Below are 56,741 nucleotides of genomic sequence, written 5' to 3' on the forward strand. Positions count from 1 at the left end.
AAGGTTATTTTCCTTTGCTTGGTGAAGCCATCATTTCACCCCCAACAAACCCACGCCTTTAACTAATAACTTAAACAAATGTGCTATAGCTAGGTTCTTTTGATATAGCATCTTATGTTCTATATAATGGAGATAGAGCTAGTATTCGGAGGGAGGATGTATATGAATATTCAACTGGCCACATCTAATGATCTAGAATGGATTAATAATCAATATGACTCAATAGGATTTGTACGAAGTGATTTAAATCGAGATATGGTGGCAATCATTACATACGACAATGTGTATGCAGGTGTTGGTCGATTAGTCCAAATAGATAAAGATACGATAGAAATGGGTGGAATTTTTATTCTTCCTCAATTTAGAGGGTTACAATTAGCTGGGGAACTTGTATCATTTTTAGTAGTAACTGCGCAAAAATTACAAGTAAAAAATGTATATTGTCTTCCTTTTGAAGAATTAGAAAACTTTTATAAGAAATACGGCTTTACTGAAGTTGATGCTACAAAAGAGGTTATCCATCCAATTATTCTAAAAAAATATAACTGGTGTTTGGATACTTATGATAAACATGTTTTACTATTCAAGTTGTGAGTTTCTAAATTAGGATTTAACACCTTGTATTTCCCCACATGTAAAAAAGATTTATCACGTTTCACCTAGTTAATTAACGTATTGTTAATTACTACATTGGCAGTCTTTCACTTCCAATACATGTTAGCTAGCTTGTTTGCAGACTTGCTAGCACTTTTTGTGTTTCTTTATTACAAACTCCTAAAAAAATTCAACTGATTGATAGCGATATAATCATTTATGTAATTCGCACACGAACTTCCTGTTCTTGTAATAATTGGACGTTTAGTTCCAATATAATATTTTGCATTAACTGGTAGATCTTATCATGATTTTCACTTTGTTCTGATGTAAATTCAATACACTGAAATATATAGCCTTCTACACGTAAGCTTCCTTTTTCAATTATAGATGGATTTTTTCCTTTCTTTATTATTTTTGGCAATAAGAATTCTTTGTTTGTTACAATAATTTCCTGTGATACTTCTTTTATTTCTATAACTGTTTCTTTAAAAACAATCTTTTCTATTAAACTAATTTCACCTTTATACCTCCCTATTTCAATTGGTAATTTCGCAGTTATATAATTATTTACATCTGCTTCAACTTCCTTCTCTAATATTATACCGTGGATAGGAATCCATGAAGATGAGCCTACCCAACTCTCTTCAATATTCCCTTTTTCTTTTTGATTAGAAAGTTCTAAAAGTACCCTCTTTTCATGAAGGTTTGAAGAAACTAAATTACAATCAATTTCTCCATGATAATATTCCATTGTAGTTAGTAACGTAGAATCCAGCTCACGTCCTCTTGCATCTTCTTCATTACGAAATACATATACTTCTTGATTTTTCACATTCATATTAGGGGATTTTTTAAAACTAGTAACATCTGAAATAATAGAAAATGGGGTTTTCACTTCTATTGAACGTTCTGAATTCGCTATTTTTGATTCAGAATCTATACTTTTGCCCTCTAATCCACTCGTTTTATGTTCTTTTCCTAGGACAATTTTTTCATTTTTTTTCTCAGAATCATTTGCTTTTTCTTCCTTTTGGGACTCTGGTTCTTTATTTTCTTTCTCTGCTTGTATTGCTTTTTCTTCTTTTTTTGACTTTGGCTCTTTACTTTCTTTCTCTGCTTGTATTGCTTTTTCTTCTTTTTTTGACTTTGGTTCTTTACTTTCTTTCTCTGCTTGTATTGCTTTTTCTTCTTTTTTTGACTTTGGTTCTTTATTTTCCTTTTCTGCTTGTATTGCCTTCACCGTACGTTCTGGTCCTTTACCTTCTTTCTCTACTTGTATTGTTTTCTCTTTTTTCTCTGACTCTGTTTGTTTACTTTTCTTATTTTCTCTTATTTCATGAGATTTCTCTAGAGCAATCAGTATTTCCCCTTTGTAAACTTTGTTCCATATTTTCTTACCAACCCATGGATTTTTCATCACCATCCCCCCACTAATGAAACTAATAAAAATATATTTTTGTACACGACCATTTCATTATTATATGTTTTATAAAACTAAAAAAAACATTGTCTTTTTATCAAAGACAATGCTTTTTTAGTTTTACACTTGTACTTGTTGCACTTGTAAAACTTTCACAGTAAGATCCAGTACAATTTTCTCACGAAGAGTCTCAAATGATTCGTTTAATTCAGTTGGACAAGGAGAAAAGTCTAATTCAAAAAATTGAGCGCTAACTAATTCGCAATATGGTTGTTCGTTATAAAAAACAGTATTTTCAAAGAAGTATTTGTCTAAACGTGGTAAGTCACCGTTATTAGGATTAATAAAGTGAGATGTAGTATCTGAGGAAGAAGCTACTATTGCTAGTGATAGAAAATCTGTTTCTGTTAAATCTGCAAAACCAGAAAATGGAACATTTGCGATACGATCAAATAGTACTGAATTACATCCACTACCTGCATATTCAATGTTTTTACGAATATATCCTTGTACAAATAACTTTGCTCTTGTAACTCGGCGGTAATTTGTACCTGGTACTGGAGTGAATGCTACTGGAACTAACTTACACTGTGTTAAAAATACGTTTTTTAACACACGTTTAATTTCGGATGCTGCAGGTGCTAATGGAACATCTGATTCTACAACAATTTGAATTGTTCTTTCGGCTAATACCACTGGAATTTTTACAATCGGTGCTCCTGGTGTAAGAATTGGTGCTGCTGCCTCATCACTTAATGGTGTTTGGGTTTGTCCTACTACCTGACATGGTACATTAATTGGACATTGTTCACTCATAATATATAATCTCCTTTATAAAAAAAATTAGAGTTTTTCAACTCTCTATACTGTATATGTACTTTTTCTATTAATGCGTGGGTTTGTATCATAGTCACTTTTATCATTTGCAAAATAAGAGATTCATTTCCCCTTGATAGTTAAAAACACATATATTAATAAAAGGAGCCTATACTGATATCTACCTATATAAAATAGAATTTCTCGATTTTTTTCTGTTAGAGCTAATAGGTGTTCCAAAATTAATTTTTCAAGAGTCTTTTATTCGATCTAACAAAGGATAATATTTAATAAGAACCATTTACCGACTTTTTAATATCCACAAAATAGAAGATCACGACTAATTTATCTTTTTATAAAAAATAAAAACGGACTAAAAAAGCCAGTTTTTGCACTCAATATATTATAAAATATTCTTATTATTGAACTAATTATTTTATTTTTTAATGTTTTGATAGAGTTTTTAAAAATTCTATCAAAACATTCTAGTCATCTGTCTTTCCCTTTAAACTCTTTACTTTGTACACATCTTACACTCACTGTCCATTCATCTATTATCCACAAAATACGTATCATATGCCTTATCAAAAACATATCCTAGTTTTTCAGCTAGTTTTGCAGATGTAGTATTCGCTGCATCCCAGTTTGGGTATATCTCTTTTTCTAAACAGTCCAAGATTAGTGCTGCACTAACTACAGTTGCCAAACCTTTTCTTCTATGATTGTAATCAGTCGCAACTTCAATTTCAATTCCATCATTATAAATACTATACGAGGATGCACCGCATACAACTTCTCCATTATATAAAATGCTATAACCTATACCACGGTTTATATAATCTTCTACCGAATGAAATTGACTTGTAAAATCTTCAGATATCTTATGTAATGTAGGGCTATTTGCGATATGCTCATCTATTCTTCTTAACTCATATTCTTTTGGAAGTGTTGATATAAAAGATTGTAATTTTGAACGATTAAAAACTTCTGGATTTCGTTTGAATTTATAACGTAAAAACTTATCTATTTTTCTTTCATGGAATGTTTCTAAGCGTTGTTTCCACTCTTCACTATTTACGATAACTAAAATTCTTTCTGGAATATTACGTAATAACTCTTCTGTTTCTTTCGTATTTGGGTCTCCAGCGTAAAATGTAAAAATCCCTACCGTAACTTGTGCTACTGTTGGGTTTTCAAGATCATTTACCCAAGCAGTACCCATATGCCCTTGTAAATAAGAAAGTAAAACAACGTTATTGAAATCCTCAAACATAGAAACTAGTTTTTTTCTTGTATGTATATTCGCTTCATATATCATTTACATTCCCACCTTTTTTAGAATCAACTACTCTTAACATTTTCATGAGCGTTCCATAATTCGTATTCATATACACACCCATCTGTACATCATAAAAAGCCATTGACTATTAAATTAAAACTTCGAATATTTATAAAATATCAGTAAACATAAAATGATTATAACATCTACTAACTATGAAATGATCAACCTAAAAAATAAGTCAACAATAAATATATTTCTTACTCATTCACAAGCGTTTTGAAGAATCAATATAATTAATTATGTAATAACCCCCAACAATAGTTTGAGGGTTCATTTAAATACACATATTATAATTCAGTCTTATAAATAAAAGATTCCGACTCACCGTTTTTATATACTTTAGTCAATTTAACAACTGATTTGTACGTATTATCGTCATCCATTATCATTTTTTTCATCTCTTCTATTTCGGCATTACCAGTTCCACCCTCTATTTTTAAGCAGTTCGAAATGGAGAGAAATCCGCTTGATGCCAATATAAAAATAAAAATTGTATCAGGGAAATTAATAAATAATAATCCGTAGTTTAATGGATCTTCCGCTGGATGCGACAAAAGCAGTCGAAAACCTACTAGTTCAGGCACTTGAACAAAATCCCTAGAAACAATCGCCTCACCTACTATAGTAATTTGCTTTACTACATTCCCAAGTTCATCTGTAAATTCAGTACATCTAGGTGGATTAATTGTTGTTGCTTGTAAAGATACATTTACTTCAGAATTATTAAAATCAAAAAAGATTGTACTACCCTCCGTTAAACATTGCGGGCAAACATTTCCTAGCAAGCTAAAGTCCTCTTCAATATATTTAACTTTCGTTTTACAACTACAAACTTTTCCTATTCGAATTGCATCAATCTTTGAACAATCTACAAAAATAACCTCATCGTCCTCTTGTACGAAGGATACGATACCATTCCTCTTATTAAATGAAAGAAAATAAGATACAACAATTTCGTTTCCGGCAATTACAATACTCTCAACTTTTGTAAAAGGCTCTAGACTTCGCAAAAATTCACAAATATTATTTTGGCAGCATCTATCATTTCGCTTCGGCTCACAACCCACTTACACTCCATCCCTTCCCTATATGTTTTATCTCATACACATAATATGAGCGGGATATGAGAAAAGCTTGGACAATATAACTTTAACGTAGGAATATATTTACCTACTTATCGCATTAAAAATGAGTACTAACACATGAATTTCCCTATAAATACATATAACAATTTTATCTTTCATAAAAAAAACGTTATAATGAAGTGTAGCCTCTACGATTACGTTATAAAGGAGATTAAAACAATGGCTAAAATTAAAGTATACCAAGCAAAAGAAGAAAATATGGAAGCAGTAAAAAACATCATTGATGTTGAAGAACAAAATCCAACTGCTGAAAACTTACAAAATCTATACGCATGTGTATTAGATACTGAAGATATGGCATTGCCTGAATCATACATTGAAGAAGATATCTTAATTGATTCTATTGAAGTTATGGTAAACGCATCTCAAAGCAAAGAAAGAGACCTAGGTGCTTACGATGTAATCGAAGTTCAAAACAAAGGTAAGAAAACACAAATTTTATTATTAGCAGACGAAGAATACGAAATTATCGAAGGCTAATCTACATCCGTACATACGAAAAAGCTCCTTTCCAATTAGAAAGGAGCTTTTTCATTACGCTTTTGATGTTTCGCTCTTTTTATTCGTTTGTTGTTTCTTAATTACCATGCGCTCATTTCCCATAAAGAAAATAAATATGAATGCTAAACCAGCTGGTACCAATGCCCACATAAATGTTTGGACAATTGAGCTAGAAAGAGCGTCAATAATTTTATCTAATATTTGTGGTGGAATTTGAGATCTTGCCGATTCTGATAGAATAGCTCTTGAATCTCCTAAAGCGTTTGTATTCATTCCCCCGCTCATCCCTTTAAATGCTTCTTCTAATTGATCTTGGAAACCTGTTCTTTGGATCATTCCGAAGATTGTAATACCTAGTGTCATTCCTAATGAACGAATGAAGTTACTCGTTGAAGTTGCAGATCCACGCTGTTCCATACCGAAGTTATGAATTGAAGCCATACTTAGTACAGAGAATGAGAAACCTACTCCAAATCCGATAATAATCATATAAACCGTTAATAATGCACGACTTGTTTCTGGCGTTAATGTACTTAATAAGAATAATCCGATTAACATAATAACAGCAGAAATAATCATAATGTTTCGGTAGCTCAGCTTAGTCGTTAAAAATCCGCCTAACTGCGCTGTTACGACTGAACCTAGCATCATAGGTAAAAGTAATAATCCTGAGTTTGTTGCAGTCCCGCCGTATACACCTTGAATGAATAACGGAATATACACAGTTGCTGACATAAATGCAGCACCGTAACATAATGCAATAATGGTACTCATTCCGAATAAGCGTTGCTTAAACATCTCAAATGATATGATTGGCTCTTCTACTTTTCGTTCAATAAAAATAAATGCAATAATTAAAATAGCGAATCCACCAAATAAACTTAAAATAAAGCTAGAATCCCAATCATACTTTTGTCCGCCAAGTTCTAATGCAAACATTAAAGAAACTACTGCACCAACTAAAGTAATTGCGCCAAACCAATCAATTTTTTGCTTTCTATGAACTCGTGATTCTTTATAAAAGAATGTAATAAAAATAAGTGCTAAAACGCCAAGCGGTAGGTTAATATAAAATACCCAATGCCAGCTAATATAATCTGTAATATATGCGCCAAGTAACGGCCCGAAAATACTTGATAAACCAAATACCGCTCCGAATAAACCACCCATTTTCCCGCGCTTTTCAGGAGGGAAAATATCAAAAACGATAGTAAACGCGATCGGCACTAATGCCCCGCCGCCAATACCTTGAATGGCACGATAAATACCTAACTGTGTAATATTTTCAGCAGTACCACAAAGTGCCGAACCAATCATAAAAACGATTAAACCAAAAATAAAGAATCTCTTTCTACCATACATATCTGATAGTTTACCGAATATCGGCATGCCTGCCATTTCTGCGACCATATAGGCAGAAACGACCCATACAAAGTTTTCAAGACCTCCTAAGTCACCAACAATTGTTCCCATCGCTGTTACGACAATGGTATTATCCATTGATGCCATTAAAATACCTAGCAATAAGCCCGCCACAACAAAGCCGAGCTTATTATTCTTCTCAACCATAACCTTGCTCTCCCTCATACTACTTATATTTGTTTATGTTCTTTTACGACTGTATTACCCTTTTGATTAAAACTAGTATGATATTCTACAACACTAATTTCACAGCCAGGGCCAATTGTGACGTTGTTTCCTCTCACTACGTCAGCAATCGTATGTTCTAAATAAATATCATCTCCTTCCACAATTGAAGTTTGGAGGTTTCCAACATGACTAATAAAAGGAAGAAATCTCGCTTTTTTACGAATCGTAATGTTTTTACCACCAATTTCTCTTACCTTACTTCCTTCATAACGAAGTGAGATTTGAATATTTTCAGCATTAAGTAATCCATCACTTTCAAGACCACCAGTTAATGATAAATCTTCTACTTCAATATTTCCCCTAACATTTAAACCACCTTTTACATCGACAAAATCACCTGAAAACTTCCCAGCAATATCTATCATACCTCTAACTTTTGTTTTTTCAATATGTGCATCACCATGAATTTGTGTATTACCGTATACTTTTACATATTCTGCATCTACATTTCCTTGTACCTCACTATCTCCATACACAACATAATTTTTCACTTTCATATTACCCCGTACATCACTCGTGCCGTACGTTTTAAATTCATTACAGCTCATATCATTAGAAATCGTTCCTTCACCGCGAATCTTCACTTTATTATAATCTCCGCCTGCTGAATTGCCAGAACCATTTACTGTGAGACTATGTGGATGTTCCATATTGCTTTCTCCCTCCCATTAAACCTGCTTAATTTCTTTTACATTTGCGCTTTTATCAACAGTAAGAACACCCGTATATTCAATGAGTTCAATCTCACAGTTCGGCCCTACTGTAATATTGTTTCCTCTTACCGTTCTTATGTGAGCATAATCAATATCAATATTGTCACCTTCTAATAGTTCAGCTTCTAACTGCAAGCCAAATACTGTTTTAAATAGCCTACTTAATGTACCTGATCTATGTCTTACTTTAATCGTTTGACCACCAATTTCTTTCGCGCGACATGTACCGTGAATATTAATATTTATTTCATCAGCGCTTAATAATCCGCCAATTGTAAATTGTCCTTCTGAAGAAAAAGTATCTACTTCACAATTACCGTCAATTGTTGCTTGACCATTGACTTTAAATTCTTCACCTGTGACATTTCCACCTATCGTACCTTTTCCTGCAATTTTCAAACTATTTGCCTTTACATTTTGCGTAATTGTAGCTTTTCCATCAATTCGCATCGTTTCAGCATGAACTGTGCCATCGACTTTACCAGATCCGCTAATTCGTGCATTATTACTTTTCAAATCGCCAGTAACTGCTCCGTAACCGTTACATTCAAATTGCTCACATTCAACATTTCCATTCACAGTTCCTTTTCCGTTTAATTGCACTTTATGAAATTCGCCGCCATTCGATGAACCGTAACCATTTATAATCAAATTATCTGTACGCATACTTTCTCCTCCACTACAACAATTTAGTTTTTAATGCTTCGGTATATTTCATAATCGCTTCGCGTAAAACGATTTTGGTGCCTTTTTCAAAAATTAAGTCGTCCACGTTTGAAACTAATAAACATGTAGAAATCCCTAACTTTCGGATAATGATTAAGTCACACGTTTTATGTTTAATTGCTTCATAATTTTCACGTAAAACTTGCAAGACCATTTTTCCTTCTTCTAAACTAATCTCTCCCGATTGTAGCAATTCTTCTAACATGTACACATAAAGAATATCTACAAATTGAAACTCCGCTGTTTTATTCGTTTGTTCTATGAAAAATTGTAAAACTGGTTCTGATGCAATCCCCTTACGTAAAATGTCTTCCTTCGTTAAAAGAATTTCCCTCACACTCGGCGAAAACATATTTGCTAGTTCATCAAGTGATAGATCCTCTTTCATCGTTTGAATTTTATCAATACGCTCTAATATCTTTTCTTTCGGAAAAAATGTTTCCTGACCCGTGAATGTAGACTTTCGTACAAACCAATCTTCCGGTATTAAATTTTTTCTTTTCCACCTATATAATTGTCCATATGAAATACCAGTAAGTTCTAATAAATCTTTTTTTGAAATTAAATCTGTACTCAACTGTATAACACTCCTTCCTGATAACAATGTAACATAACACTGTTACGCTGTAAATAGACTTTTATCACAGGTAGCGTAACAATGTGTAAAACAACCCTGTTTCAAAAAAAAACAGGGTTCTCACGCATCTTATAAAATGCGTAAAAACCCTTATATATCAACATGTAAACCATATTTCATAAAAATCAATCCACCCTTGTGAATTAATCATTATATTTTGTACTTTTTCATGAGAAGTTACTTGTTGTTTGTTACGGTATAAAGGAATTATATGAATGTGACGTAACAAAGTGTCTTCAATATCGCGTAACAATGTAACTCTTTTCTCTACTTGTTCTTGTTTAAAATAAGAGGACAATGATTCATGAAAGTCCATGCTGCTTTGCCCATGAATAAAGCTGTTTTTTGTAAGAAACATATATAGTAAACTATCTTTTATTCGTTCGCTAATTGTCGCGCTATCATGCATCATATCCGCCTTTTGTATCGTACTTATTTCTAGCAGCTCTTCTATTTTAAGAAAATTATTTTCTACACGAATCCCGTACTTCTCACACTCTTTTTGTATCCATTGTGCATCTTCAACGTGATCTCGTCCTATAAATGTATAAAGTTGTAGCACTTCATTATGATACGTACTTTTCTTAATTAAACTTTCGATATCTTCCTCAATTTCTACTATGCTTTCATTTGCTAATATTAGTTTCTTTGCCACTTCTCCACGTTCTCCGCCGAGTTCTTGAATGATTTTATCGCCATGAATAATTTTATATAGCGCTTTTCGAAACAGTTCATCTTGCATTGGCCCTTCTTTTACAAGATTACACGTTACATATGTCACGTTCGATTCAAGCCGTGAAAGTTCTTTATTAAGATTTTCTTTATCTTTATACTGCGCCTTTACTAATACGTCATATGCATTTATATTTTGCTCCACATTCAATAGTTCAATTCGGTCAAGAAAAGGCCTTTCACGATAATATAAATCATGTACTTCTAATGCAAATAAATGTGTATTCTTCTCTCGTAATATAAAAGGCCCTGTACCTATGAAGTTTCCTGCTTCATCTTCAATTACGATAGAACACTGTTCTGCGCTTAGCATATGTAAAAACACCCTATTTACCGTATGTAATTGAATTTCAACAACAAATTCATCCACTGCACGGAAACTTTCAACATGTTGTAACATCCATGCGTGTGGATTGTTTTCAGCTTTCATAAATCGATTCAATGAATGTATAACATGATGTGCAGTAAGTCGTTTTCCATTATGAAGACGAACACCTTTTCGCAAATGAAAAGTCCATACCTTTTCAGCATCATTATATTCCCAGTGAAAAGCAAGCCTTGGTTCTATAGAGTTTGTTTCCTCATTTACATATACGAGTGTATCAAAAATATGTTTAACCATATGACATTCTGAGCGCATCGTAGCGTAAACCGGATCTAAAGCGATGTCCAGGTTCATTTGTACTTGCAAACGAAGTACGTCTTTTCTTCCTTCAGATGTCCGTTCTATTTGATGACCAAATATGGAATCTACCCAAGCTTCATACTCTTTCTTTACTACAGGAAATTGTGAGCTGTAGCGTTCTACAAATGAGATTCCACTTTTCACATCTCCTTTTTTCGTTAATTCTTTTCCTCTTTCTAAAATTAGTGGAACTGGTTGCTTTTGAAATATTAATTTAGAACGATTCCCTCTCCCGCGACCTGGAAACCAAGTGATCCAATGTAACTCTTCTAATTTTTTTATAATTAATTTACTATTACGCTCTGTACAAAATAATGTTTCTGCTATCATTTGTACGGTTACTTCTAATCGTTCTCCTTCTCGTCTCCCTTTACCGTAGACACACCATAGTTCAATATATTGATCTAAAATAAACATCATACTCCCCCTAAAAGGTGAAAAATACCCCCTTTTATTTCTACCCTTTTTCTCTTTCTCCTTTCATCTTATCATTTCAATATAGAAAGGAGGAATTAATATTGACCAATCTCTTACTACGTTATAACAAACCAATTATTATAAGAATGTGCGGCGAATTATTAACCCGAACAACAGAATCCATGTTAGCCATCATTATGATTATTTACGTTAATAAAATGTTAAACGGTAATATAATAATAACTATGCTAATTTTCGGATTACAACCACTTTCAGACATTGTATTTACACTTATTGCTGGAGGAGTGACTGATAAGTATGGGCGAAAGAAAATTATGTTACTAGGATTGTTACTACAGGGCGTTGCAATCGGTAGTTTCATTTTCGCTCAATCCGTTTTTATCTTTGCATTATTATACGTTATAAATGGTATTGGCCGTTCCTTATATATTCCTGCTCAACGTGCACAAATTGCTGATTTAACAAAACATGGGCAGCAAGCAGAAATTTTCTCTCTTCTGCAAACGATGGGAGCAATAGGTACTCTAATCGGTCCTTTAATTGGTACTATTTTTTATAAGACTCACCCTGAATATGTATTTATAGTGCAAAGCATTGCACTTATAGCATATGCAGTCGTTGTTTGGACGCAGCTTCCAGAAACTGCTCCGGCAATGACAACACCAACGCAAAAGCTTGAAGTATCATCTCCAAAGCAATTTGTACACAAACATTACGCCGTATTTGGACTAATGATTACTACACTTCCTATTAGCTTTTTTTATGCACAAACTGAAACAAATTATCTTATTTTCGTGAAACATACACTTCCGGATTTCGATCGCATACTCGTTTTTATTACAACATGCAAAGCTCTTATGGAAATCACTCTACAAGTTTTCCTTGTGAAAAGGTCTGAACAATTTTCTATGGCGAAAATCATACTTATTGCTTACACCTGCTTTACGATAGCTGCAATTGGCTATGGATTTTCAGCAACAATCTTGTCACTATTTTTCACATTACTCTTTTTAGTCATTGGAGAAAGTGTTGCTTTCAACCATTTACTTCGATTCGTTTCAGAAATCGCTCCTACAGATAAACGTGGATTGTATTTTTCAATTTACGGGTTACATTGGGATATATCTCGAACGTGTGGTCCTGTACTTGGTGCGGTTTTATTAAGTCAACTAAACGGTAGCATGCTATTTTATATTTGCGCTTGTTTCTTAATAGCTGGAGGCATTATTCAAGCACTGTTTATTCAAAATATCGAACGTAACAAAATGAAAAAAGACATTTCAGAGCATACTCCCCATGTTTTATAAGCTGCATTCCTCACCCTTTTAACAGTAAAAAGAAGGATGTGACAAAAGTCTCGATGACCTTTGTGACATCCTTCTTTATTACCCTGCCATTTTATTAATACTATCCTCAGGCGAAAATACCGAAATATGATTTACTTTACCAGTCGATTTTGGAATAATGAATTTTAACTCAAACTGATTGTTTACTTTATATACATATATTTTATCTTCACCATTTCCTTTAACTGAAGTTGGTTTTCCTAATGCTTTTTCTATTTCTTGTAATGTAATTGATTTTAGTTCTGCATGATAGGAGCGTACATCAAAAACTTGTGATCCTTTATTAAAACCGAAGGAAACATTTTTATTTGTAAAGGTAGCGTACATTCCATTTCCTGCTTGTTCCATTTTATCTGCTTTCCCCCACGCTTTTTCTATTTCTTCAATATCTCCTGTATGCGCTGCAAACGGAATGTTAGGTACTTTTCCTTCTTTCGATAGTTCAAACAATTCTTTAACGTGGTTAATTGATTTTTGATTGATTACTGTATCTTTCGTGCTTGGATCTGGCTTTGGGTTTGTTGATCCTTCATTATTTGATTTTTCATCAGGTTCTTTCTTTTCTTCAGAAGTATTATTCTGTTCATTTTTACTATTTTCTGTTGTTGGATCTGTTTCCTTTTTTTCGTCCGTTCCTTTACATGCTACTAATGCAAAAATGCATGTAAAAGCGAGAAATAACATACCTATCTTTACATACACTCTCATACATTTCAGCCCCCTATCATAATCTGATTCATGTCGATAACCAATCCATTACATCTCTTTTCAAATTGTGTTTGTTCCAAAAAGTAAATACTTCACTCTCGCCCAATGCTTGTGCAACATATTCTACAAAAGCTGTTCCTAAAAAATAACCGAGTCGGTTGTACCCAAAATATTGTCCACCAGATAACCGAAACCACTCTTTCTCTTTTTCAAACGTCCACCCTTCTATATAATCTTCCAAAAAACGTTTCTTTATTTGTTCTTCATTTTCTATAGAATATTGTAACCAACGTTCACCATCATCGTCATATGAGTAATACACTGATTCATTTAAACCTTTCACAATTTGCTTTGATACATATGTTGCAACACCTTCACGATACAAATTAACTGCCGCATCGGTCCACTCAGCTTTCTCCCAATCCATTCCATTATTTTGTAACATAACATTATGATATATATGCCCTATTTCGTGAGCAACAATAACACGAAGATGATTCAAATCTGGAGATAATTTTTCTACCGCAAAAAATATATCTCCAATGATCTCCCTCTCTACGAATGCATTAGATCCAAAAGCTCCAACAAATATGTGGAATTTCATATTTACATCAAAGCTATATTTATTACGATATTCATTCGTTATCTCTTGAATAATAGTCGGTAATGATTCTGCAATGATACGTATATCTTCTATTTTTGCGGGATATAGGTTAATGGCATTAGAAAGACGTTCTTTCGTTTTAGGACAATGATACTTAAAGTATTCTTCAAATATCTCTGGATGCGAAGTGCAGTATTGATTGAGGACTGCTAATTCTACGTCGGTGCTTTCCCATAAGTTTAAAAAACTTGGAATTGTATTGTTTATCATTTTTCCATCTCCTTATATATCCCTTCTCTCCATTTACGCTGCACTCCTTCCTTAAATAGAAAAAAGCTGCCCAAAAAGGACAGCTTTACATATGTATTTTTACACTTCGATTGACTTACCATCTTCAACAATATGATAAAGTAAGTGAGCTAAATGATGAATTGGACCGTACTCTTCCTCTTCTTCATCTGTTTCACCTTGGAACTCAAGATCGTTTAAGTATAGTGCTAAAAATTGATAGTAAAGTTTTAAATCAAATCCGTAGCACGCAGTTGGTTCTTCATGATCTCCTTCATATTGTAGCATTAAGTATTGATCATTTCCTTCTGCATCTTCTGCGTCAAAGAATACGAAGAATCCAACGTTTGTATCTAAATCAAATAGATGACGAGTACCCTTTTCTGTTGCTTTGTTGAAGTCCTCTTCACTTAATTTATGTACTGTTGTCGCTTTTGCATTATCTTCTTGATGAAAATTTACTGTAAATGTTTTCAATGCTGACACCTCCTGATTGTATAATACTAGCATAACATATAAAAAGGACTGCTTACAAATGTAAACAGTCCTTACATTCATTTTCGCATTGCTCGCAATAAGAAACTTACGATGAAGATTAAAATAATCGCACCAATTAAAGCTGGAATAATTGCATATCCACCGATTACTGGGCCGAAACTACCAAGTAATTTCCCACCAATCCAAGAACCAATAATACCAGCAATAATATTACCAATTACACCGCCTGGTACATCCCTACCAGTAATTAAGCTAGCAAGCCACCCTAATATACCACCAACGATTAAAGACCAAATCATATGATAACCTCCTTTATAGTTTACCAATCAAAATATAATTAGAAACAATTGCTTACCATTAGTTATGCTACATTTTTCATAAGTTATTCATACGGCTTCAACTATTAGATTATTTCAAAATAATGACCAACTAGTTTTTGGATTAGTAGTGGAAACCCTTCATATTTCTCCTATTATGGGCAATCAGGCTTCAATATTGTACGCATAAACTCTTCCTTAAATGCAGGATAGTTAAAACCAACCGCAATTCTTTGTATTGGCCGATCATCAAACCTTGTTGGCTCAGCTATTTTTCTAAAGTCAGCCACACTTTGCCCTCTTGTTACATCATTTGTCGTACTAATCCAAACTGCAGATTTTTTATATTCAAAAATATCATCATTTATAAATGAAATGAACGGAAGTAAATCGTGAATCGGGCTTCCAGCAATACCAGGGTATTCTTTTTTATAAAAATTCTCATAATAAAAATCAATCATTGGTTTAATAAGCTTTGCCTGCCCTGTTCCTTCTTTATTAATAACATCCACCATTTCAGGCGTAATTAGGGCCTGTTGCGTTACATTTAATGGATAAATAGTTGCATTCTTTGCGTACTTCATTACAATATTTGCAGCAATTGGATCTCCATAAAAATTTGCTTCTGATACAGGAGTAACGTTACCGGGAAATAAAAACGCACCGCCCATAATATAATACGAATATACTTTATCCATGACATTTGGATATATTAAAAATAATGTTGCCAATGTTGTTAATCGTCCTGTCGCTACGATAATAATATCTTCTGGACAAGGCTCAATTAATTTAATTAATTCACAAAAATTTTCCCGTTTACAAATCCTCATTTCAGGTGGAATAATTGGCCCTAAACCGTGATCCCCATGAATTTCAGGAAAGAACAAAGGTTCTTCAGCTGTCATCGGTCTTGCTGCACCCTCAATGATCTTTACTTCTGTAGCATAGTATCTTTCTAAAAAGTACACATTTTCCGTTACAATTTTTCGCGATACATTTCCATATTCAGCAACAATACCTATAATATCTAATTTACATGTTTTATTTGCATAAATTAACGCCACAGCATCATCAATACCAAAGTCTCCAAAAAAGATGATTTTCTTATTAACTATCCTCACCCCTCTTCAGCATAATCTACTATTATTATTATGTAAAAAAGACAAGGCTGTGAAACAGTGCAAACTAAAAAAGCCGCCTATTTATTGGCGACTTCAATCTTTTTATAAGATAAATATGCTAGTACATTCTTACTCGAATCATATTTTGGATTATTTCCTTTTCTCGGTTCTCTCATATGTGTTTTTTCAAATCCAGGAATATCTGGCATTTTCTCCATAAATTCAAGCATTTCTTCTTCAGTTCCTTCAATACGTACGCGAATCATTATTACTTTTCCTCTATTCTCATTTTCTCAGTACTAAGTATATCGTACTTTGAAAAGACTTCAAGAAATTTATCTTTTTAATGTCGCACTTTTTTTACATATAAACAATGCCATTTCAGTATAAAACGATATAATTTTATTATTTTCATATTGAATGTTAAAGAATTCTTGCATTTCAAGTGATGTTTTCATCATACATTCTGTTAACTTCTCTCGTTTTTGCAAAGGGACATTCATCATATCGCACCACCAGTCAAATTCAAATTTCTTGTCAAAGGTAAGACATGACTGCATTTGCAAACTATTTTTTTCTAACAAGGTAATCCATTCTGTTTTTTTCAACGCTCGTTCATGACTCGGATCCCGCTTTTTTTCTATAAAATTATAAAATGTATCGTATTCATTATTTTCCGGTGAAACATTATCTATTAAAATAAACAATCCATTATCTTCTAACGTCCGATTTACTTCATAAACAAACTGATCTGGATTCGTAAAATGATGTGCTGCAATTCGGCATGTTATCACATCAAATGAACGATCAGAAAACGGTAAACTTTCAGCATTTCCAGCGACAAAAGATACATTTTCATGTCCATTACTTATAATAAAGTTTTTCGCATTCTCTAACATTTTTTCTGTTAAGTCTAAGGCAACTACTTCTTGAAACAATGGAGCTAATACATTCGCAACATGTCCTCCGCCAGTAGCAATATCAAGAAGACGATTATTATGACGAGACTCAACTTGTTGAACTACATATTGTAAATCCGGTCCTTTAGCATGAATTTTACTTTTTACATACTTCTCCGCATTATTACCAAACTGTTGTTTCACAAGCTCTTCTTTACTCATTTTATCATCTTCTTTCTATTATTATTTACATATAGAATTCATATAATAATTAAAGTTCTCTTTATGTATTTTCAAATCCTCTTTTCAGCTCACTTCTTATCATACAGTCCTCCCCTACATAGTATCTATTTTCCGTTTTCATATTAAACAAAAAAAGGCTACGGGAACTTGTCCCCTAACCTAACTAAATATCAATTACATTTTTACTTTTTCATCTACATCTATATAATATAAATCCTCTTTCAACTTCATAATAATGTCTACTTCGTTATAAGTAGCCTCACGAGCATGTAAACCAAATTGATCCATACCAATCCATATCCATCCAGGTGTATGATATAGAACATCTATGTTAAAATAATCTAATTTAGCAAGCTCCGATGTAATAAATTTATCTTTATTAGCGATTTGTTTATTTATTAAACCATATTCTTTTCCATTTTCCAATAGCGATATAAATTTCCCTACAATTGGATGTTCACGAACAATAAAGTGATATTCCTTTTCCTCTATCTTTACAACAATCAAACAAGAATTAGATAAATTATTCCCTAAATTCGACATAGTTATTTATTCACCCCCTTTATTCGATTTACAAACATAATAACAAATGAATATTCAAATAAAATTAATATAATGTAAAAACTATAAAAGCTGATTTCCCTTTAGAAATCAGCCTTTATACTTTGATTATCTATATACTTTTACAAACTATTATAATGTTTCTTTTTCCTCATCCTTTCCGGAAACTAAATTTCCAATAGCATCTGCTGTTACCTCCACCACAAATTCACAAATACCTGCTACTACTTCTCCAATCACTTCCTCCATCTTTTTACCCCCTTATTTTATGTAACTTATTTGTAGTATAGAAGAAATTGGTTATTTCTAACTATCGGAAAACGTGACAACAACATTACAGTTTTGTAAGCTTTTTTATTTTGTTTCGCTTCAATCCTTTGAAACTTCAAGTATGATTCACATACTTATAGGCCATCATAATATTAAGTAAATACTAATTTCGCTAGAGGAGGCGTGTAAAATTTACTACGTAAAATTAATTAAAGGTCAATCATTCTATGCTTTTGATCATCGTTTCTTAATGTGTGAAGAAGAAGAGGTTTCCGAGAAAGTTTATAATTACTTACGTCGCAATGAATTTTTCGAAGTACGTAAAGAAGAATATTCAGCCTAAGTACAAAAGCACCAAGAAAACCATCACTGTATTTTGATATTTTCTTGATGCTTTTTTGTGAATTACTCCTTTTCAACAATTATTATCGACTCTATTAAAATATTCTATTATTTGTCCAAGCTATTTCATTGCCATTTTCATATTTTAGTATATGAGGAGGTGACGAATATGACTCATATCATTGATTACCAAGCTACTCAACCTATAAGTAAAACGGGTGAAACCACTTTTGCAATCCCTGCTTCTCCAAATAAAGCAATTCTAGCAAATTTGAAAGTAAGAATTTCAAGTAGAGATTCACGTAATAATCGAGTAGAATTAATCGCTACAGTCGGAGTTGAAGGTATAGCTGAGATTTCACAAGTTTTATTCCGAATTTTCCGTGATAATGTTGAAATTTTCAATACACAAGTTGGTATTGAATCTACAGATTCCGAACAATTCTACGTACAAACATTTCAAGCTATAGATCAAAACATTGGCAGTGGAACACACCAATATTCATTAACTGTAGAAAACTTAACTAGTGGTGCAAGTGCAGAAGTTGTTGGTCCTCTATCTTTTAGTGCTTTAGCTATTGGACAAGAGCGTAAATGTTGCTAAGTGAATCAAATATTTAATTTTGCACTTGAGAAAGCAAGGCGTAGTTATACGTTCTTGCTTTTTTATATTTATACTTACTTTCTATTAGCTTTAATCATAAATTTTTTACTTTTTGATTCACTTATTTCATCAATTAACACATCAAATTTTTGACAAATCAAAAAGATTGAAATCCAATTATGAAACACGTAATATAGACTCTGACTCTAAAAAAGTTCGTATGAAAAGAATACATAAATAAGGAGGTTTTATATACGAGTTTTTCATTTTAAAAGACGGAGAGGTTTTATATTATGTGGCGTAATAAAAATGTTTGGATTGTTTTAATTGGGGAGTTTATTGCTGGTTTAGGGTTATGGCTTGGCATTCTTGGCAACCTTGAATTTATGCAAAAATATGTCCCTTCTGATTTCATGAAATCAGTTATATTATTTATCGGACTATTAGCCGGTGTTCTAGTTGGACCCATGGCTGGCCGTGTCATCGATCAGTATGAAAAGAAAAAAGTTCTTCTTTACGCTGGGTTTGGTCGAGTTTTAAGTGTTATTTTCATGTTTTTTGCCATCCAATTTGAAAGTATCGCATTTATGATTGCATTTATGGTTGCTCTTCAAATTTCAGCAGCGTTTTATTTCCCTGCATTACAATCTGTAATCCCACTTATCGTTCGTGAGCATGAGTTATTACAGATGAACGGTGTACATATGAATGTAGGTACGATCGCTCGTATTGCAGGTACTTCACTAGGTGGAATTCTTTTAGTTGTAATGAGTTTACAGTATATGTATGCTTTCTCAATGGCAGCGTACGCTTTATTATTCCTCTCAACTTTCTTCCTACAATTCGAGGATAAGAAATCCACAACACCAAGTAAACAAGCTGCAAAAGATAATAGCTTTATGGAAGTATTTCGTATTTTAAAAGGAATTCCTATTGCTTTCACAGCACTTATATTAAGTATTATCCCTCTATTATTTATAGCTGGATTTAATTTAATGGTAATTAATATTAGCGAAATGCAACATGATCCAACGATTAAAGGCTTTATATATACAATTGAAGGTATCGCATTTATGTTAGGTGCCTTCGTTATTAAACGTTTATCTGACCATTTCAAACCTGAAAAGTTACTATATTTCTTCGCAATTTGTACCGCTTTTGCACATCTATCATTGTTCTTTAGCGATATAAAATGGATGTCTCTTACATCATTTGGTTTGTTTGGTTTTAGTGTCGGTTGCTTTTTCCCTATTATGTCGACAATTTTCCAAACGAAAGTGGAAAAAAGCTATCACGGCCGTCTCTTCTCATTCCGTAACATGTTTGAAAGAGTTATGTTCCAAATCGTTTTACTCGGTACTGGTTTCTTCTTAGATACGATTGGATTACAGTACATGGTCTTAATTTTCGGCGTCATTTCATTATTAATTATTTTCATATCGCTATCTAAACAAAAACAATATGAAAAACAGCCTTCGCAATCTGCGAATTTATAACATAAACAAAGACGCATGGATCCTATTAGATTAATCCATGCGTCTTTGTTATATAAAAACTTATTTATTACGCTTATTGTAATTATTTAAAGGAGTACCCCCTTTCGCTTTTGAATACAGTATACTAACATGATATATATAGGGGGTGCGCAATTGTCTGATGGTATGCAGTTATTTATTATATTTATTTTTGTATTAGCTCTGTTTAGCATCATAAACTTTTTAGCTATTTCCTTATCTGGACATTACTTTAAAAGAAGAATTATCGCCGGTTTCATATTTTTACTGATAACTCCTATTGTTTTTTTTACTACCGTAGCATTCGCTTCTATATTCGATGAAGCTGGATTTGGCGCAGGGGGCCTAGCCTTTATTGTTGCAGTTGTATATATTTTAAATGGAATAGTGATCCTACTTTCCTCTTTATTTTTCCTCAAAAGAAACATAACATAGACTATACTACTCGGCATGAATCTGACTTTACACTAGATTCATGCTTTTTCAATTCCCCTTAAATTTTTATATGAAATTAAATAATTCTTTATAAAAATTTAAACTTTATTTACTACAATATGCCTATCGTATTCGCACGTTTATTGAAAATGAAAAGAAAGGAGTACAAAATGAAAAAATTTCTATTACTTATTCCATTATTCGTCATACTACTTAGCGGATGTAGCAATAATGATATTTACGGTTCTTGGGAAGTCGTTGACAACAAAAATGGTCTTTGTCCTGCGTCTTATAAATTTGAAACAGTTGTAAAAGAAGAAAAGAAAGAAAAAATCATTCAAAATTTAGTAGAAATGCAAACAACGAAGAAAAAAGAAGATTTATACAAAGGTTCCTTTGTAAAGGATTCTAATGTATATCACATTGATTATGGTAATTCATTTACATCAGATCAAACTTTAAAAGTTGTCGATGGCAAATTAAACGTATACTTTTATGCAGTGGAAAAATTATGTACATATAAAAAGAAATAATTACTCTTCATTTAAAACGCAGAAAATATTTTCTGCGTTATTTTTATTTTACAAAACCTCCCCAAAAACATTTCTCTCTTTTAAATCTTTAAATTTAGATGTAATATTATATAATAACAATATTTTAATGTGAGGTGCTTTTTTTGAGAAGTTTAAGTTCATTAATTGTATCAACAATCTGTTCCATTCTCCTAATCCTATGGAATGCACATTCATTTTATGAAAAATTCACGACAGGAAATTCATACTATTGGCTTAGTGGTATATTAGGCCTCGTTTTCGTGTACTTTTTCATCCAAAATATGCGGGATATACTTAACAAAAACTACAAAACATCCTAAACCATCTAGAAAGATATAATAGGCAGTTCAGTTTACCGGTACTTATTTACACCTCCCTTTTCAAAAAAGACTAATCCTCCCTCTAAATTTGTCAATCGTTTTAATTTTCATAAAAAAATGATAAAATGTACTCATGTGTTTTCAGAATAATTAAAAACGCAGAAAGAAAACACTGTTTTTAGGAGGGGTTTTGATGACTTACACGTTAGCAACTAGAATGAAAGCATTCCAATCTTCTATATTTAGTGAATTAGGGGCCTATAAAAAAGAAAAGATTGCAGCAGGTCACAAAATGATTGATTTAAGTATCGGGAATCCTGATATGCCACCTGCTGATTTCGTAAGAGAAGCATTGGTACATACAGCAAATCAAAAAGAAAGCTATGGATACACATTAAGTGGTATTCAAGAATTTCACGAAGCTGTAACTGAATATTACAACAACACTCATAATGTTATATTAAATGCCGATAAAGAAGTTCTATTATTAATGGGGTCACAGGACGGACTCGTCCATTTACCTATGGTTTATGCGAATCCGGGAGATATTATATTAGTTCCTGATCCAGGATATACAGCTTATGAAACAGGAATCCAAATGGCTGGAGCAACATCTTACTACATGCCTCTAAAGAAAGATAATGATTTCTTACCTAACTTAGAGCTAATTCCTGAAGAAATTGCAGATAAAGCGAAGATGATGATTTTAAACTTCCCAGGGAATCCGGTTCCAGCAATGGCTCATGAAGATTTCTTTAAAGAGATAATTGCATTCGCGAAAAAGCATAACATTATTGTTGTCCATGATTTTGCTTATGCTGAATTTTATTTTGATGGTAACAAACCAATAAGCTTCCTCTCTGTGCCTGGTGCTAAAGACGTTGGCGTAGAAATCAACTCTTTGTCAAAAAGTTATAGTTTAGCAGGTAGCCGTATTGGTTATATGATTGGTAATGAAGAAATTATCGGGGCACTTACACAATTTAAATCTAATACAGATTACGGAGTGTTTTTACCAATTCAAAAAGCAGCATGTGCTGCACTAAGAAATTGCGCTGCTTTTTGTGAGAAAAATCGCGGTATTTATCAAGAACGTAGAGATACTTTAATTGATGGGTTCAAAACATTTGGCTGGAATGTCGATAAACCAGCTGGTAGTATGTTCGTTTGGGCTGAAATTCCGAACGGCTGGACTTCTATAGATTTCGCATACGCATTAATGGATCGTGCAAATGTCGTTGTTACGCCAGGTCATGCATTTGGACCTCACGGAGAAGGTTTTGTACGTATTGCACTCGTTCAAGATAAAAAAGTGCTACAACAAGTGGTTGAAAACATTAGAAATAGTGGTATTTTTTCTCTTGAAAAAGTAAATGAATTAGTTAAAAATTAATGATAACTCCCCTGCTTAACTGTAGCAGGGGTATTATTTATTGGAGGTATTTTCATATGCACATTGAAGACACTCTTCCTCATCGTTATCCATTTTTAATGATTGATAAAGTAACAAATGTAAAACATGGTGAATCCGTTACGGGATATAAACTCATTACAAATAATGAATGGTTTATAAATGATAGTCAAAAACATATGCCTCATATGTTAATTGTAGAAGCACTTGCTCAGCTTAGCGCATTTGTACATACGAGTGACTCTGAAGGATTAGGCTTTCTCTCCTCTTTAGATGGAGTTACATTCCACGGAAAAGCATATCCCGGTGATAAACTTGATTTGCATTATGAGCTATCTCGCAATCGCCGAGGTTTTATTCTCGGTACAGGTACTGCAACTGTTTATAATCAGCCGATTGTAACTGTGGAAAAACTATTAATATATCAAGCTGATTAGAGACGATGTAATCCGCGGGGTATCTACCTCCTACAAATTCGTCTCACCATCATAAACAGAGTAAACAAATTACTTGGTAAGGAGCAGGCAAATGGAAAGTACGATCGGTATCGATGCTGGTGGAACATTAACGAAAATTGCTTATTTGAACGAACAAAAGCAATTAGCTTTTGAAAAATTTTATTCAAATGAACATGATAAAATAATAGATTGGCTTAAGAAAAATACTCGTATAAAACAAATATGTATTACAGGTGGTAAAGCAAAACAATTACAGCAACTACTTTCTGACTCATATAAAATAGTAGAACTAAATGAATTTGAAGCTACTCTTATAGGTGTCCGATACATATTAAAAGAAGAAAAATATGATATAAACAACTTTATATTAACAAATATCGGTACAGGCACTTCTATTCATTACGTTTATAATGACCAATATATTCGCGCTGGCGGAACTGGTGTTGGCGGTGGTACTATTATGGGGCTTTCAAAATTGTTAACAAATATAGACCATTTTGAAGATGTAATTCCTTTAACAAAAGTAGGTTCTAGAAAAGAATTAGATATTACAGTTGGTGATATTTATGGCGGTATTCTCTCCCCTATTGATAATAGTTTAACTGCAAGCAATTTTGGTAAAGCTGCTACTATAGAATTAAATTATAATAGCTCAGATATACTTGCTACTGTACAAGGACTCGTCGGTGAAGTCGTTACTGCATTAAGCCTTCAATTTGCCGAAACAAAAAACATTGACCATATTATTTATATTGGTTCGACTCTATGTAATAACATACACCTTCAAAATATTATTAGTAGCTACACAAAATATCAAAATAAAATACCTATTTTTTTACAAGATGGTGGTAATAGCGGTGCGATTGGTGCTTTACTTTATGTTGCGAATAAAAAAAGCTGACACTTGTCAGCTTTTTTGCAACGGTACTTCAAATTCAATAATCGATTCCCCGTTCTCTCCAATTCGCTCTACACTAATTCTATCAATTACACATTGTAACGTTTCAGGTAAACTATGAATATCCTTGGCTACTTCAGCAGCTAACTCAGCATTTTCTTTTCTCCCGACTGTTACATGTGGTGTGTATGGAATATCTTCTTTTAAAAATTGTATTAAAGGTCCTGTATACAGCAAGTCATGTAGTTCTTCTATTTGTTCTTTCCCTTCCTCAACTTCTAAAAACAAATAGTTTCCTACACTAGTGATACGATTTGCAAACTCAATTTCAATTTTGCCTATCCCTTTTGATAAATTCAAAATATGAGATTGTAATTCATCATTTGAAATATTACTCTTAAATGGAAATACGATTGTTACATGCGGTGGAATTAATCCAAATAAAGGATCATGTTTTTGTCTAATGTCCTCTATTTTATCGATGGACATGTTATTTAGAAAGACTAAAATAGTACGCATTTTTATCCCTCTACTTTCCTCTTATTTTAATATGTATCATATTCTATGACAGCCTTGAACATCAACAAATTATTTTGCTTACATGTAAAAATAAAAACTTCTCAAACGAGAAGTTTTTATTTAACATGATTACTATTCCCCCGCCAAACTTTCCTAAACTTTATATAGCAAGCAATTCTCCATGGAATAATATACGAGACAGCAACAACATAAAATAATAAACCAATTGTTTGTTGATCTAAGTCTACAATATATTTCCTTGAACCATACCTTAAAACGACAAGTGCAATAAAAGTAATTAAGAAAGCAGCACTTTTTTTCGTATACATATTCCCATCATCTCTTCGTTCATAATTTGTTAATACTATAAGCGGCACAGCGAAAAGTCCCCCAATGAATACCGCTATAACTACTTGTAATATAGCTGGATGTACGGGACCAAAAAACCATACAACACCTGGTGTTAAAAATAATAATGGCCATAAAATACGTTTTCCTGATCCCTTTATCGGCTTATGCATGGAGCGATAACGACGCCAGAATATTAATAGTGCAATGCCTAAAAAGACTGTAATGAGTGAAGATGTGTCTCCCATTTGCTATCCTTCTCTCTATAGTAATCTAATAATATTTCAAATCGTTTTTTCGAATGATACTTTACGAATAAATATACTACTGGTTATGATATAAAGAACAGTTAATCCAATTGAAATAACAGTAAAATATGGAATATCTACTAAAGATCCATCACTCGTAAATAGTAAACTGGTTACCCCTGCTTCTCCATAAAGTACACTATTTGTTGATAAGAAAAGTGTTCCACCAATCATAAGACCAATCCACTGAAATCGTTGTTTAAAAACTACTACCACTTGGAAGAAACATGCTGTTGTAACATAAAATAAAAATTGCAAAATAAATTGTTGCACCGACTGCTCCCAAAAACTAACATTTACTAAATTATATTTTATATCTTGTAAAAGCATAACTTGAAGAAATGAAAATAATGCAGATTGCAATACGATATAACAAATTGCCCCGATAAAATATTGTATTCTCGTTACACCGAATGAAACAGCTAAACGAAAAAGCTCATCTTGAATGATGAAAACACTCCCTACTATAAATAACATAATTGCTATTGAAGGGTTATTTATAATTTTGGGTAAATAACCAATGTTCGCTCCATTTAAATGAGCAGCATTTAAAGCCCCTTTTATTAATAAAGCTATAATCCAAAATATTAAAATTGCTTTATAATGAAAATTAATATGTAACTTTAACTGCTTCATTAATATCGTCATTTCACTTCACCACCAGTTATGTGAATAAATAATTTTTGTAATGTTATTCCATTAACTACTAACCCTAATTTTTCAATAGAGTCATAATCTTCATTAGACAATTCTTCCCATATAACAGCAATACCCTTATTTCCATAAACTTCTCGATTTAATACTTTTTTATTAATCAAGAACTTGTCCACTTTATCCTTTTGGCCTGAAATAATCTGAACTTGTTGTAATAACTCTTCCACTGATGATTGAACAACTAGCCTTCCTTCTTTTATAATAATTACATCTTCAATCACATGAGTTACTTCTTCTACTAAATGTGTGGATAATATAATAGTTCGTGGATACTCACCGTAATCTTCTAGAAGTAGACTATAAAATAATTCACGGTTTGCTGCGTCTAAACCTGTAGTTGGTTCATCAAAAATTGTTATTGGTGCTCTACTTGCTAATCCTTGAATAATTCCTACGACTGTTTGCATACCATGGGATAGTTTATGGTATTTCTCTGTCATATTCAGCTTAAATTTATCTGCCAGTTCTTCAGCATAAGCTCCATCCCAATTTTTATAAAATATGCTACACATCTTAAAAATTTCTTTTACTTTATAGCTTAAATGTGCTTCTTCTTTCACTCTAACAAAACACATACTTTGCATCGCTTTACTATTTTCAAAAACATATTCACCAAATATTGATACGCTTCCACTACTTGAAGTAATTTGGCCTGCAAGTAAATTTAATAATGTCGTTTTTCCTGCTCCATTTCTACCAAGCAAACCATATATTTTATGCTCTTCCAATGAAATCGTTACTTCATTTACTGCTACTTTCTTTTTGTATTTTTTCGTTATATCTTTCGTTTCAAGTGCAATCATCCCTCTTTCCCCTCCCTCGTAATTTTTTGAATCATATCCATCAATTCATCTTTGGATATTTCTAATACTTTTGCTTCTTCCCACACTTTCGGTAAATATTCGGTCATAAAAGTATTTTGTCTTTTTTTAAGTACGACTTCTTTCGCTCCTTTTGCAACAAACATTCCGATCCCTCTCTTTTTATATAAAATCCCTTCATCCACTAATACATTTACCCCTTTAGCTGCAGTAGCTGGATTAATTTGTAGCATCTTCGCAAATTGATTTGTTGATGGCACTTGTTCTTCTTCAAGTAATATATCTTTTAAAATATCAGATTCAATCGTTTCTGCAATTTGTAAGTATATTAATTTATTTTGCTCCAGAGTAGGTTTCACAATTTCACCACCTTAGGTTCTTAGGTTCATTACTTATGTAATTAACCATATCACATAAAAATATTTATTTCCATAAATTCCTTTTACAAAAAAAGAGAGTCATTTATTTAAGAATGACTCTCTTTCTAAAATTTCGATGTTTCAACTCTTGTTCTTAAATTCTTTTCATTTATACCATTTTGACAAAAGTTAAATTGTTGTCCTTTTATTGACTTTGTACGATCTACTATTTGCCCTAAATGATAACTTGTGTGCTCCACTAAATGTAATAAACCATGAAGTTCAATATGTCTTTTTTCTTCCCATGATTGTATATATGCCTTTCCCCATTCATCAAATACTTTTTCAACGTACTGTAGCAAAACTTCAGAACCTTGTTTTTTTACTGGAAAATACTCCTCAATTCCCTTTTCAAAAACTATAGTGGGATTTTTATAACGACTAGTATTTCTATAAATATGTTCACAAATATGCAATACGATTCCACCAATTGAATTAACAGAGTTCCCTTGCTTCCACAAATCTTCTTCACTAACGAGGCTAATTGCCTTTACTATCTTAGGTAAATAATGTTCCTGCATTCGATGATAAGTAATTTTGTATACTAACTCCACCTTTTCTCCTCCCATTATTTCAACTGCTGCACTGGATGTGTAGCAAATAAAGATTTCCGAAACTCTTTATCATTCATAAGCATTGTAATTTCTTCGTTATTTTCGTTAAGAAACTTTACTACTTTCTTTTTATCCCATATATCATTTTCTTTTGGGAAATTATCAAATTTTTCATACAGGATTGATAGTATTTCTTCTCTTTTTATCGTGAAATTTTTATTTTCTACTTGAAACTCGTAGCTTTTCGCATTTGGTACTAAAATCGCTAGATAAATAACGTTAAAGAGAAAATTCTTCTCCATCGTATCCTTACCATCAAACCAATACGTCTCAACCATGTCTTCTGTCAAAGTTCCATTTCCTTTTGCACCATAGTACACCTTTATACTTTCATTCTCTAAACTAATACTTTGAAATGTATCACCACCGGGTAAATGATTAACAATTGCAACCACATCTGAGTTATTACCAACATATGTTCCAGCATATTTCTTAAAGTCACCAGGTTTCACATCAGATATTTCTTTTATTCTTTCTCCGCTAGAACAAGCAGTAATAAATAAAAAAATTGTTAGCATAACAACTACATTTCGATGCATATATTTCATTTAGCATCCCCCATTTTTATCGATATTTCGTTAATTACAATACACCTTCTCAAAACCCTTTAAAATATACGCATTTTAATCAAAATTAAAAATTTTCGCTTTTTATGTTTACAATTATCCATTAATTGTATATACTTACTAACGTAAGAAAAATATTCTAAAAGGAGGTCGAAGGAAATGATGAAATTACAATTACATGCTTTAACTTTAGCGTTAACTGCACCTGTGTTTTCTGGACAATTAAATATGAATTCGACCACCCTAATGGAGAATTGAAAATCGTACATTATTTCGATTAATTCATAAATTCGCCACAGGAGGTCGTATACTTTCCTGTGGCTTTGTCACGCCTGGCCATAGGAGAACTATATCTTCCTGTGGCTTTTTTGTGCGATTTTTTAGTCTCTTACATTATTTTTTAAAGAAAGGAGCAACATTCGATGACTATTAGCGTATTGTTTTTAAGTATTACGATTCAAAGAAATAAAATTTCTAAAGATAAAATGTTTCATAATGAGCAAATAGAAAAAGCTATGAATGATGTTAAGGAGCGCCAAGCACTTTATTGTGATCACATGTAATTCCTTTTCGAAAGGAGGAATTCATTTATGACTTTTCATATTTTCTTTTTTACGACTGTACTTCAGAAAAACACTTTAACTGAAGCTGAAATCCATCGTAAACAGCAAATAAAACAACTGACTGATAAAATGATTGACATTAAAAGTTCATATTATACGCATATGTATTAAAAATATATTTTTAAGGAGAAATACCTTCATGAAATTTAAAGCATTCTTTTTAACCATCACCATTCAAAAACGTAAACTTTCACAGAATGAGATTTTGCGTGAGCAACACATTCAAACTATTATGGACGAAGTAAAAGAGCGTCAAGCTTCTTATTACAGCCGTCTTTTCTAATAAACTTATAAAGGGGTTTTATCTAATGAAATTGAAAATATTCTTTTTAACCATCACCATTCAAAAAACTAAGTTCTCGGACAGTGAGATACTGCATGATCATCAAATTAATAAAGCTATGGAAGATGTAAAAGAACGTCAAAGTCACTATTGTAGCCATTTATAATTCCTTTCGAAAGGAGGAATGTATTATGAAGTTTCACCTTTTCTTTTTAACAATTACAATTCAGAAAGAAACCCTTTCTGAAACTGAATTAAAGCAAGAACAACAATATAAACAGATTATGGACGAAATTCGAGATCGTAGAAGCAAATACTACTCTCACCTATAAATCTTTAAAATATAAAAATTGAAAGGAGTCGATTATGATGTTGATAGCACGTTCTAAAGAAATGATTTGGATAGTTCAGAGGGATTCCACATAGTTTTATTGGGGCTATATCATCCAAGTTTACGGTTATATTTGATATATAATAAATATATAATGAATTTGTATTCGTACGCTTTTTAACATTAATTAATAAAAAAGATACACCTCTTAAAAAGTGGTGTATCTTTCTCAACATAAACTATTTTCGATTACTTCTCTTCGTCTTAAACAATCTCACTAAGTTCGATACAACTGTTTTCGTTACTGCATAAACTGGCACCGCCAAGATCATTCCAATAATTCCCGCAAAGTTACCTACCCCTAGAATTAAAATAATAATTGTTAACGGATGGATATTTAATTTTGAACTCATAATACGCGGTGAAATGATGTTACTTTCAAATTGTTGTACAATTGTTACTATAATAATTACGTACAACGCTTGCATCGGAGATACGAACAGACCTACAATAACAGCTGGCGCTGCACCGATAAATGGACCTAAGTTAGGAATGATATTTGTAAATGCTGCTATAATTCCTAAAACGAAAGCGTACGGTAAATCAATAATTAAATAACCGATAAAAGTAAAAGCACCTACAAATATACAAACAAGCGCTTGCCCTTGAATATATGCAGATAATGTTTCATTCGTTTCCTTAATGATGCGAAGTCCTTCTTCACGGTAAGACTCTGGTAATAAGCTTACTGCTTTCCCTGGAAACGCATGGCCATCTTTAAACATATAAAATAAAATGAACGGTACTGTGAAGATAACTAATGCAACGTTCGTGATAATACCAAATAAAGCCGTTGCACTCGACGTAATGGTGTTTGGTATATCCTTTAAGTATTCAATTGCATTTTTTTCAATTGTTTCAATGGAAACATAGTTTTGTGTAGATAACCATTCAAACAATCTATGATGGGATAAATCTTGTATGTATACTTTTCCCTCTTTTATATAACCTGGCATATTTTTTACTAAATCCATTAGCTGTTGGGAGATCGTTGGTACTACTACCCCAACTCCAACCGCAGTTAATGTTATGATAAAAAGATATAACAGTAAAATCGCTAAATTTCTAGGTACTTTTTTATCCTCCAAAAAGACTAATACCGGATTAAATATGAAGTATAAAAATAGCGCGATTAAGATTGGGAAAAACAACGTTGATATGAAGATACCAATCGGTTGAAATAGAAACGATATTTTTGTGCAAATAAATATGATCGCTACAACCATTAGCACTTCTAATGTCCAAAAGTGCACTTTCGATTTCAAAAAACTTCCTCCTTTAAACTAGCACTTCTCTTCATTGTACCAAAATAAGCAAGAATTTCACATAATATTTTCCTTTACAATATTCCAAAATACCAATAAATACACTACAATGAGATTACATACAAATTTGCAGGTAAAGGTGATAAAAATGACACAATGCATCATTTGCAGAAAAGATACGAAAGAACTTAGTGAACAATATGTCATCCCAGAAATATTATGTGGATATTATTTCACAAACTCAATTTGTGATACTTGTCATGAACAAATGACAACAAATATTGATCGCCCCTTAATTCGGCATAAATTAAGTCAATTTAAGATTGAGCAAATGAAAAAACAGATTGACTCCCCCCTCTATACAAATGAGCATGGTGAGGAACTTGCGGCCGCTGAGACAGATGTTGTTGAAGTAAGTGACGAAATACTTTATTCCAATGCATTAATTATGAAACTATGTAAAAAGCACGATATCTCACTACATAACGAAATCTGGAAAGAAGAACGTGTAACGAAAGTAGCTAGCTCTATTCAACGTGAATTACTTTTAGATAACCGTAAGTATAAAATGAGTGTATTAAAAATGGCTTATACTTTCGCTGTACAAGCAGTCGATGGCTATTTTGAAGATCCAGATGCGATTGATATTTCTAGCATCCTATCAAATGCCGACTTCATGGAATTAAAAGAAAAGAGCATTGTTCGTGATTTAAGCAAAAGTTCTTTATGGAATACATTAAATACAAATAGTGAAAACCACTATTTTATTTTATTAAGTGATAAAGATGGGCTGTTCTGTTTCATTCGTCTATTTGATATTTTTGATGTTGTCGTTCATTTATCCGAAAAGAGATATGAACTTCCTTCACCAATTGTCGGCGTAAATGATGTAAATAAGCAAGAATTTTACGTTCAAACTTTAAAACAGTATATGGACGGGCTCTTTAAAGAAAAATCACCTTCTATTTAATTAGAAACAGAACGTACGGTCTCCTTTCTTGATGAAAAGACACTGTGTTATAATAAGTATGAAAAGAACAATACAATCACATAAACCAATTATAAATTGTATATAAATAAAAAAGACTAGTGTGCGGCTACACACTAGTCCACGTAACTTAGCAGATTGGATTGTTCATTTATCCTATTTGTTTCTTACAAACAAAACAACCCACATTCTATTGGCATAGGTGGGTTGTTATTTTTTGAGCTTGTCTATTAAAACGACGACGAATGTTAACAATGCAACGAGAAACAATCCACCTTGCAGTAACAACGCTATTTCACTCACTTATTATCACCCCCCTCCTAATTGGAGAAGTGATAATTGAACAACCAACCGCACCTTAAGTTACTATTTAATTTTACCATATTTTCTGATAGTTTACGATGAAAACCCGCAAGTGATTTACTTGCGAGTTTTTTATCCCGTATTAACAGGCAGTAAACAAAATGGAGTAAAGCATAGGTGAAACTGCCTGTTAATACCCGATTGGTTCAACTAATAATCCTTTGGAACAATTCATCCAAAGGATTAAAGTTTCACTTTATTTCTCACTATTTTTTTAATGCATATGCATCAGCTACCATTTCACCAACAATTTTATTTTCTTGTTTCTTTTCTTCTTTCAATAAAGGAAATAAAAGTTCTGCTACTTCATACGCTTCTTCTAAATGTGGATATCCCGATAAAACAAACGTATCAATTCCTAACGCTTCATATTCTTTTATCCTTTCTGCTACTGTATGCGGATCTCCAACAAGTGCAGTACCTGCACCACCTCTTACAAGCCCGATGCCAGCCCATAAGTTAGGACTTATCTCTAACGACTCCCTTGTTCCTTTATTTAAATGTGTCATCCGTTTTTGTCCAACTGAATCATATCTTGCAAATGTCTTTTGAGCAAGCTCAATTGTTTCATTATCTACATATTGAATTAAACGTTCTGCCTCTTCCCATGCTTCTTCTTCTGTCTCTCTTACAATTACGTGTAACCTAATGCCAAATCGTACTGAACGACCCTTCTCTTCTGCCAGTTTTCTTACTTCCTCTATTTTCTCCTTCACTTGCTTTGGTGGCTCGCCCCACGTTAAATATACATCACTATGTTCTGCTGCAACTTTCTTTCCAGCAGCGGATGATCCACCAAAATATATAGGAGGGTATGGCGTTTGAACTGGCGGGAACACAACTTTACTTTCCGTAACTTTAATATGTTTTCCTTCTAAAGAAATCGTTTCACCTTGCAATGTTGATTTCCAAACCTTTAAAAACTCATCCGCTGCTTCATATCTTTCATCATGCTCAAGATATAATCCATCTCCTTGTAGTTCAACTGGATCTCCTCCAGCTACTACATTAATTAGAAGTCTGCCGTCTGAAATTCTATCAAATGTAGAAGCCATCCTTGCTGCAACTGTCGGCGACATCAGTCCTGGTCTAACTGCTACTAAAAATTTTAATTTCTCTGTCTCAGCTGCAAGTGCGGATGCTAATACCCATGGATCTTCACAACCTTGACCAGTTGGAAGTAAAACACCCGTATATCCTAAATAATCAGCTGCTTGTGCAACTTGTTTATAGTAACCGTACTCAGCTGCTCTTCCTCGTTTTGTCGTTCCTAAATATCTACCATCACCATACGCTGGAATAAACCATAATAATTCCATACCTTTACACACCCCTTATTTATGTTGAAACGTACACTAAAATACTCTATATAAATTACCCCTAATAATTTATATGTTAATTTCCTATCTCTCCTTTAAAATTATCTCTCCATCTTAAAAACTTCACTTCTAGTAAACGAACAAGTGAATCAGAAAACTTCCCAACGAATGCAAAGATAATAATACCGACAAATACGATATCTGTATTTGAAAATTGCCTTGCATCCATAATCATATAGCCAATACCTTCTGTAGATCCCATAAGTTCTGCTACTACTAAACTCACCCATGCTACTCCTAATGATAATCTTGCCCCAAGTAATAGGTTTGGCAATGCTGCCGGTAAAATTAGTTTCGTAATTAATTTTCTTTTACTAAACTCTAACACTCTCGCAACATCAAATAACTTTGAATCTACACCTCGTATTCCTAGAAACGCGTTTACGTATAAAGGAAAAAATGCACCATCTGCAATTAATAACACTTTCGATGTTTCACCAAAACCGAACCATAATACGAAAAGCGGTGCAACAGCTAAGTGAGGCACAGTTCTTAACATTTGTACTGACGGATCTAAATATTGCTCGCTTCTCGTTGAAAACCCAACAATCGTTCCTAATATAATTCCTAGGCTCCCACCAATAAAGAAACCAGCCGCAGCCCTGAATACACTGATACTTAGATGACCGTATAACTCTCCTGTTTTTATAAGTTCTTGAAAAGCTAGAAATATATCTAATGGCGTTGGTAAAACTGTTTTAGAAACTAGATCGAATACGCCGGCTAATTGCCAAACTATTAATACGATAACTGGTATCGTAATCGCTCTTACTAACATTTTTACATTTGTCTTTCGCACTTTTTTTACATTGACATTGCTTTTGCCAATCATTAAACTGGCCCTTTTCACAACAGCCTTCGTATTTTCCAATTTACAAAACCTCTTTTCATTTCGCCTTTATTGCTTTTTCTACGAAAGAATTATCTACAACTTTATCTGTTTTGATTTCTTTCTTTATAGAACCGAGCTTATATTGAAAATCTGCTGTCTGTTGCTGTTCTGCAACTATTTCTTTCGTTACCGGAACTAAGATGGGTTTGTCGTGATTAAACACTTCTTTTACAATATCTGCATCTATTTTCTTTGCAGAAGTGTATATTTTTATTGCTTCATCCAAGTTTTCATCTTGCCATAGACGTGCTTTTTCATATACTTTAAGGAATTTCTCCACTAATTCTGGATGCTCTTTCGCAAATTTTGTTCTCGCAATTAAAAACTCTGGAGAAGATACGTTTAATTGTTCACCATCTGTAATCACCTTCGCTCCTTTATTTACCGTATGTAACGATATGAAAGGATCCCAAATTGCCCATGCATCTACTGATCCTGATTCAAATGCTGGCTGTGCTTCATCTGGTTGTAACTGAATGACATTTACATCTTTCGCATTGATACCTTCTTTATCAAGCGCTCGATACAATAAATTAAATGCGCTACTTCCTTTTGCTACTGCGATTTTTTTACCTTTTAAATCTTTTACACTCGTAATCTTGCTATCCTTTTGCACAAGAATCCCTGTTCCTTTTCTCGCAAAACTCGTATTAGCAATTTCGGTAAATTCAATACCAGCTGCTTGCGCGGAAATAACTGGAGAGTTGCCAACTTCACCAAAGTCTAATCGATTTGATGCGATTGCCTCAAAATAAGGAGGTCCGCTTTGGAACTCTGTCCATTTCACCTTAACTCCTTCTTTTTTAAACTCCTCTTCAAACCATCCCTTTTTCTGTGCCAATAAAAGTGGGCTTAATCCTTGCTGAATACCAATTTGTACTGTTACATCTTCCTTCTTACTACTTGCTGTGCTTTTTTCACATCCGAATAAAAATAATGAAATAGCTAATGCAAAAGAAAGAATTTTGATTTTTTTATACATATACTCACCCTTTCCCTATATACTTGTTTGAATTAGTCCCCCGCGTTCAAACTGTTGTAATACTTTCTTTCGAATTTCTTGGAATGACTCCGAAGTTTTACTACGCGGATAAGGTAAATTATTTTCAATCACTTTATGTATTTTTCCGGGCTTTGCACTCATGATGACAATTCTGTTTGAAAGATATATTGCTTCGTCTATATCATGTGTAACAAATATCATTGTCGTCTTTTTTTGTTCCCAAATGTTGAGCAGTACTTCTTGCAAATGACTTCGGGTAAATGCATCCAGTGCTCCAAATGGTTCATCAAGCAATAATACATTAGGATCTCTTAGCAACGCTCTTGCAATCGCAACACGTTGTGACATCCCGCCTGATATTTCTTTCGGATATGATTTTTCAAAACCATCTAGTCGAACAATTTCAACCCATTCCTTTACCTTATCCTTCACATACTTATCTTTTAATGACAAATCCGCCGCAATATTTTCTTCCACTGTAAGCCACGGAAACAATCGATGCTCTTGAAATATAAATCCTTGCTTCTTACTCGGTTTTGTTATACGCTCCCCGTCAATAATGATTTCTCCTTCAAAATCGCCGTCTAAACCTGCAATAATTTTTAATAGTGTACTTTTTCCGCAACCACTCGGACCAATTACTGTAACAAAATCCCCTTTCTCTAATTGAAAATTAATATTCTCTAATACTTGAACAGTACGAGTTTGTTTCGAAAAATATTTTGATACTCCACCAATTGAAACAGTCACTTCTTCGCCTCCTTGAAATGATTCATCTAAATGAACAGATTCAGTATTTATGCAATAAAAAAACCAAAGGCATTTTATCAATAGATAAAATGCCTTTGGTTTCTCCAATCAGCAATACGTAATAGAATTAAGTACATATTATACAAATATTTCCGATAAGTCAACTAGGTTTTATTAAAAAATACATATGCTTCGTTTGAACATCCTTCTTGTTATTTATTTTTTATGGTTCTTAATCCACTGTAACCAATAAGAAAACTCACATGCCAAATGCATTTGGTGCGATTTAATAAGGCTATTAGGACAAAGTGCTGGAAACTCTACAGCTAGACTTACTTCTATACCAGTGTCTGTATCTTTGAATTGATGTCGAACTCCACCAATAGTAGTACCGTCTTTCATACGTGCAACACCTGTTGATTGGTATTGATAAGACTTATCTCTAGGTGTCTTTAATCCCGTTTCGTCACCAAAAACAATAAAAAATTGAACTGGAAATGGAGAATTACCAGTAGTTTCGATAACTTCTAATTCATTTTCCCCAAACGGTCTTAGTACATAGTGATCAGGACAAGCTGACAAGTTCACCTGATTATTTTCATGTGATTGTTCAAGCATAAAACTGTCAATCCCATTTATCGCTTCTTCTGCTGTAATCCCATCTAAATAGATACTTGTTTTTGAAAATTTCCGTCTATTACCAGATAAAACTGTAGCGATACGCATACCCATTTCACTTAATTTAAGTTTAGACTTCAACTTATCATACATTTCATCGTATGAATAATTTAATTTTAGTTCCGTTAGTTTTTTTATCATAACGTCTGTATCATTTAATTCTTGCTCTTTATGTCCTAATGTATGTAAAACTTTTTTAATACGTTCTCTTTTCCATTTTGTAAGTTGTTCATTCAAAATATTGTTTCCATCGATTATAATCTTCATATATTCATATACATCTTCCTTCTCTTTGATCATATCGCAGTGTATTTAATACTAAATTAACCATTTCTTGCTTCGTATCTAAATTCAAATTCACCTCTGAATGAGCAACACTGCTAAGACCGTATAAAATAAAACCTGAAGCTAGTAATGAGTTATCAGTATTAAAAATCCCCGTTTTCATCCCTTCTTCAATCACTTGTCGAATTAATGGCTGCATTCGCGTGAATAATTTCTGTTCCAGTTGAAAATGTTGTTCTGTCTGAAAAGAACTCACATTTTTATAAGGCGCTAATTTTTCAATAAATGTCCAAAATATATTTAGAGAATCTTCCATCTTTTGCATGACAGACCGTTCATTAGAAATAAGTATTTCTTCAATTAACTCCATATTTTTCACAATAAAGTCATTTAATACTTCATCAACAAAATTCTCTTTAGACTTGAAGTAATAATAAAATAAACCCGTTGCTACACCAGCATGATTCACAACATCTTTTATGCTAAATCCTTTCATACCATTTTCCATATATAGTTCAAAGCCAATATCCATTAATTCTTGGCGTCTTACATCTGGATCTTTTGATTTTCTTTTCATATGTTATCTCCTACTATGTTTTTTACCGTGACTGAATCTGATTCAATTGTAAATGACTGAACTACATTCAGTCAATATTAGTTTCCACAAAAAAGAGTAATCCCAAGAAATATACATCTAACTTTAGACTTATCAAAAAAGTTAGGTTATATAACTTAAGACTACTCAATCTCATTAAACACGTATTCTATTTTCAAATCAATTACAATTTAGTTTAACCTCACTCTTTCTGTTTCTACAATTATTTGAGGAAGCGTCTTTTGAATTATTTCCTCTAATACATCAAGAGCTTCGTTCACATAACCACCCTCAAAACCCTCTAAAGGCTCAGGTAACTCATCTTCATCTAAAATAAAATATTCTCCGCTTGGAAGTACCAAAATATCAATAATTAAGTCTTCAAATGACACGAATTCGTCTGTTATTTGCGTATTTTTTACAACATTAAAATAAGAGCCTACATACATTCCATTCTTATCTCTCCATATGTATAAATTGTACGGACGATCCTCCCAGTAGTATGCAATGGTGTAACTGCCTTTCGGGATTGTTAAACTTGAATCATGTGTATTCATTGTAAATGAATACTGAACCTCATGAAATAACACGATACTTCGCAACTGCTTTTCAAGTAATAAACAAGTGTGTTCTACTGTTGTCGAGTCATATCGTATTTTTCTTTCTATAATTTCACTTTTTAGTGTTAGTAATTTATTCATTCTTTGTTTCCCCTTATGCTATTTCTAGCTTTATTATATCGGTTTATATAGTAATAAAGAAGTATTTAGTCTCCAATTACACAATAAAACTCCCTCTTATTTTAGAAGGAGTTTTTCACTGTCCATGTTTCATATTTTTTCACTTCTAATGGAAGCTCATTTGTTTTCAGCCACTCTACTGCACTACATACAAGTGGAGATGAATTGTCTTCTGTAATGCTTTCAATAGGAACCCATCTAGCTCCTAATGAATCTTGCTCTTCAAATTGTTCCGTTACTACGAATTCACCTTCGCACCTTTCAACACCGTAGAAAACTGCGATATGATGTACATGTGTGTACTCCTTGAATTTTGATGGAAATTGAAAATCAATCGTACCTATTTGTTTTACTACCGTTACATTTAGCCCGGTCTCCTCTTTAATCTCTCTATGAAGTCCAGCTAATAATGCTTCCCCATCTTTTAGACTACCACCAGGTAGATCATACCGATTTCTATATGGCCCTTTAATTTTATCGATTACTAATATGTTATTGCTTTCGATACAAATGCCATACACACCAAACGCACGATGAAAATTAGTAGCATTATTCATGGTTCAATTTCTCCGTCATCACATCATAAAATTTCCGTTCCTCATCAACATTTAAGTGAACACGACTTACTGTTTTAGAAAATCCATATAACAATTGTGCTTTCATTGGCTCTTTTAGTGTTATTTCAAATGTTGGAGGTTCCTTTATAAATTCCATCACCGTTGCGTCAAGAACCTCTTTCTCATTCTTTAAAACTTCTCCTTTATAAAACGTAATCTTATCAATTTGTGTAAACGGTATAATGATTTTCTTTCCTAATCCAATTTGAATAATTACCTTTTGTTCCGTAACAATAATTGGATTTTTACGCGTTGCTTGTATTTCAGCTAAAAAATAAAACATTGCATATACGTTTAAAATAAGTAACACCCATGCTACAACTGGATTCCATTGATGAAACAAATAATGAAAACCGATACTTTCTATTAAGGTCGCATGGATAATCATAATATATACACCTATTGCGCCAGTCTTTTTGTGATATGAGTATACAGATTCTCCTTCTGGCACTTTTTCACGCCACGATAAAAATGCATAATAGATTAACTTACACTCTGTTACAATGATATCTATTAATTTATTTCTTTTCATAGCAGCGTCAAATGCAGCATCAATTGCATAAGAAAATGAAGAATACTCACTTTTATATTCTTTATATTTTTTTATTATGTTAGGAAGCTTTCTAACAATTTTATATAGAAGGAATAACTCTACACATACAAAGGTAATTTCTCCTGCAACTATCATATAAGAAACGTATGAAAAAGCTTGTAAATAGTCGCTTGGAATAATAAATCTTGCAAATATATAACCAGCTATTACAACAGGGAATATATACGTTAACGAGTATCTTTTTCGAATAATAAAGAAATACGTAATAACCGGAATTACAAACATACAATCTAATAATGATCCAAGAACAACTTCTTTGGGAGTAGCTGGTACAATCGGAAGAGCATACAATAAATAGTTTGATAATAAGATTAAAGATACGAGTCCAATCCATATACCTTTTCGCCTTCGCGAAAGTGTGACACTCATACTTTCACTCCTCTATTTAAAAACCTCGTTTAAATGGTCTTTATAAAATGAAATAGCACGTTCAAACTCTTTCACTTCTTCTACTTTTACGACTGTTTCAAGTAATAATTTCATCGCGGATTCATGATCGTTTACGTTATATTTCGCTAATGACAAAAATACTTTCATCACATCATTATCTGGAAACTGCTGCAAACCTGTTTCTAAAACAGTAATTGCTTTATCATACTCGCCTATACAACGATATGTACTACCAAGACCGATATATGCGCCACAAAGTGACTCCCCTTCAAGACCATTTGCAATTGCCTGTTCATAATACGGCATAGCTTCTGTTTCAAGACCCATTACATCATGTATCCAGGCACATTGATAAAGTACTTCTGCATCCCTCGTAAAGTTTGTTAATCCGATGAGTATCTCTTTAGACTGCGCATATTTCTTTTCTTGCCGGAGTTTAATAGCTTGCTTTAATAAATGTTCCATAGAATTCACTCCTCACCATTTATTCTATGTATCCATATTGAATGGTTAACGTTTGTGTAAAAGTATAATTCCTATAAATTAAAGTTTCGCTTACCAATATATACTATGCGGATTCACTCTTATCCAAATACTTAAAATTATAAAGCAGTAATGTGATTACATAATACCTCTAACCTTTTAACAATTTCTTTCGCTGTTTCATCTTTTCCATTACATAACTTCTCTATACCGTCTTGTCCAATTACGTAGTGCATTGCTCCACGCGAATATAAAGAATGTGGTGAATTCGCAATCATTACACTCGCCTTCGCTTCTTCCATTCTATTTTTCGCTCTTTCAAACAGTTCTTCTTCATTTACGTCGCTTTCAAGTTTAAAGCCAACGAGTACAGTTTCTGAATCCCACTGTTTTATTTGTTTTAATACTTTCGGTGCCTTTTGAAAATGTATAATTGGCGCTATATCACTTGAGATTTTTCCATTCATATCAAGAACATTACCCTCTTGATCACAGATCTTGTCCACAATCCAATCAGATCCAGCCGCTGCCATAATAACCGCATCGACTTTTTCATGCGTAATGATACTTTTCATTTTATCTTGCAAATCAACAATTCCTTCAAATGGGTGTAATTCTAATTGATTGTTTATATCATTCGGTTTCTCCGCAAAATAACCATGTAAATATATAACATAGGCCCCTTTACTTATAAGCTCTTCGGCGATTATTCTTCCAATTGTTCCTTTTGCCATATTCGTATGACCACGAACTTGATCCCATTTTTCTAAACAACCACCGCTTGTAATTAATACCTTTTTCCCCTTCATTGTAACCATCCCTTACTAATTTTTCTTACGAAACCATTCTGTTCCAAAATCAACTATATCACGTTGTTTCATAAGACGGCACTTTGCGTTTCCTATTTCCCCTATTGTTACGGTTCCTTTTTGCTCAAATTCCACACCAATTTCTACAAATTTGTCAGAATCGTAATCCATATCAACAAATTCTTTCCACACTCTTTCACCATTTTCTATAATGGGTGCCCCTACTTTTATTAACTCACATGCACCAGAACGTACTTCTGATAAATGTACAGAAGTATTGGAATCATATCCAACACCAATTAATAATATGTATCCGTCTAAATCATATATTTTTCTTAATGGAGATTCTTCTCCTAAACTCATTGATAGAGACTGATTCATCGTTATTTCTTCTGCATGTCTTCCCCATGCAGCAAAACTTCCTAATGGATGGTTACTGCGTACTACATTCGGATATGTACGAAAACATTCAACTATTTCCCCCATACCTCTTGTTGGTGTTATTCGTGGATCATAAGCTGGGACATTATCACGGATAATCTGCCACCAATCTTCAGGAACAGGCGGTCTTGACCAATGTTTCGGATCGGATAAATCTGAAGATTGCGTTGGCATAATGAGTGTTCCTTCTTCTGTAATAACATTCATTAACGCCTCTACTACTGCAACTGCTCCGCCAGATACCCAGCCTATGGAGCTTAACGAAGAATGTACAATAACTGTCATTCCTTTTTCTAATCCTAATTTTCTTAAATCATTTGTAATTGTTTTAATTGTATTTGGCAATGGCGTACTTGCCACTATTTCATTCATTTTCACGATTGTTCCCCCATTTTGTTTTAAACTACTACATACATATATTATCATATTTTTCTTAATTTTTAACTTAATCATTTTTATCCAATTAAAAAATGGTAATAAATTGGTTTTATATAACAAAAGAAGCAACATGAAGGCGTTACATCACAGCAATAAAAACACTATATTTAAACGAAAGAGCCCATCAAAAATGATGAGCTCTTTGTTCCATTTATCCTTCAATTGTAACTCCAGTAAACATCGATAAGTTTCCCGTTATTTTCTCACCTACACGTAAAAATAACCCTGCGGCTCTTCCGCTTATGCAGTGTGAACCAATTAAAAGTTTACCAGTATACGGACCGTCCCATGTGTCAATTGTATAGTCAGGCATTTCTATGTATTGCTGATATATTTTCCGCTGTTCAAAGTAATACTCTGTTTTATCTTCAGCTAATAGTTCATTATTTTCAAATATAGATACCCCTCCGCCTTCACGGCCGTATAAAGGTTTAGAAACATAGGATTCATTTCTTTCTATAAATGGTTTATTTGTAAAGTATGTTGGTAGGAAGTATTTTTGAATGGTCTCTCGCTCTTCGTCCCCAAAGAAAACTTCATCTTCATAAAGCTGCCAAATTAATGCGAGTACACTTTTATTTTGCATAAGAAAGGCAGCAGGTGGATTAATGATTTTCACTCTTCCTTGCGCTATATGATCTAAAAACTGGAGTCCAATTCTTTTCCCGTTTTTATCAGCGTCTGAAACTAAATATTCAATTGGATATAGCCTATATAAATAATGAATTCTCTCACCATTTTGCGTATATATACCATCATCTGTCACGACAATATCTTGTATACCTATATAATCCGTTGACTGATCTAAACAATAGCTTCTTAAAAATTGAACCGTTTGATGATCTTCATCATGCCAATCATAACTCGTGAAATAAATCGTTTCTCTAGGATCTATATTATAGTCATGTTTAATTTGTTCCCATGCCTGCACAATATGCTCTTCTATATGATTTGGGTGATTTACATCGTGATAACGGCACAACACTTCATTTGCGACAGATGGCTCTAAATAACCTGTTGGTGTATCACAATTTACTTCTATTAACTTTATATCTTCACCATTTACGATAAAGTCAAATCTCGTAAAATATGAAAACAAACCAGTATGTTTCATTCTCGCAATTTCCCACGTTTCAGCAGGAAATCCTAGTGTTTGAAAATCTTCTGCCGTATTTACAATATATTGATACGTTCTATATAACACGTACATAATTTCTTCAGTCGCTTTTGAAATAACAGTATAAGTTTTTACTGGCATACGATACATACCGGTTGCCATATATTGATTCCATTCTTCATTTTCTAATAGGCTCGGCCACGTAAATCCATTCCGACCAGCCTCTTCCGCTAGTGAAAACCATACTTTCATATACTCCTTCTGCTCTTGTTCTGTATACATATTCCTATTATCCTTTCGAGTTATGATCCGGCCGGTGCTTTTGCGTTCCCAATTCCACTTGAACCTGAATTCACTTTTGGCGTTTGTGTCGGAGATGATTTTGGCGCATTTGTATCTGGTGTCACTTTATTTGAGCTATTTGGCTGTTGTTTATTTAAATCCACTTTATTGGACGAGTTATTATTGTTACTGTTAGTTCCGCCGTAATACCCTCCACCACCGCTTCCACCAGTTCTACTTTGGTCTTTTTCACGATAGGGAATAACATTATTTACATACGGTTTCTTCATTATATTTGGCTTTGCTGTATAATTCATATTTGAAGTTCTGCTTGCTAATAAATATCCTGCTACGAATGGAAGTATCGGTAAATGTGAATTTTCATGATACGATGAAAAAGACGGATTCATTTCCTTACATAACTCATCTTTTTCTACATTTTCATTAGTAGGAGCTTTATCATCGCAATGTAATGTTTCTTGTTCATTTCCCTGTTTTGCACCATCTGTTTTAACAGCAGTACTTTCTTTCTGTGCAGTTTCTTCTTCATAATCACCACAGCCCGTTAATAAAAAAGATGAAACCCCTATTGAAGTAGCGATTTTTATAAATTTACTTTTATCCATTCTCATGTGTTATACACCCAATTCCCATTATCTATATTTTTCCAGATACCTTTATTATATAATGTAAATGTTACTTTTTTCAAACTAAACACAATATGTATTTGCATATTTTCGTACTATTTTTCCAAATAACAATGAAACCTTTCAATCCCCGGATATTTTTCTCCTAAACTTTTAATCTGAAAACCAATTTTCTTATAAAATTTTACTGCCTCAGCGTCTGTCTCTGCCTCTATATAAGTCAATTGATGCATTTTTACTATTTCCTTTATCATTTGCACTGCTATTCCTTTATGACGATATTGCGGTACCACTGCTATGTGGCATATTCTCGCTTTATTTGCTCCGATTATTTCCATACCTATGCAAGCCTTTTCCTCATATCTATGCAAAGTCCCTTTATTGCTTTCATAAAATAAAACTGCTTTCTTTAAGCTAGTTTCACTTGGTCCGACTGCATACTGTAGTACATTTAAAATAGAATCTTTCTCAATTTGTTCAACACACTGTAAATTCATACTTCCATCCCTTTCTATGAAAAAAGACTAGCTCTTTATAAAAAGAGCTAATCTCATTACGCCGTTATTTTTTCTTCTTTCTTCACAACGACCGCTACATAACTATGTAGTATCATTCCAACAATAACGAGGCTCATGCCAATCCAAGATAAAAATGACGGAATTGGTGCAGATAGCAAGATAAGTTCTCCCACTAGCGCAAATAAAACCTCACCGGACTGAGTCGCTTCCACTGTTGCTAGTTTTTGCGGATCATCTTTTACAAGATCTGTCGCAAAGAAGAATAGTACGGTCGCGATTAAACCAGAACTAACAGCTACAATAAAACATTGGAAAACTTGGCTACTTGATGGTAACCCACCTGTTGATACTTCATAACCAGAAAGTAAAAACCAAAATGGAAGGCTTGCTAATGTCATACCGAGAACTCGCTGAAATACATCTAATTCCCCTTTACAAACTTGCATCATTTTTCGATTTCCAAGAGGATACGCAAACGCTGCAATAAGTACAGGAACGACACATAAAACAGTTTCACGAATTCCTAATGAAGAAGCATGTTCTACTTGCATAAGTACAACACCGCATAAAATAATACCCGACATAACTAATTCCTTCATTGGGAGTTTTTTATGTAATGGATCTACCGCAAAAAATGGTGTTAATAAAATCCCTGCGACGATCGTAATTTGCCATGTTGATGCAACGAGCCAACCAGGTCCAAAAGCTCCGGCAAAACTAAGCGGTGCATAAAAGAGACCAAATCCAACGATACTCCACACTAACCATTCTTTCGGATTATTTTTCATATATTGAAAAAGTTGCTTTAAGTTTCCCCTATACATGACAATAAGTAAAAGCATTGGAACCATAAAGTAGTAACGTAATGAAGCACTCCAAATCCAGCTTCCACCTTCTAAGTCCATCGCCCGGTTTAGAACGAAGGTAAAGGCAAAGAAAAATGATGCCAATATCCCTACTGCAATAGCTTTCATGATAAAACCCCTTGTTTAGTTTCTTCTTATACTATACAACAAATTAAATATAATTAAAATTTAAAATCTTTATCTCACATGTATTCTAGCTCTATATAGCTTTCTTAACTGACTAATATGAGCTTGATGGTACCGATTATGGTCAGCTATGTGCCATATCCCCCACCTAATAGTCGCATTTTCTCCCTTTTCATAAAGTGAAACTTTAATCAGTGGGGGTTTTCTTCATCCCCCACTGATTATTAGTTGAACCAATCGGACTTTTATGGGCAGTTGATCCCCCATCTAACTTCTTTGCTTTCGCTGCATTTTGAGGTGGGGGTCTTACTGCCCATTAAAGTCGGATAAAAAACCTCTCGTGTTAAATCATTTTCTGTTAGTTTCATACATTTCTCATAAAACATATGTTGCACAGCTTCATAATCTTGCATTAATTGTTGCAACGTCTGTTTTCTTAAACTTGGCAGTTTTCCTGCTTCATTTAACATAGGTCCATATATATTATCAAGTGCCTGTGGAATTGCTTCTCCTTTTAGGCGGTACACCCAATGTAAATCGACAACTGCTAAATGTTGAAGCAGTTGTCCAATACTATTTTCATTATTTTCTGTCCCTTTAAATGACAGTTCTTTCTCATCAGTCCCTTGTACTAACTTTTGCAGTCGTTTAAATGTATCCGTAACCGTCGCATATAAAATCGCTACTTGCCGGTTCATATTTCTTTCCAAACTTAGATCTTTCATACGACACTCCCCCTCTTACAAGAACAACACCATATGTTCATCATCACTATACACACCATTCATCTTTATAGCTCTCTTTTCAATCCCATACGTTTTAAAACCTATAGATTCATACAACTTTTTTGCTGGCTCATTTGTGGACACAACACCTAATGTCAATTGTTCCAAGTCCATTTCTCTTGCTCTTTCAATTGCCTTACGTATTAACTCACGTGCAAGGCCACTTCTTCGATTGCTTGCATCTACATACATCGCAACGATATGCCCTTTATGTTTATACGCCTCTTTCTCTTCTGTTAGTAAAGTGACAACTCCAACTAATTGATTCTCTTCATTAAAAGCACCGAATGTACAACTCGTAGTAGCTGTTAAATTACTTTCCACTCGCTTAACAGGATTTTCCTGACGAATCGCCTCTTCATAAGTTGTTACAAATGCCTCAGGGTTTACTTGTAATGCTTGTAACCGTAAGTCCCAATATTTTTTTGCATCTTCTTTCGTAAGTAATCGAATCATATTTCTCTACCCCTTTTAGTTAACATAATATTTTTATGAACTACTAATTAAAGATTGATATTCTTCTCTTAACATACTATAACGATAGCGATGAATGAACTGACCTTTACGTAATCGATCATTTCTCATTAACCCTTCGCATACAAAACCAGCCTTTTCATAGCTCTTTCTAGCTTGAAAATTATCTTCATCTACACGTAGCCATACTTTTTCTAATTTAAATTCAAAGAATGCTAGATGTAACATACTATATAGGGCCGCTATTCCATACCCTTTACCCCAATACTCTTTATTACCAATCGCGATTCCCAGTTCTGCATTTTTATTTGTTTTATCAAAGTTTTTAAGATCTATCCATCCAATATGTATACCGTTCTCTGCAGTGATAGCTCTTTGTTCATAACCATTTTTTCGATTTATACATGCCTCAATCCATTTTTTTGTATCTTCACGAGTGAACGGTGGATATTGATCTGGTACAACTAAATGTTTTGTTACTTTTGTATCTAATGACCATTGATATCGATCTTCTACATCATCTAGTGTCAGTTCTCTTAATTGAACGAATGGTATATTCATTGTATTATCCCCTTTTTATCCCGCTTTAACGGACAGTAAGACCCCCACCTCAAAATTCAGCGGAAGCAAAGAAGTTAGATGGGGGATCAACTGTCCGTAAAAGTCCGATTGGTTCAACTAATAATCAGTGGGGGATGAACAACCCCCCACTGATTAAAGTTTCACTTTATTTTCCTATAGAAAACCCTTCGAACATTCTTCCTCCATATTGTTCTAACGTTTTTTCTACAAAAGTAATTAATTTCATTTTCTCTCCCGTTGTATAAAAATGATCGAACGCCGCTACAAATTGATCTGCGAATTGTTCATCATATCTTCTAAGTACCCTTATAAACCACTTTGAATTTCCAAGCCATTTCCCATTTACTCTTAATACATATTCATGTAATAAATCAGCTAATAAATTCGCGATAAATAATTCTTCTTCTCTTTTTGATGCACCAATAAAATCATCCAAAGTATCCGTAATAAAATATCGCTTCTGTTTCATCATTTCTTCTGTCCATTTAGCTGGTCCTTTATTTAGTAACTCATTCGCTTCGCTTTTTAATTTCTCAACAATTTCATCTTCCCCTTTTAATACAATACCTTCTGAAACTAATTGTGGTAACGAAGGTCTTCCTCGGTCACAATCCATTTTAAAAAAGGTTTTTAACGTTTCAAAATTATGTACAAACACCTCGGCTGGCCATCCATTACTATAGAAAGATTCTCTATAACAAGATGACAAACTAGGATCTATTATTACAATGTCCAGATCAGATGTTTTTGTCGCTTCCCCTCTTGCGACGCTTCCTCCAAGTAAAGCTACATTACAATTCGGAAATTGTGATGTAATGATGCTTTGTGCCGCTTCCATTGCTTTCATAACCGTTCTCCTTTTCTTATTTCTCTTTCTTTTTTTCAGCTCTTTCTCTCGCTTTTTTTATATACGGCTCTGCGTCTGGTGTTTTGCATGACGTTGCCCCGTGATCAACGTGTACTTTTCCAATTTCACGTGCAATTTCAATCGCTGCTTGCTCTAAGTCTTCATTACGAATTCCTATCGCGATTAAAGCACGATTCATCGCTTCTTTTTTTCTATTTTTTTCATTATGTATATTTACTTTAATTTCTTCTAGATACGGAGAGAAGAAATCGTCTTGTAACGTTTTATTTTTAATCGCTATATTTGCTAATAAAGACCAGCCTGCTCTTCCAATCCATTCATCATCACACTTTGTCCATTCTTCCATTCTTTCTATCGCGATCGGCGACGTACAAATAGCCGTCATTAAAACATCCATTAAACAATAATAATCAACTTCCTGTACCCATTTATTTAGCAGTTCTGTCGTAACTTTCTTTGGATCTAAAATCATTGTTGCTAATGTCATTGCATCCATATTTTTTGTTTCCCATAATAAAATTGCTAAATCATGATCTTTTTTTATCTTCTTTTTTAACAATTTTAAATTGGCAAAACTAACTCCGAATAGCGGCTCTTTCGCCCCATGGTTTTTATACGTTTTACGATTCTGTTCTGTTCCATATTCCTCTAGTTGCTGCATTACTTCACCAAGTAACATATACCCACCTCTTTATCTTTTATGTTGACTTCATATATGTATGTACGATATATTCTACATTATTTTTTGGTTTTCCTATATTTATTTTTAAAATACGGTATGTGAAATTTTATAGATGCGTTTTAATGCAAAAAGCACACTCTTCGCCAGCATTCTCTGTATACAGTCCCCTACTAACTCACTCATTAGGTTTACTATATATAGGAACAAATTACATGCATTTTCATTCCATTCTTGTTTCATTTTAGTAAACCAGCAAAACATTGAAATCTTGCATACTTTTGGACAAACTTTTTTGCTCTTGTAAAAAACTTTTTTTGCAATTACCTCCCTATAATTGCTAATATAGTAGAGTAGAACTTTTATAGAGAGAAGGAAAATTATGCACAATGGAATTCGAATGACAACTTTAGTGAAAAGGGCTATGTTGATTTGCGCGGGGGTATTATTTACATACGAAGCGGCCTTAGGATCAGCACATACTGCTCTAGCGAGTACAGAGGATGAAGCAAAATCTGTTCAACTTGTAAGTGAAATTCAATCATCTCTTGCACCGAAAGAAGCTCCAAAACAATATAATGGGCAAGTTAGAAAAGTAGCTTACTTAACATTTGATGATGGTCCTGGAAAATACACAGCTGAGCTTTTAGATATGTTAAAGAGAGAAAATGCAAAAGCAACATTCTTCCTTATTGGTTCAAATGTAAAAGCTTTCCCTGATCTTGTAAAACGGGAAGATGCTGAAGGCCACTACGTTGGGATGCACAGTATGACTCATAACTACAAGAAACTTTACACAGAAGGTCATTATGTAGATGAGATGAAGGAAGATCAAGGCTTAATCGCTGGCGTTTTAGGCAAATCACCAGTATTAACTCGTCCGTCTTACGGATCAATGCCAGGATTAAATGAGGCTCTTCGCAACAAAGTTGTTGAGAACGGCTTAAAAGTTTGGGATTGGACAATCGATTCATTAGACTGGAAGTACAACAAAATGCCTGTTGATGCTGCATCAGCTAAAATTGTAGAAAACGTACTACATGGAGCTACAAATCCAACAGAAGTTATCCTTATGCACGACATTCATCCACAATCCGTAAAAGCAGTACCTGGTATTATTAAAGGGCTGAAAGAAAAAGGATATGAATTAGAAGCCTATAGTGAGAACGAACACTTCCCGTTAAACTTCTGGCATGATAACCGTATGTAATGAAAAAAACTTGATTTCCTTTAGGATATCAAGTTTTTTTATCGTTTTGGAAACGGCTCCTCATATAGTCGATTCAACCTTCCCTTCTATCAATAAAAATGTAAAATCACATTCATTTAACTTAGAAACATCACATGATCGTATATACAGTTCAAACTGAAGCAGCATGGAAACAATTTAAGAAACTTGGTTATTTAGAAGGAAGTAAAGAAAACATCGATTCCGATTTTATATATTCATACGATTGGATGATACGTGTCGCTAAAAAAAGATTACCCTACTACGAAGGTAACTATCCTATTTGGGTCTGGGAAGCAAATAATTATCCAAATCGAAATCATAAGGCTTGGGGTAAAGACAATTCAAAAATGGTAATTTTAACACTAGATGTACCGAAAGAATGGGTACTATGGAGTGATATTAGTTACTGGTGTTGTGCCATGGGTGATAGTTCGATGTATTTTCATCAAGCAAATAAACCTGCACTGGAAGAATGGTATACCTATATGGATAAAGAATACGGGATAATATTCGATTTCGACTATTTATTATCACATCCTGATTGGTATAGAGGTAAAGAGGATTCATTAGAAAAACAGGGTGTTATCGGTAAAATCCCCCTTTCCTTCGTAAAAAAAGTAAGACGTTTTCGTGCTAAGGAAGATAAATCTATTTATACAACCAGAAGTGATAAATGGGATAACAGAAAAGAAAACCGTATTAATAAGATAAATCGAAAATTGAGAAAGAGAAACGATAAGCTAAAAAGACTACAAAAACGACTTATACGAAATTAGAACACAAATACATATCAAAATACATAAAAAAAATTAAGGGTCGAATATACAAATTCAATCCTATTTTTTATATTATCAACACTTTAGCACATATTACTCTTAAGGAGTGATATCTATATGAATTTTCTCTCACCTGAATATTTGTCTGCCTTGCTTGCCATTATTGTAATTGATTTAGTTTTAGCGGGTGATAATGCCATTGTAATTGGATTAGCAGCAAGACGATTACCGAAAGATCAACAAAAGAAAGTTATTATATGGGGAACTATCGGGGCAATCGTGATTAGAGCTCTCGCTACTTTAGTTGTCGTTTGGTTGTTAAAAATACCAGGGCTACTTCTAATTGGTGGTGTACTTCTTATATGGATCGCTTACAAATTAATTGCTGAAGGCAAAGATCATAATATTAAAGCAGAAGAAGGTTTTTGGTCTGCTATTAAAACCATTATCATTGCTGATGCATTAATGGGCATTGATAATGTCCTCGCTGTTGCTGGAGCTGCGCATGGCAATTTTTCTTTAGTAATCATCGGGCTATTGGTTTCAATTCCAGTAGTAGTTTGGGGCAGTACATTAATTTTAAAATGGGTCGACCGTTATCCTATCATTATTACAATTGGAGCAGCTGTTTTAGCTTATACTGCCGCGAAAATGATTGTAGATGAAAAGTGGTTCGTTGCATTTTTCGAAAGTAACCCTTTCATTAAATGGGCATTCATCATTATTGTCATTGCTGGTGTAGTGTTCTTTGGAAAGATGAAACAAAAGACTAAAGATGTTTCTATATAATAACAACGTTCTATTTATAAACAAAAGCGCCACTCATATGAGTAGCGCTTTTTAATATTTATTTCGTTTCCCCATCTTCAGTCGTCTTTACCTTCGTTTTATTTTTATCACGATGGTTATAGTTGTACTTCGAACGATCAACCGGTGTAAATCCTTCCGGTGTGTAGAATCGTAATAAGTCACCATTTACAACTTGGTCAGAGTATTTTAACGACTTTTGAACCATTTGTTCATTTTGTTTTATTTCGTCTGTTAATTCAACAGGTTTTCCAGTAGTAGTATCATAGTATTTGCCGTTCAGTGCAGTAACTGTTGGGCTTACGTAGTTACCGTTACGGAACGGAACGACTTGTTTATGCTCTGGTGATAATAAATCGGATCCGAACTGGACATAATTTTTCGTATCAGTACCTAGTAAGTGTAATAAAGTTGGAAGAACATCAATTTCTCCTCCGTATTGATGCTGTACGCCGCCCTTCATTCCTGGAACTCGAATGATTAATGGTACACGTTGTAATTGCGCATTTTCAAATGAGTTCATTTCTTTACCCATTATTTGAGACATTGCTGCACTATGATTATCGGAAATACCGTAATGATCGCCGTACATAACGATAATCGAGTTATCGTATAAACCAGATTGTTTCAAATAATCCATAAATCCTTTTACTGACTCATCTAAATAACGTGCTGTTTGGAAATATGTGTCTACTGATGAATCACCTGTTTTAGCTGGTTCAATCGTTGCTTCCGCTTTATCAATCGGATAAGGGAAATGGTTAGATAACGTAATAAATTTTGTATAGAACGGTTGTTTCAACGTTTCTAATAATGGAATGGATTCATTAAAGAACGGTTTATCTTTTAAACCGTAGTTTACTACATCTTTTTCGTTCATATCATAGTATGACGCATCGAAGAATTTATTAAAACCAAATGATTTATAAATTTCATCACGGTTCCAGAACGTTTTATAGTTACCGTGAAACACTGCTGATGTGTATCCTTGTTGACCTAAAATAGCTGGTGCTGATTGATACGTATTATGAGCTTTATTTGTAAAAACAGATCCTTGCGGTAATCCATACATTGAGTTCTCTAACATGAACTCCGCATCAGATGTTTTACCTTGTCCTGTTTGATGGAAGAAGTTATCAAAGTATAACGTATTCGCATCTTTTGTAAATGAGTTTAAGAATGGTGTAACCTCTTGACCATTTAGCTTATAGTTTAATAAAAAGTTTTGGAATGATTCTAAATGAATATAAATTACGTTCATTCCTTTTCCTTTACCAAAGTACTCTGGATTTGGACTTGCATATGTTGATGCAAGATAATTTCTAACCTCAGTCATATTATCTCCATCAGCTAATGCTCGTTCTGTTGATGCTTTCGCACTTTGAATACCATCATAAATTGTAAAGTTGTATGCGCCTAAATATTTTACAATATAGTTACGATCGAATGTTCTTGTTAATAGTTCCGGACGGTCAGATTCTGCAAGTCCTAAGTTAACGCTGAATAATAAAATACCTGCTACAAATACTAGAGATAATTTATGCTTCGCAACACGGATTGGTTTAGGATTTACAAATTTCGTTGCGACTAAAACAATTAGAATAATCGTATCTAAGAAATATAGTGGATCATATACGTGTAGCAATGCAAAAATACTACCACCTAAATCTCCAAAGTTATTCGATTGTGTTAATGTCGGGAACGTAATAAAGTCGCTAAAAAAGCGGTAATATACTACGTTTGCATATAAAAGTATGGACATTAACAAATTAATAATAATTACCCAAATATAAGCTCTTTTCCCTTTTGCAAATAATGCAAGTCCTAAAAATAGAACTGCTGAACTAAGCGGGTTAAAAAACAGCAAGAACTTTTGGATTGTGTTTGAAATTCCTAAATTAAATTCTGTTACATACGCTACATATGTTTTGAGCCATAATAATAGAACGGCAAACAGGAAGAATCCAAAATGATTGCTTAACACACTTTTGCTCTTTAATAAGAATTGTTTCATTTCTCCACCTCTTTTGATCATCCAAGGCTTATTTTTTTATAAGTCTGTCTCTCTATTCAATTTTTTATCTTCAAATAGATTTTATTTATTTAACTATATGAAGAATACTAGTAATTATAATTTGAAGCTAGTATTTATTCAACTATTTCTTTTTAGACATTTTGACCTTGGTTTCTATTTAACAAAATAAATTTGTAACATTTCCTGTTTTCTCCCAAGATTCATCCACTAATTATGACATCACATACTATAAACCTTTATTCACTACTTCGCAAATAAATATGTCTCCAGTTCTGGAACATTCATGTAATATAATGAAATTCACAATAGATAGCATTTAATTTTTCGATATATATAATTTCTTCATTCAGTTATTTATGCTTCAGCAATTCTTCTATGTGCAACATCCAAATCTCTTTCCTCTAATAAAGTTATTCTTGAATAATTATTCGCAATCCATAAAAATAATGGATGATAAAAAACCTCGCTCTCATAACGAGAGCGAGGTTTTTTATCATTTATTATTGACCTTTGTACATTGCATCTACTTGTTTTTGAAGTTCTTCATTTTCTAAGAACTCATCGTAAGTAGCCTCTTTATCGATTACACCGTTTGGCGTTACTTCGATAATGCGGTTTGCAATTGTTTGTACGAACTGATGGTCATGAGATGTGAATAAAATTGTACCCTTAAATGCGATTAAACCATTGTTTAATGCAGTGATAGACTCAAGGTCTAAGTGGTTCGTTGGATCGTCAAGTGTAATTACGTTTGCACCACTTAACATCATTTTAGATAACATACAACGAACTTTTTCGCCTCCAGATAATACAGAAACGTTCTTCTTAACTTCTTCGCCTGAGAATAACATACGGCCTAAGAAACCACGTAAGAAGCTTTCTGACTCATCTTGTGGAGAGAATTGACGTAACCATTCAACTAAGTTGTAGTCACTGTTCTCAAAGTACTTAGAGTTATCTCTTGGGAAGTACGATTGAGATGTTGTAACGCCCCATTTAAATGAACCACTATCTGGCTCCATTTCACCCATAAGGATTTTAAATAATGTCGTCATTGCAATATCGTTACGACCGATAAATGCAACTTTATCACCTTTATTTAAAGTGAAGTACACATTATCTAACACTTTTTCACCATCAATTGTTTTAGAAAGACCTTCAACAGTTAATAAGTCATTTCCTACTTCACGCTCTGGTGTGAAGCCAACGAATGGATAACGACGAGATGATGGCTTAATATCATCTAATGTAATTTTATCTAATAATTTTTTACGAGAAGTTGCTTGTTTCGCTTTAGATGCGTTTGAGCTAAAGCGCGCAATGAAGTTCTGTAACTCTTTTACTTTCTCTTCTTTTTTCTTATTAGCATCTTGCGTTAATTTTAAAGCTAATTGGCTTGACTCATACCAGAAGTCATAGTTACCAACATACAGTTGAATTTTACCGAAATCAAGATCAGCCATGTGCGTACATACTTTATTTAAGAAGTGACGGTCATGGGATACAACGATTACTGTATTTTCAAAGTTCATTAAGAAGTTCTCTAACCATTGAATCGCTTTTAAGTCCAAGTGGTTGGTAGGCTCATCTAGTAATAGAATGTCAGGTTGACCGAATAAAGCTTGGGCAAGTAATACTTTTACTTTCTCTGCCCCAGTTAATTCTGACAATTTCTTATCGTGAAGATCTTCACCAATACCTAAACCTTTCAGAAGGATTGCCGCTTCTGATTCTGCTTCCCAACCGTTAAGCTCAGCGAACTCACCTTCAAGTTCAGCAGCACGCATACCATCTTCATCACTAAAGTCTTCTTTCATGTA

General features: G+C 33.4%; 69 protein-coding genes and 1 pseudogene (1 of these 70 only partly in view). 21 read left to right on the forward strand and 49 right to left on the reverse strand.

Going from position 1 to position 56,741, the window contains the following annotated elements:
- The first annotated feature begins 162 nt into the window (after nt 1-162).
- On the forward strand, nt 163-594 hold the full coding sequence (locus EKQ63_RS15265) for a GNAT family N-acetyltransferase (RefSeq protein ID WP_087953399.1): 432 nt from the start codon (nt 163-165) through the stop codon (nt 592-594).
- Between the two features lie 217 nt (nt 595-811).
- Here the strand turns inward: EKQ63_RS15265 and EKQ63_RS15270 are convergent, their stop codons facing one another.
- The 4 genes from EKQ63_RS15270 to EKQ63_RS15290 all read right to left on the reverse strand — a co-directional run bounded on the left by EKQ63_RS15270 (nt 812) and on the right by EKQ63_RS15290 (nt 5,242).
- On the reverse strand, nt 812-2,014 hold the full coding sequence (locus EKQ63_RS15270; protein ID WP_143881223.1) for a BC_2427 family protein: 1,203 nt from the start codon (nt 2,012-2,014) through the stop codon (nt 812-814).
- A gap of 123 nt (nt 2,015-2,137) precedes the next feature.
- Nucleotides 2,138-2,833 (reverse strand): CsxC family protein, encoded by a 696-nt coding sequence (locus EKQ63_RS15280; protein WP_087953397.1) that lies wholly within the window; start codon nt 2,831-2,833, stop codon nt 2,138-2,140.
- A 547-nt stretch (nt 2,834-3,380) separates the two neighbouring features.
- The gene (locus EKQ63_RS15285) at nt 3,381-4,151 is read right to left on the reverse strand and encodes a GNAT family N-acetyltransferase (protein WP_087953396.1); all 771 of its coding nucleotides are present in this window, start codon (nt 4,149-4,151) and stop codon (nt 3,381-3,383) included.
- Between the two features lie 311 nt (nt 4,152-4,462).
- Complete coding sequence (locus EKQ63_RS15290; RefSeq protein ID WP_087953395.1) at nt 4,463-5,242, reverse strand: BC_2878 family exosporium-associated protein; 780 nt, start codon at nt 5,240-5,242, stop codon at nt 4,463-4,465.
- Between the two features lie 237 nt (nt 5,243-5,479).
- Between EKQ63_RS15290 and EKQ63_RS15295 the strand changes: the two genes are divergently transcribed.
- Nucleotides 5,480-5,800 carry a hypothetical protein gene (locus EKQ63_RS15295; protein WP_087953394.1) on the forward strand — a complete coding sequence of 107 codons (321 nt, stop codon included), beginning with the start codon at nt 5,480-5,482 and terminating at the stop codon, nt 5,798-5,800.
- A gap of 54 nt (nt 5,801-5,854) precedes the next feature.
- Here the strand turns inward: EKQ63_RS15295 and EKQ63_RS15300 are convergent, their stop codons facing one another.
- From EKQ63_RS15300 to EKQ63_RS15320, 5 genes are all read right to left on the reverse strand, one after another.
- Complete coding sequence (locus tag EKQ63_RS15300; RefSeq protein ID WP_087997220.1) at nt 5,855-7,390, reverse strand: MDR family MFS transporter; 1,536 nt, start codon at nt 7,388-7,390, stop codon at nt 5,855-5,857.
- A gap of 23 nt (nt 7,391-7,413) precedes the next feature.
- Nucleotides 7,414-8,121 carry a cytoplasmic protein gene (locus EKQ63_RS15305; RefSeq protein ID WP_087997219.1) on the reverse strand — a complete coding sequence of 236 codons (708 nt, stop codon included), beginning with the start codon at nt 8,119-8,121 and terminating at the stop codon, nt 7,414-7,416.
- An 18-nt stretch (nt 8,122-8,139) separates the two neighbouring features.
- On the reverse strand, nt 8,140-8,850 hold the full coding sequence (locus EKQ63_RS15310; protein WP_088327805.1) for a bactofilin family protein: 711 nt from the start codon (nt 8,848-8,850) through the stop codon (nt 8,140-8,142).
- A 13-nt stretch (nt 8,851-8,863) separates the two neighbouring features.
- Entirely contained in the window at nt 8,864-9,487 is a 624-nt protein-coding gene (locus EKQ63_RS15315; protein ID WP_074610045.1) for a YhbD family protein, read from the reverse strand.
- 157 nt (nt 9,488-9,644) lie between these two features.
- Nucleotides 9,645-11,381, reverse strand: a complete 1,737-nt coding sequence (locus tag EKQ63_RS15320; RefSeq protein ID WP_143881224.1) for an ABC transporter substrate-binding protein — start codon at nt 11,379-11,381, stop codon at nt 9,645-9,647.
- A gap of 101 nt (nt 11,382-11,482) precedes the next feature.
- On the opposite strand from EKQ63_RS15320, the gene EKQ63_RS15325 reads away from it, so the two are divergent.
- Nucleotides 11,483-12,709 carry an MDR family MFS transporter gene (locus EKQ63_RS15325; protein WP_143881225.1) on the forward strand — a complete coding sequence of 409 codons (1,227 nt, stop codon included), beginning with the start codon at nt 11,483-11,485 and terminating at the stop codon, nt 12,707-12,709.
- 78 nt (nt 12,710-12,787) lie between these two features.
- On the opposite strand, the gene EKQ63_RS15330 is transcribed toward EKQ63_RS15325, so the two are convergent.
- The 8 genes from EKQ63_RS15330 to EKQ63_RS15365 form a co-directional block, all read right to left on the reverse strand.
- Complete coding sequence (locus tag EKQ63_RS15330; protein WP_088327808.1) at nt 12,788-13,456, reverse strand: YjgB family protein; 669 nt, start codon at nt 13,454-13,456, stop codon at nt 12,788-12,790.
- 28 nt (nt 13,457-13,484) lie between these two features.
- On the reverse strand, nt 13,485-14,330 hold the full coding sequence (locus EKQ63_RS15335; protein WP_143881226.1) for a DUF5700 domain-containing putative Zn-dependent protease: 846 nt from the start codon (nt 14,328-14,330) through the stop codon (nt 13,485-13,487).
- 99 nt (nt 14,331-14,429) lie between these two features.
- Nucleotides 14,430-14,825 (reverse strand): hypothetical protein, encoded by a 396-nt coding sequence (locus tag EKQ63_RS15340; protein WP_000847587.1) that lies wholly within the window; start codon nt 14,823-14,825, stop codon nt 14,430-14,432.
- Nucleotides 14,826-14,902: 77 nt separating this feature from the next.
- Nucleotides 14,903-15,145: a GlsB/YeaQ/YmgE family stress response membrane protein gene (locus EKQ63_RS15345; protein WP_000638307.1), complete on the reverse strand. Its 243-nt coding sequence runs from the start codon at nt 15,143-15,145 to the stop codon at nt 14,903-14,905.
- A gap of 173 nt (nt 15,146-15,318) precedes the next feature.
- A complete protein-coding gene (locus tag EKQ63_RS15350; RefSeq protein WP_087997215.1) occupies nt 15,319-16,284 on the reverse strand; it encodes a nucleoside hydrolase in 966 nt (321 codons plus the stop codon).
- Between the two features lie 77 nt (nt 16,285-16,361).
- Entirely contained in the window at nt 16,362-16,550 is a 189-nt protein-coding gene (locus tag EKQ63_RS15355; RefSeq protein ID WP_000621879.1) for a DUF3970 family protein, read from the reverse strand.
- 69 nt (nt 16,551-16,619) lie between these two features.
- Nucleotides 16,620-17,405, reverse strand: a complete 786-nt coding sequence (locus EKQ63_RS15360; protein ID WP_087953385.1) for a class I SAM-dependent methyltransferase — start codon at nt 17,403-17,405, stop codon at nt 16,620-16,622.
- A 195-nt stretch (nt 17,406-17,600) separates the two neighbouring features.
- Nucleotides 17,601-17,969, reverse strand: a complete 369-nt coding sequence (locus EKQ63_RS15365) for a hypothetical protein (protein ID WP_087953384.1) — start codon at nt 17,967-17,969, stop codon at nt 17,601-17,603.
- A 478-nt stretch (nt 17,970-18,447) separates the two neighbouring features.
- On the opposite strand from EKQ63_RS15365, the gene EKQ63_RS15370 reads away from it, so the two are divergent.
- From EKQ63_RS15370 to coaW, 9 genes are all read left to right on the forward strand, one after another.
- Entirely contained in the window at nt 18,448-18,600 is a 153-nt protein-coding gene (locus EKQ63_RS15370) for a YqbF domain-containing protein (RefSeq protein WP_071725777.1), read from the forward strand.
- A gap of 168 nt (nt 18,601-18,768) precedes the next feature.
- A complete protein-coding gene (exsC, locus tag EKQ63_RS15375; protein WP_143881227.1) occupies nt 18,769-19,203 on the forward strand; it encodes an exosporium protein ExsC in 435 nt (144 codons plus the stop codon).
- 293 nt (nt 19,204-19,496) lie between these two features.
- A complete protein-coding gene (locus tag EKQ63_RS15380) occupies nt 19,497-20,699 on the forward strand; it encodes an MFS transporter (protein WP_088327812.1) in 1,203 nt (400 codons plus the stop codon).
- 153 nt (nt 20,700-20,852) lie between these two features.
- A complete protein-coding gene (locus EKQ63_RS15385; protein WP_087997213.1) occupies nt 20,853-21,152 on the forward strand; it encodes a hypothetical protein in 300 nt (99 codons plus the stop codon).
- A gap of 170 nt (nt 21,153-21,322) precedes the next feature.
- On the forward strand, nt 21,323-21,685 hold the full coding sequence (locus tag EKQ63_RS15390) for a hypothetical protein (RefSeq protein WP_087953381.1): 363 nt from the start codon (nt 21,323-21,325) through the stop codon (nt 21,683-21,685).
- 134 nt (nt 21,686-21,819) lie between these two features.
- A complete protein-coding gene (locus tag EKQ63_RS15395) occupies nt 21,820-22,026 on the forward strand; it encodes a DMT family transporter (protein ID WP_372514618.1) in 207 nt (68 codons plus the stop codon).
- Between the two features lie 193 nt (nt 22,027-22,219).
- Nucleotides 22,220-23,419, forward strand: a complete 1,200-nt coding sequence (locus EKQ63_RS15400) for an LL-diaminopimelate aminotransferase (RefSeq protein WP_143881228.1) — start codon at nt 22,220-22,222, stop codon at nt 23,417-23,419.
- Between the two features lie 56 nt (nt 23,420-23,475).
- Nucleotides 23,476-23,874 (forward strand): 3-hydroxyacyl-ACP dehydratase FabZ family protein, encoded by a 399-nt coding sequence (locus EKQ63_RS15405; RefSeq protein WP_087953378.1) that lies wholly within the window; start codon nt 23,476-23,478, stop codon nt 23,872-23,874.
- A gap of 91 nt (nt 23,875-23,965) precedes the next feature.
- Nucleotides 23,966-24,796, forward strand: coding sequence for a type II pantothenate kinase (gene coaW / locus EKQ63_RS15410; RefSeq protein WP_087953377.1), 831 nt, complete (start codon nt 23,966-23,968; stop codon nt 24,794-24,796).
- 6 nt (nt 24,797-24,802) lie between these two features.
- Here coaW and EKQ63_RS15415 read toward each other — a convergent pair whose 3' ends face one another.
- The 7 genes from EKQ63_RS15415 to EKQ63_RS15445 form a co-directional block, all read right to left on the reverse strand.
- Entirely contained in the window at nt 24,803-25,312 is a 510-nt protein-coding gene (locus tag EKQ63_RS15415; RefSeq protein WP_088327814.1) for a 2'-5' RNA ligase family protein, read from the reverse strand.
- 116 nt (nt 25,313-25,428) lie between these two features.
- Nucleotides 25,429-25,908 (reverse strand): CcdC family protein, encoded by a 480-nt coding sequence (locus EKQ63_RS15420; RefSeq protein WP_143881229.1) that lies wholly within the window; start codon nt 25,906-25,908, stop codon nt 25,429-25,431.
- Between the two features lie 36 nt (nt 25,909-25,944).
- Nucleotides 25,945-26,616: a DUF4052 family protein gene (locus EKQ63_RS15425; RefSeq protein ID WP_087953374.1), complete on the reverse strand. Its 672-nt coding sequence runs from the start codon at nt 26,614-26,616 to the stop codon at nt 25,945-25,947.
- Complete coding sequence (locus EKQ63_RS15430) at nt 26,613-27,485, reverse strand: ABC transporter ATP-binding protein (RefSeq protein WP_088327817.1); 873 nt, start codon at nt 27,483-27,485, stop codon at nt 26,613-26,615. The genes EKQ63_RS15425 and EKQ63_RS15430 overlap by 4 nt, the downstream gene beginning before the upstream one ends.
- Nucleotides 27,482-27,862, reverse strand: a complete 381-nt coding sequence (locus EKQ63_RS15435; protein ID WP_087953372.1) for a GntR family transcriptional regulator — start codon at nt 27,860-27,862, stop codon at nt 27,482-27,484. Before EKQ63_RS15435 ends, EKQ63_RS15430 begins: the two co-directional genes overlap by 4 nt.
- Nucleotides 27,863-27,987: 125 nt before the next feature.
- Nucleotides 27,988-28,476, reverse strand: coding sequence for a DinB family protein (locus EKQ63_RS15440; RefSeq protein ID WP_087953371.1), 489 nt, complete (start codon nt 28,474-28,476; stop codon nt 27,988-27,990).
- A gap of 14 nt (nt 28,477-28,490) precedes the next feature.
- On the reverse strand, nt 28,491-29,084 hold the full coding sequence (locus EKQ63_RS15445; protein ID WP_087953370.1) for a DUF4825 domain-containing protein: 594 nt from the start codon (nt 29,082-29,084) through the stop codon (nt 28,491-28,493).
- Nucleotides 29,085-29,524: 440 nt separating this feature from the next.
- Here EKQ63_RS15445 and EKQ63_RS15450 point away from each other — a divergent pair, with 440 nt between their 5' ends.
- From EKQ63_RS15450 to EKQ63_RS15470, 5 genes are read left to right on the forward strand one after another with little or no spacing between them, the layout of a single operon-like run.
- Entirely contained in the window at nt 29,525-29,665 is a 141-nt protein-coding gene (locus EKQ63_RS15450; protein WP_000156180.1) for a YrzI family small protein, read from the forward strand.
- A 27-nt stretch (nt 29,666-29,692) separates the two neighbouring features.
- Complete coding sequence (locus EKQ63_RS15455; protein WP_087953368.1) at nt 29,693-29,836, forward strand: YrzI family small protein; 144 nt, start codon at nt 29,693-29,695, stop codon at nt 29,834-29,836.
- A 28-nt stretch (nt 29,837-29,864) separates the two neighbouring features.
- Nucleotides 29,865-30,008, forward strand: coding sequence for a YrzI family small protein (locus EKQ63_RS15460; RefSeq protein ID WP_000668976.1), 144 nt, complete (start codon nt 29,865-29,867; stop codon nt 30,006-30,008).
- Nucleotides 30,009-30,033: 25 nt separating this feature from the next.
- Entirely contained in the window at nt 30,034-30,174 is a 141-nt protein-coding gene (locus EKQ63_RS15465) for a YrzI family small protein (RefSeq protein ID WP_088327819.1), read from the forward strand.
- Nucleotides 30,175-30,199: 25 nt separating this feature from the next.
- Entirely contained in the window at nt 30,200-30,340 is a 141-nt protein-coding gene (locus EKQ63_RS15470; protein ID WP_087953365.1) for a YrzI family small protein, read from the forward strand.
- Between the two features lie 238 nt (nt 30,341-30,578).
- On the opposite strand, the gene EKQ63_RS15475 is transcribed toward EKQ63_RS15470, so the two are convergent.
- Nucleotides 30,579-31,664 (reverse strand): AI-2E family transporter, encoded by a 1,086-nt coding sequence (locus tag EKQ63_RS15475; RefSeq protein WP_000837885.1) that lies wholly within the window; start codon nt 31,662-31,664, stop codon nt 30,579-30,581.
- Between the two features lie 148 nt (nt 31,665-31,812).
- Here EKQ63_RS15475 and EKQ63_RS15480 point away from each other — a divergent pair, with 148 nt between their 5' ends.
- On the forward strand, nt 31,813-32,634 hold the full coding sequence (locus EKQ63_RS15480; RefSeq protein ID WP_000189700.1) for an HNH endonuclease: 822 nt from the start codon (nt 31,813-31,815) through the stop codon (nt 32,632-32,634).
- A gap of 228 nt (nt 32,635-32,862) precedes the next feature.
- Here the strand turns inward: EKQ63_RS15480 and EKQ63_RS30280 are convergent, their stop codons facing one another.
- From EKQ63_RS30280 to EKQ63_RS15590, 22 genes and pseudogenes are all read right to left on the reverse strand, one after another.
- A complete protein-coding gene (locus tag EKQ63_RS30280; protein ID WP_001289320.1) occupies nt 32,863-32,955 on the reverse strand; it encodes a putative holin-like toxin in 93 nt (30 codons plus the stop codon).
- A gap of 266 nt (nt 32,956-33,221) precedes the next feature.
- A complete protein-coding gene (gene ssuD / locus EKQ63_RS15485; RefSeq protein WP_087997210.1) occupies nt 33,222-34,334 on the reverse strand; it encodes an FMNH2-dependent alkanesulfonate monooxygenase in 1,113 nt (370 codons plus the stop codon).
- A gap of 76 nt (nt 34,335-34,410) precedes the next feature.
- The gene (locus EKQ63_RS15490; RefSeq protein ID WP_087953363.1) at nt 34,411-35,265 is read right to left on the reverse strand and encodes an ABC transporter permease; all 855 of its coding nucleotides are present in this window, start codon (nt 35,263-35,265) and stop codon (nt 34,411-34,413) included.
- 16 nt (nt 35,266-35,281) lie between these two features.
- On the reverse strand, nt 35,282-36,268 hold the full coding sequence (locus EKQ63_RS15495) for an aliphatic sulfonate ABC transporter substrate-binding protein (protein WP_087953362.1): 987 nt from the start codon (nt 36,266-36,268) through the stop codon (nt 35,282-35,284).
- Nucleotides 36,269-36,283: 15 nt separating this feature from the next.
- On the reverse strand, nt 36,284-37,039 hold the full coding sequence (locus EKQ63_RS15500; RefSeq protein WP_087953361.1) for an ABC transporter ATP-binding protein: 756 nt from the start codon (nt 37,037-37,039) through the stop codon (nt 36,284-36,286).
- 216 nt (nt 37,040-37,255) lie between these two features.
- Nucleotides 37,256-37,984 carry a hypothetical protein gene (locus EKQ63_RS15505; protein WP_087953735.1) on the reverse strand — a complete coding sequence of 243 codons (729 nt, stop codon included), beginning with the start codon at nt 37,982-37,984 and terminating at the stop codon, nt 37,256-37,258.
- 4 nt (nt 37,985-37,988) lie between these two features.
- Entirely contained in the window at nt 37,989-38,579 is a 591-nt protein-coding gene (locus EKQ63_RS15510; protein ID WP_143881230.1) for a TetR/AcrR family transcriptional regulator, read from the reverse strand.
- 209 nt (nt 38,580-38,788) lie between these two features.
- Nucleotides 38,789-39,298: a ribonuclease FAU-1 family protein gene (locus EKQ63_RS15515; protein ID WP_087953359.1), complete on the reverse strand. Its 510-nt coding sequence runs from the start codon at nt 39,296-39,298 to the stop codon at nt 38,789-38,791.
- 101 nt (nt 39,299-39,399) lie between these two features.
- The gene (locus EKQ63_RS15520) at nt 39,400-39,894 is read right to left on the reverse strand and encodes an NUDIX hydrolase (RefSeq protein ID WP_087953358.1); all 495 of its coding nucleotides are present in this window, start codon (nt 39,892-39,894) and stop codon (nt 39,400-39,402) included.
- Nucleotides 39,887-40,936, reverse strand: coding sequence for a hypothetical protein (locus EKQ63_RS15525; RefSeq protein WP_087997208.1), 1,050 nt, complete (start codon nt 40,934-40,936; stop codon nt 39,887-39,889). Before EKQ63_RS15525 ends, EKQ63_RS15520 begins: the two co-directional genes overlap by 8 nt.
- Before the next feature lie 12 nt (nt 40,937-40,948).
- The gene (locus EKQ63_RS15530; protein WP_140168757.1) at nt 40,949-41,422 is read right to left on the reverse strand and encodes a tetratricopeptide repeat protein; all 474 of its coding nucleotides are present in this window, start codon (nt 41,420-41,422) and stop codon (nt 40,949-40,951) included.
- 137 nt (nt 41,423-41,559) lie between these two features.
- The gene (locus tag EKQ63_RS15535; protein ID WP_000676717.1) at nt 41,560-42,249 is read right to left on the reverse strand and encodes a phosphopantothenoylcysteine decarboxylase domain-containing protein; all 690 of its coding nucleotides are present in this window, start codon (nt 42,247-42,249) and stop codon (nt 41,560-41,562) included.
- Nucleotides 42,250-42,264: 15 nt separating this feature from the next.
- Entirely contained in the window at nt 42,265-43,062 is a 798-nt protein-coding gene (locus EKQ63_RS15540) for an AAC(3) family N-acetyltransferase (RefSeq protein ID WP_014297868.1), read from the reverse strand.
- 217 nt (nt 43,063-43,279) lie between these two features.
- The gene (locus EKQ63_RS15545) at nt 43,280-44,527 is read right to left on the reverse strand and encodes a glutathionylspermidine synthase family protein (protein WP_143881231.1); all 1,248 of its coding nucleotides are present in this window, start codon (nt 44,525-44,527) and stop codon (nt 43,280-43,282) included.
- 20 nt (nt 44,528-44,547) lie between these two features.
- Nucleotides 44,548-45,159 carry a hypothetical protein gene (locus EKQ63_RS15550; protein WP_087997206.1) on the reverse strand — a complete coding sequence of 204 codons (612 nt, stop codon included), beginning with the start codon at nt 45,157-45,159 and terminating at the stop codon, nt 44,548-44,550.
- A 110-nt stretch (nt 45,160-45,269) separates the two neighbouring features.
- Nucleotides 45,270-45,671 carry a GNAT family N-acetyltransferase gene (locus EKQ63_RS15555; protein ID WP_143881232.1) on the reverse strand — a complete coding sequence of 134 codons (402 nt, stop codon included), beginning with the start codon at nt 45,669-45,671 and terminating at the stop codon, nt 45,270-45,272.
- Between the two features lie 56 nt (nt 45,672-45,727).
- Entirely contained in the window at nt 45,728-46,666 is a 939-nt protein-coding gene (locus EKQ63_RS15560; protein WP_087953353.1) for a DMT family transporter, read from the reverse strand.
- Nucleotides 46,667-46,735: 69 nt separating this feature from the next.
- Nucleotides 46,736-47,409: pseudogene (locus tag EKQ63_RS30710) on the reverse strand (DinB family protein).
- Between the two features lie 15 nt (nt 47,410-47,424).
- Entirely contained in the window at nt 47,425-47,925 is a 501-nt protein-coding gene (locus EKQ63_RS15575; RefSeq protein ID WP_087953351.1) for a GNAT family N-acetyltransferase, read from the reverse strand.
- A 33-nt stretch (nt 47,926-47,958) separates the two neighbouring features.
- A complete protein-coding gene (locus EKQ63_RS15580; RefSeq protein ID WP_087953350.1) occupies nt 47,959-48,504 on the reverse strand; it encodes a GNAT family N-acetyltransferase in 546 nt (181 codons plus the stop codon).
- Between the two features lie 166 nt (nt 48,505-48,670).
- Nucleotides 48,671-49,372: a nucleotidyltransferase domain-containing protein gene (locus EKQ63_RS15585; RefSeq protein WP_087997205.1), complete on the reverse strand. Its 702-nt coding sequence runs from the start codon at nt 49,370-49,372 to the stop codon at nt 48,671-48,673.
- A gap of 16 nt (nt 49,373-49,388) precedes the next feature.
- Complete coding sequence (locus EKQ63_RS15590; RefSeq protein ID WP_087953348.1) at nt 49,389-50,072, reverse strand: DNA alkylation repair protein; 684 nt, start codon at nt 50,070-50,072, stop codon at nt 49,389-49,391.
- Nucleotides 50,073-50,454: 382 nt separating this feature from the next.
- Here EKQ63_RS15590 and EKQ63_RS15595 point away from each other — a divergent pair, with 382 nt between their 5' ends.
- From EKQ63_RS15595 to EKQ63_RS15605, 3 genes are all read left to right on the forward strand, one after another.
- A complete protein-coding gene (locus EKQ63_RS15595; RefSeq protein ID WP_087953347.1) occupies nt 50,455-51,282 on the forward strand; it encodes a peptidoglycan-N-acetylglucosamine deacetylase in 828 nt (275 codons plus the stop codon).
- Nucleotides 51,283-51,416: 134 nt separating this feature from the next.
- Nucleotides 51,417-52,079, forward strand: coding sequence for a DUF3841 domain-containing protein (locus EKQ63_RS15600; RefSeq protein WP_087953346.1), 663 nt, complete (start codon nt 51,417-51,419; stop codon nt 52,077-52,079).
- 117 nt (nt 52,080-52,196) lie between these two features.
- Nucleotides 52,197-52,868 carry a TerC family protein gene (locus tag EKQ63_RS15605; RefSeq protein ID WP_087953345.1) on the forward strand — a complete coding sequence of 224 codons (672 nt, stop codon included), beginning with the start codon at nt 52,197-52,199 and terminating at the stop codon, nt 52,866-52,868.
- A 58-nt stretch (nt 52,869-52,926) separates the two neighbouring features.
- On the opposite strand, the gene EKQ63_RS15610 is transcribed toward EKQ63_RS15605, so the two are convergent.
- On the reverse strand, nt 52,927-54,900 hold the full coding sequence (locus EKQ63_RS15610) for a lipoteichoic acid synthase (protein WP_087953344.1): 1,974 nt from the start codon (nt 54,898-54,900) through the stop codon (nt 52,927-52,929).
- 521 nt (nt 54,901-55,421) lie between these two features.
- Nucleotides 55,422-56,741, reverse strand: partial view of an ABC-F family ATP-binding cassette domain-containing protein gene (locus EKQ63_RS15615; RefSeq protein ID WP_087953343.1) — the 3' portion only. 306 nt of this gene lie beyond the right edge of the window; only the last 1,320 of its 1,626 coding nucleotides appear in the window; its start codon lies beyond the right edge, outside the window; the stop codon is at nt 55,422-55,424.

Origin of the sequence: Bacillus sp. BD59S (assembly GCF_007363175.1) — a bacterium.
Lineage (GTDB): Bacteria > Bacillota > Bacilli > Bacillales > Bacillaceae_G > Bacillus_A > Bacillus_A pacificus.

What these genes read in the sequence shown, in the direction of transcription:
- EKQ63_RS15265 (WP_087953399.1), top strand. Translation starts at nt 163, where the DNA reads ATGAATATTCAACTGGCCACATCTAATGATCTAGAATGGATTAATAAT.
- EKQ63_RS15270 (WP_143881223.1), bottom strand. Translation starts at nt 2,014, where the DNA reads ATGAAAAATCCATGGGTTGGTAAGAAAATATGGAACAAAGTTTACAAA.
- EKQ63_RS15280 (WP_087953397.1), bottom strand. Translation starts at nt 2,833, where the DNA reads ATGAGTGAACAATGTCCAATTAATGTACCATGTCAGGTAGTAGGACAA.
- EKQ63_RS15285 (WP_087953396.1), bottom strand. Translation starts at nt 4,151, where the DNA reads ATGATATATGAAGCGAATATACATACAAGAAAAAAACTAGTTTCTATG.
- EKQ63_RS15295 (WP_087953394.1), top strand. Translation starts at nt 5,480, where the DNA reads ATGGCTAAAATTAAAGTATACCAAGCAAAAGAAGAAAATATGGAAGCA.
- EKQ63_RS15300 (WP_087997220.1), bottom strand. Translation starts at nt 7,390, where the DNA reads ATGGTTGAGAAGAATAATAAGCTCGGCTTTGTTGTGGCGGGCTTATTG.
- EKQ63_RS15305 (WP_087997219.1), bottom strand. Translation starts at nt 8,121, where the DNA reads ATGGAACATCCACATAGTCTCACAGTAAATGGTTCTGGCAATTCAGCA.
- EKQ63_RS15310 (WP_088327805.1), bottom strand. Translation starts at nt 8,850, where the DNA reads ATGCGTACAGATAATTTGATTATAAATGGTTACGGTTCATCGAATGGC.
- EKQ63_RS15320 (WP_143881224.1), bottom strand. Translation starts at nt 11,381, where the DNA reads ATGTTTATTTTAGATCAATATATTGAACTATGGTGTGTCTACGGTAAA.
- EKQ63_RS15330 (WP_088327808.1), bottom strand. Translation starts at nt 13,456, where the DNA reads ATGAGAGTGTATGTAAAGATAGGTATGTTATTTCTCGCTTTTACATGC.
- EKQ63_RS15335 (WP_143881226.1), bottom strand. Translation starts at nt 14,330, where the DNA reads ATGATAAACAATACAATTCCAAGTTTTTTAAACTTATGGGAAAGCACC.
- EKQ63_RS15345 (WP_000638307.1), bottom strand. Translation starts at nt 15,145, where the DNA reads ATGATTTGGTCTTTAATCGTTGGTGGTATATTAGGGTGGCTTGCTAGC.
- EKQ63_RS15355 (WP_000621879.1), bottom strand. Translation starts at nt 16,550, where the DNA reads ATGATTCGCGTACGTATTGAAGGAACTGAAGAAGAAATGCTTGAATTT.
- EKQ63_RS15360 (WP_087953385.1), bottom strand. Translation starts at nt 17,405, where the DNA reads ATGAGTAAAGAAGAGCTTGTGAAACAACAGTTTGGTAATAATGCGGAG.
- EKQ63_RS15365 (WP_087953384.1), bottom strand. Translation starts at nt 17,969, where the DNA reads ATGTCGAATTTAGGGAATAATTTATCTAATTCTTGTTTGATTGTTGTA.
- exsC (WP_143881227.1), top strand. Translation starts at nt 18,769, where the DNA reads ATGACTCATATCATTGATTACCAAGCTACTCAACCTATAAGTAAAACG.
- EKQ63_RS15380 (WP_088327812.1), top strand. Translation starts at nt 19,497, where the DNA reads ATGTGGCGTAATAAAAATGTTTGGATTGTTTTAATTGGGGAGTTTATT.
- EKQ63_RS15390 (WP_087953381.1), top strand. Translation starts at nt 21,323, where the DNA reads ATGAAAAAATTTCTATTACTTATTCCATTATTCGTCATACTACTTAGC.
- EKQ63_RS15400 (WP_143881228.1), top strand. Translation starts at nt 22,220, where the DNA reads ATGACTTACACGTTAGCAACTAGAATGAAAGCATTCCAATCTTCTATA.
- EKQ63_RS15405 (WP_087953378.1), top strand. Translation starts at nt 23,476, where the DNA reads ATGCACATTGAAGACACTCTTCCTCATCGTTATCCATTTTTAATGATT.
- coaW (WP_087953377.1), top strand. Translation starts at nt 23,966, where the DNA reads ATGGAAAGTACGATCGGTATCGATGCTGGTGGAACATTAACGAAAATT.
- EKQ63_RS15415 (WP_088327814.1), bottom strand. Translation starts at nt 25,312, where the DNA reads ATGCGTACTATTTTAGTCTTTCTAAATAACATGTCCATCGATAAAATA.
- EKQ63_RS15420 (WP_143881229.1), bottom strand. Translation starts at nt 25,908, where the DNA reads ATGGGAGACACATCTTCACTCATTACAGTCTTTTTAGGCATTGCACTA.
- EKQ63_RS15425 (WP_087953374.1), bottom strand. Translation starts at nt 26,616, where the DNA reads ATGACGATATTAATGAAGCAGTTAAAGTTACATATTAATTTTCATTAT.
- EKQ63_RS15430 (WP_088327817.1), bottom strand. Translation starts at nt 27,485, where the DNA reads ATGATTGCACTTGAAACGAAAGATATAACGAAAAAATACAAAAAGAAA.
- EKQ63_RS15445 (WP_087953370.1), bottom strand. Translation starts at nt 29,084, where the DNA reads ATGAAATATATGCATCGAAATGTAGTTGTTATGCTAACAATTTTTTTA.
- EKQ63_RS15450 (WP_000156180.1), top strand. Translation starts at nt 29,525, where the DNA reads ATGACTATTAGCGTATTGTTTTTAAGTATTACGATTCAAAGAAATAAA.
- EKQ63_RS15455 (WP_087953368.1), top strand. Translation starts at nt 29,693, where the DNA reads ATGACTTTTCATATTTTCTTTTTTACGACTGTACTTCAGAAAAACACT.
- EKQ63_RS15460 (WP_000668976.1), top strand. Translation starts at nt 29,865, where the DNA reads ATGAAATTTAAAGCATTCTTTTTAACCATCACCATTCAAAAACGTAAA.
- EKQ63_RS15465 (WP_088327819.1), top strand. Translation starts at nt 30,034, where the DNA reads ATGAAATTGAAAATATTCTTTTTAACCATCACCATTCAAAAAACTAAG.
- EKQ63_RS15470 (WP_087953365.1), top strand. Translation starts at nt 30,200, where the DNA reads ATGAAGTTTCACCTTTTCTTTTTAACAATTACAATTCAGAAAGAAACC.
- EKQ63_RS15480 (WP_000189700.1), top strand. Translation starts at nt 31,813, where the DNA reads ATGACACAATGCATCATTTGCAGAAAAGATACGAAAGAACTTAGTGAA.
- ssuD (WP_087997210.1), bottom strand. Translation starts at nt 34,334, where the DNA reads ATGGAATTATTATGGTTTATTCCAGCGTATGGTGATGGTAGATATTTA.
- EKQ63_RS15495 (WP_087953362.1), bottom strand. Translation starts at nt 36,268, where the DNA reads ATGTATAAAAAAATCAAAATTCTTTCTTTTGCATTAGCTATTTCATTA.
- EKQ63_RS15505 (WP_087953735.1), bottom strand. Translation starts at nt 37,984, where the DNA reads ATGAAGATTATAATCGATGGAAACAATATTTTGAATGAACAACTTACA.
- EKQ63_RS15510 (WP_143881230.1), bottom strand. Translation starts at nt 38,579, where the DNA reads ATGAAAAGAAAATCAAAAGATCCAGATGTAAGACGCCAAGAATTAATG.
- EKQ63_RS15515 (WP_087953359.1), bottom strand. Translation starts at nt 39,298, where the DNA reads ATGAATAAATTACTAACACTAAAAAGTGAAATTATAGAAAGAAAAATA.
- EKQ63_RS15520 (WP_087953358.1), bottom strand. Translation starts at nt 39,894, where the DNA reads ATGAATAATGCTACTAATTTTCATCGTGCGTTTGGTGTGTATGGCATT.
- EKQ63_RS15525 (WP_087997208.1), bottom strand. Translation starts at nt 40,936, where the DNA reads ATGAGTGTCACACTTTCGCGAAGGCGAAAAGGTATATGGATTGGACTC.
- EKQ63_RS15530 (WP_140168757.1), bottom strand. Translation starts at nt 41,422, where the DNA reads ATGGAACATTTATTAAAGCAAGCTATTAAACTCCGGCAAGAAAAGAAA.
- EKQ63_RS15535 (WP_000676717.1), bottom strand. Translation starts at nt 42,249, where the DNA reads ATGAAGGGGAAAAAGGTATTAATTACAAGCGGTGGTTGTTTAGAAAAA.
- EKQ63_RS15540 (WP_014297868.1), bottom strand. Translation starts at nt 43,062, where the DNA reads ATGAATGAAATAGTGGCAAGTACGCCATTGCCAAATACAATTAAAACA.
- EKQ63_RS15545 (WP_143881231.1), bottom strand. Translation starts at nt 44,527, where the DNA reads ATGTATACAGAACAAGAGCAGAAGGAGTATATGAAAGTATGGTTTTCA.
- EKQ63_RS15550 (WP_087997206.1), bottom strand. Translation starts at nt 45,159, where the DNA reads ATGAGAATGGATAAAAGTAAATTTATAAAAATCGCTACTTCAATAGGG.
- EKQ63_RS15555 (WP_143881232.1), bottom strand. Translation starts at nt 45,671, where the DNA reads ATGAATTTACAGTGTGTTGAACAAATTGAGAAAGATTCTATTTTAAAT.
- EKQ63_RS15560 (WP_087953353.1), bottom strand. Translation starts at nt 46,666, where the DNA reads ATGAAAGCTATTGCAGTAGGGATATTGGCATCATTTTTCTTTGCCTTT.
- EKQ63_RS15575 (WP_087953351.1), bottom strand. Translation starts at nt 47,925, where the DNA reads ATGATTCGATTACTTACGAAAGAAGATGCAAAAAAATATTGGGACTTA.
- EKQ63_RS15580 (WP_087953350.1), bottom strand. Translation starts at nt 48,504, where the DNA reads ATGAATATACCATTCGTTCAATTAAGAGAACTGACACTAGATGATGTA.
- EKQ63_RS15585 (WP_087997205.1), bottom strand. Translation starts at nt 49,372, where the DNA reads ATGAAAGCAATGGAAGCGGCACAAAGCATCATTACATCACAATTTCCG.
- EKQ63_RS15590 (WP_087953348.1), bottom strand. Translation starts at nt 50,072, where the DNA reads ATGTTACTTGGTGAAGTAATGCAGCAACTAGAGGAATATGGAACAGAA.
- EKQ63_RS15595 (WP_087953347.1), top strand. Translation starts at nt 50,455, where the DNA reads ATGCACAATGGAATTCGAATGACAACTTTAGTGAAAAGGGCTATGTTG.
- EKQ63_RS15600 (WP_087953346.1), top strand. Translation starts at nt 51,417, where the DNA reads ATGATCGTATATACAGTTCAAACTGAAGCAGCATGGAAACAATTTAAG.
- EKQ63_RS15605 (WP_087953345.1), top strand. Translation starts at nt 52,197, where the DNA reads ATGAATTTTCTCTCACCTGAATATTTGTCTGCCTTGCTTGCCATTATT.
- EKQ63_RS15610 (WP_087953344.1), bottom strand. Translation starts at nt 54,900, where the DNA reads ATGAAACAATTCTTATTAAAGAGCAAAAGTGTGTTAAGCAATCATTTT.